The following is a 56,115-nucleotide window of genomic DNA, read 5'->3' on the forward strand; positions in this document are numbered from 1 at the left end:
GCCCCAGGTCCACCCCCTGGGCTTTCAGATAGTCCCGCAGCCCGTCCCGCTGTGTCTCCCCTTCCACCGCCACCAGCCCCTCTCCGCTGATGCGCACATTCAGTCCTTCCAGAGGCAGGCCCTCCGGCAGACGCTGCTGCAAAAACTCTTTGGCATATTCCTCGGTGATGAGCATTTGTTCTCCTCCTGTTCCGGCCCCCTGGGCGCTGTTTGGCTCCGGGGGAGCGGGCCGGGCATCCCCCCGCAAGGTGCGGCCCTCCCAGAAGATGCTGCCGATGAGCAGCAGGCAGGTGAGCAGGCAGGCGATGCACACCGCCAGATACAGCCGGTTTTTTGTTTTTTCGGTCACAGTCCTTCCCCCCCTTGCTGTCAGTGTATGGGGCGCACCCTGGGAGTATGCCCCTTTTTTTCCCTGCCGCCGTTGCGAAAAAAGGGGAAAGGTGTTATACTTTTTTATTAGCATTGACGAAAAAACAAGGGGAGGACAACATGGGAAAAACATCGGTGACAGTATCCCAGGAGGAACTTTTGCGCCAGCAGGAGTACAGCCAGCGCATCCATCAATATTATCAGGAAAAGCTGGGGCGGGCGCCCGTGGCCTGCACCGACACCTACGGCTGCCAGCAGAATGAATCGGACAGCGAAATACTCCGGGGCATGATGGCCCAGATGGGCTTTACCTTCACCCATGAGCCGGAAGAGGCCGACCTGGTGCTGTTCAACACCTGCGCCGTGCGGGAACACGCCGAAATGCGGGTCTATGGCAATGTGGGGGCCCTGGTGCACCAGAAACGCCGCAATCCCGATCTCATCGTGGCGGTGTGCGGCTGCATGGCCCAGCAGGAACGGGTGGCCGAAAAGATCAAAAAGAGCTTCCCTGTGGTGGACTTGCTCTTCGGCACCCATGTGCTCTATAAATTCCCCCAGCTTCTGTGGCGCAGGCTGGAAGGGGGCAAGCGGGTCTTTGACATCTCCGGGGATGCTTCCGGGGTGATCCTGGAAGGGGTGGAGCCCAACCGGGACCGGTCGGTGAAGGCCTGGCTGCCCATTATGTACGGCTGCGACAACTTCTGCTCCTATTGCATCGTCCCCTATGTGCGGGGACGGGAGCGCAGCCGGGAGCCGGAGCAGATCATAGGGGAGTTCCGCTCCCTTCTGGCCGCCGGCGCCCGGGACATCACCCTTCTGGGACAGAATGTAAATTCCTACGGCAAAAACACCCGGGCCGGCTGGGATTTTGCAGATCTCTTGGACCGTCTGTGCCAGGAGGAAGGGGAGTTTCTCATCCGGTTTATGACCAGCCATCCCAAGGACGCTTCGGAAAAGCTCTTCCAGGTAATGGCTAAAAATCCCAAGGCGGCCAAGCACCTGCACCTGCCCTTCCAGTCGGGAAGCAGCCGGGTGCTCCGGGAGATGAACCGGTCCTACAACCGGGAGCAATACCTGGAGCTCATCGACCTGGCCCGGAAATATATGCCCGATGTGACCCTGAGCAGCGATGTGATCGTGGGCTTCCCCAATGAGACCCAGGAGGAATTTGAAGAGACACTGAGCCTGATTGAAAAGGTGCGGTTTGACAATCTGTTCACCTTCATCTATTCCAAGCGGGAGGGGACAGTGGCCGCCAAAATCGACGACAAAGTGCGGATGGAAGAGAAAAAGCGCCGCTTCCAGCAGCTTCTGGAAGTGCAGAACCGGATTGCCAATGAGCAGAACGCCCTGCTCTTAGGGCAGACCATGACCGTGCTGGTGGACGGCCTGGGGCAGGATGAAGAGTATCCCCTCACCGCCCGCACCCAGGGCCAGAAGCTGCTGCGCCTGAAAGGGGCCGGGGAGGGGCGGATCGGCCAGTTCGTCCGGGCCAAAGTGACAAAGCACACCACCTGGTCCCTTTTCGGGGAGATCCAGGACTGAGGAAAAGGGGAGGACACATGGCAAAAGAGAAGCAGACGGGGGAGGCAAAAAAGCTCACCCCCATGATGCAGCAATACATGGCGGTGAAAGAGCAAAACCCCGACGCCATCCTGTTTTACCGGCTGGGGGATTTTTATGAGATGTTCTTTGAGGACGCCAAGGTGGCCTCCCGGGAGCTGGAGCTCACCCTCACCGGAAGGGACTGCGGCCTTCCGGAGCGGGCGCCCATGTGCGGCGTGCCCTTCCACAGCGCCGAAAGCTACATCGCCCGGCTGATCCAGAAGGGCTACAAGGTGGCCATCTGCGAGCAGATGGAGGACCCGGCCACCGCCAAAGGGCTGGTGAAGCGGGATGTGATCCGGAAGATCACCTCGGGCACCTTGCTGGAAAGCACCATGCTGGACGAAAAGCGGAACAACTTCATCTGCGCCATCCAGTGGGATGACACCTATGGGGCCGGGCTGTGTTTCTGCGACATTTCCACCGGCCAGACCCAGGCCATCGAGATGTTCGGGGGCGGCCTTGCCGGCGCCGTCATCAGCGAGCTGGCCCGCTTTGAGCCCAGGGAAGCGGTGCTCTCCCCCAAGGCCATGGAGCAGGAAGAAGTGATAACCTTTCTTCAAAAGCGCCTTTCCTGCCAGATCGAGCGGGGGGAAGAGCAGGACTTCACCGAAGAAGCCGGGCGGCAGTGGATGGGCAAGCATTTTGAAAATACCCCCCAGCTGCAGGAGGACACAGAGGGCCGGCCCATGCTCATCGGCGCCGTGGGGGGGCTGATGGCCTACCTGCACCAGACCCAGAAAAACGACCTGCGCCAGATCAACCGGCTGGAAGTTTACACCAAGGCCCAGTTCATGGGGCTGGACCCGGCGGCCCGGCGGAATCTGGAGCTGTGCCAGGTGATGCGCTCCGGGGAAAAGAAGGGCTCCCTTCTGTGGGTGCTGGACTACACCCGCACCGCCATGGGGGGACGGCTGCTCCGCCAGTGGCTGGAAAAGCCTTTGGTGAATGCCGCCCAGATCGCCCTGCGGCAAAATGCCGTCCAGGCTCTTCTGGGGGACCGCCCCCGGCGGGACGGGGTGCTGGAAGGGCTGCGGGGGGTCTTTGACCTGGAACGGCTCATCAGCCGGGTGGTCTATGGCAGCGCCAACTGCCGGGATCTCCGCTCTTTGTGGCAGACGGCCTGCCATATTCCCCAGGTGAAGGAACATCTGGAAGGCTTCGGCGGCAGCCAGTACCTGAAAGAGCTGTGGGAGGAGATCGACTGCCTGGAAGATGTGGCCGACCTGATCGACCGGGCCATCTCGGAAGAGCCGCCCTTTTCTTTGCGGGAAGGGAACCTGCTGCGGGAGGGCTTTGACGAAAAAATCGACCAGCTGCGGGACCTGCTCAAGGGGGGCAAGGGCACCCTGGCCGCCATCGAGCAGCGGGAGCGGGAGCGCACCGGCATCCCCAAGCTGAAGGTGAGCTACAACAAGGTCTTTGGCTACTATATCGAGATCAGCAAATCCTATGCGGACATGGCCCCCGAGGACTATACCCGCCGCCAGACCCTCACCGGCAGCGAGCGGTTCATCACCCCCGAGCTGAAAGAGCTGGAAAGTCAGATGCTCTCCGCCGGGGAACAGCTCACCGCCCTGGAATACCAGCTGTTCTGCAAGGTGCGGGACAAGGTGGCCATGCAGGCCCACCGCATCCAGCGCACCGCCCGGGCCGTCGCCCAGCTGGACGCTCTGTGCTCCTTTGCCCTGGCCGCCGAGAAAAACGGCTATGTGATGCCTCAGGTGGACTATTCCGGGGTGCTGGACATCCGGGAAGGGCGGCATCCGGTGGTGGAGAAGATGCTGGAAGATCAGCTGTTCGTGCCCAACGACACCTATATGGACCAAGGGGACGACCGGGTGTCCATCATCACCGGCCCCAACATGGCGGGCAAATCCACCTATATGCGCCAGGTGGCTCTGATCGTGGTCATGGCCCAGTGCGGCAGCTTTGTGCCGGCCAAAAGCGCCCATGTGGGCATCTGCGACCAGGTGTTCACCCGGGTGGGGGCTTCCGACGATCTGACGAGAGGCCAGAGCACCTTCATGGTGGAGATGAGCGAAGTGGCCGACATTCTGCAAAAGGCCACCCATCGCAGCCTGCTGATTCTGGACGAGATCGGCCGGGGTACCTCCACCTATGACGGCATGGCCATCGCCCGGGCGGTGCTGGAATACACCGCCAGCAAAAAGACCCTGGGCTGTAAAACCTTGTTTGCCACCCACTACCACGAGCTGAAAGAGCTGGAAAGCCAGGTGAGCGGCGTGAAGAATTACAATGTGGTGGTGAAGAAGCGGGGAGACGACATCACCTTCTTGCGGAAGATCGTCCCCGGCGGGGCCGACGACAGCTACGGCATCCAGGTGGCCAAGCTGGCCGGGCTCCCTGACTCGGTGATCCAGCGGGCCAAGCAGGTGCTTCAGAGCCTGCTGGAACAGGCCCCCCAGCAAAAGACGGAGGGCCGGAAAAAGGCTTCCCAGCCGGAAGCGCCGGAAGGCCAGATGACCCTGGGGGGAGCCATGGGAGAAGAAGTGCTGGAAAAATTGCGGAAGCTGGAGCCGGACACCCTCAGCCCCATCGAAGGGCTGGGCCTTTTGTACGAACTGTGTAAACTTGCCAAGGAGTGCTGAAAAAATGGGTAAAATTTCCGTTCTGGCTCCCCAGGTGGCCAACATGATCGCCGCCGGGGAGGTGGTGGAGCGTCCGGCGTCGGTGGTGAAGGAGCTGCTGGAAAACGCTCTGGACGCCGGGGCCGATGCTGTGACGGTGGAGATCCGCCAGGGCGGCATCACCTATATCCGGGTCACCGACAACGGCGGCGGCATGGAGCCGGAGGACGCCCCCACCGCCTTCCTCCGCCATGCCACCAGCAAGATAAAAGGGGAGCGGGATCTGGAAAGCATCCATACCCTGGGTTTCCGGGGCGAGGCGTTGGCGGCCATCGCCTCGGTGTCCCGGGTGGATCTGTTCACCAAGACCCGCCAGGCTCCCCTGGGGCTGCATCTGGCCCTCACAGGGGGCGAGATCACAGAGCAGGAGGAGACCGGCTGCCCCGACGGCACCACCATTGTGATCAAGGACCTGTTTTTCAACACCCCCGCCCGGATGAAGTTCCTCAAAAAGGACTCCACCGAGGCTTCCTATGTGGAGCAGGCGGCGGAACAGGTGGCCCTGGCCCATCCGGGGCTGACCCTGAAATTCATCAAGGACGGAAAAGAAGGGCTGTATACCCCGGGAGACGGCAACATGATGTCGGTGCTCTACGCCATCTACGGCGGCTCCTTCACCAAAGAGCTGCTCACCCTCCACGGGGGCGCCCGGGAGGTGGAGGTGATGGGCTTTGTGACAAAGCCCACCTTCTCCCGTCCCAACCGGTCCATGCAGCAGTTTTTCGTCAACGGACGGCCGGTGCGCTCCAAATTGCTGGGGGCCGCCGTGGAGCAAGCCTACCAGGGGCATCTCACCTCCGGCCGTTTCCCCGCCTGCTTCCTTTCGTTGAAAGTTCCCGCCGGGGCGGTGGATGTGAACGTGCACCCGGCCAAACTGGAAGTGAAGTTCGCCCGGGAGCGGGAGGTGTTCAGCGCCATCTACCAGGTGGTGCGCAGCGCGCTGGAAGGGGACGGGGTGCTGTTTCAGATGCCCCAGGAGCAGGAGGAAGAGCCGCCTGTGCCCAAGCAGCCCTACCGCCCCAGCCTAAAACCCCTGTTCCAGCAGCCCCAGGAGGAAAAAGAGCAGCCCCAGCTGCGCCTGGATCATTCCCCTGCCACTATCCGCCCTGCCTATGCCCCGCCGGTCAGGGAATATGAGCGGGAAGAGACGGGGAGCGGCCGCTCCTTTGCCCCCAAGGGCAGCCAGGGGGAGAAAAACAGCTGGAAGAGCCGCAGCTTCACCCTGCACCCAGGGGAAAACGGCGCCCGGCGTTTGCTGTTTCCGGAGGGGCCGGAGCTGGTGCAGGGAGTGGCTTCCCCGGCGGCTCCTGCACCGGAAGGGGAGAGGGCAAAGGAGGCTGCATCCTCCCCGGCCCGGGAGCCGGTTTTGCCCCCTGTCTCACCGGCGGAGCCGAAACAGCCCCAGTCCCCTCTGGAACAGGCCGCTGCCATCCGGGTGGTGGGAGAGGTGTTTTCTACCTATATTCTGGTGGAGGCCGAAGGGGAAATGATGCTCATCGACAAGCACGCCGCCCACGAGCGCATGATCTATAACCAGCTGGAGAGCACCAGGGAGGGCACCAGTCCCCAGGTGCTGCTCACCCCAGAGACGGTGAGCCTGTCCCGGCGGGAAAAAGAGGCCCTGCTGGAAGAAGGGGAGCTGCTCTCTCGGGCGGGCTTTGAGGTGGAGGACTTCGGCGACGGCGCGGTGATTTTGCGCCAGGTGCCCATGTACCTGGAAAAAGAGGACGCCGGGTTTTTGCTCTCCGATCTGGCCGAAAAGATCCTCAGCCACCGGAAAGACCGCACGGGGCTCTATGAAGAATTGCTGGAAAGCATCGCCTGCAAGGCGGCTGTCAAGGCGGGAACCTTTACCGATGAAAAGGAGCGGGAGGATTTTGCCAGAAAGGTGATCGGGGACCCCCGCATCCGCTCCTGCCCCCATGGGCGGCCGGTGATCGTCCACCTGACAAAGCGGGAGATCGAGAAAATGTTCAAGAGGGTGCTTTAGAAGATGGAAAAAGTCATTGTGGTGGCAGGGCCCACCGCTGCGGGAAAAACCGCCCTGGCCATCGAGCTGGCCCAGAGGCTGGGGGGAGAGATCGTCTCCGCCGATTCCATGCAGATCTACCGCCGCCTGGACATCGGCACCGCCAAACCCACAGAGAAGGAACAGCAGCAGGCCCGCCACCATATGATCGATGTGATATGCCCGGGGGAAGAATACTCGGTGTCCCTCTATGCCAAGCAGGCCGCCCGGTGCGTGGAGGACATCCTGCGCCGGGGCAAGCGGGTGATCATCTGCGGCGGCACAGGCCTTTACATCGAAGCACTGCTGCGGGGCACCGATTTTGGCCCCGGGGGACAAAGCACCGATTTGCGCCGCAGGCTGATGGAAGAGTGGGAAAAAGACCCCCAGGCCCTCTGGCAGGAGCTGATGCGGGTGGACCCGGAAAAGAGCCGGAAGCTCCACCCCCAGGACCAGAAACGGGTGGTGCGGGCCCTGGAAGTGTTCCGTCAGACGGGAAAGCCCCTGTCTTATTTTGAAGAGCAGAGCAGGCTGGCGCCCCCCCGGTATCAGGCGTTATGGCTGGGGGTGCGGCCCAAAGAGCGGAGCACCCTGTATGAGCGCATCAACCAGCGGGTGACCAAGATGCTGGAAGAGGGGCTTTTGCAGGAGACCCGGCAGCTTTGGGAAGAGGGGCTTTTGCAGGGCACCGCCCTGCAGGCCATCGCCTACAAGGAGATGCTGGGCTATCTCCGGGGGGAGTGTTCCCTTGCGGAAAGCGCCGAGCTGCTGCGGCGCAAAAGCCGCAACTACGCCAAGCGCCAGCTGACCTATTTCAATCATGTGGAAGGCCTGCGGTGGCTGGAATACGAAAAAACGGAAGATTTTCCCGCTTTGGTACAAATTGCGACAGACCTCGCACTTTCCTGGCTGTAAGATGAAGTGGCCCCGAAAAAGGGGGAACTTTATCTTATGGACGGAGGAAACGGAACATGCAGGAAAACAGAAGCGCTTTGCAGGATCAGTTTTTGAATGAGCTGCGGGTGCAGCGGATACCGGTGACCCTTTTTCTGGTCAACGGTTTTCAGCAGCGGGGCGTGGTAAGCTCTTTTGACGGATTCACCCTGCTGCTTCTCAGCGAAGGCAAACAATATCTCATCTATAAGCACGCCATTTCCACCATCGTGCCCCAGACAAAGGTGGAGCGGCGGGAAAGGGGAGAATAACCCTTTCCCCGGGGCGTGCCATAGCCGGGCAGGAGGCCCTTTGACACGATTATGAGCCGAAAAACCTTTTTCCGATCCCTGGGAGCCGTGCTGCTGCTTTTGCTGGTGGTGGTCTATATGGGCTATCAGGTGATGGAGAACCTCACCGAAAAAATCATCACCGCCGATGCCCTGGAGATCACCGCCCAGGACAAAGTTTCCACCACCGGCATTTTTATCCGCCAGGAAACCCCTCTTTATTCCCAGCAGGGCAGTGCGGTGGCCTTCCTGGCCGGGGAGGGGGAAAAGGTGGCCCGGGGCCAGGCGGTGGCCCAGTTCTTCACCGATGAAAGCCAGCTGGCTCTTTACCGCCAGTCCCAGGCCCTGGGGGAAGAGATCGAAAGCGTGAAATACGCCTTCACCCACATGGCCGACGGCTCCGACGGGGTCAAGCTGGACTCCCTGATCAAAATGAATATGCTTCAGCTGGGCGCCAAGCTCCAGCAGGGGCTGGTGAGCCAGGCGGAGGAATATGCTTCCAAACTGGATGCCATGATCGTCCAGCGGGGGGTGGCCCAGAAGGGGGACACCGATTATGCCATGATCCTCCAGCAGCTGGAAAGTGAGAAGGCTCAGATCGACGCATCCCTCCAGGGGGGCGCGGCGGTGACCACCCCCGCCGCCGGGTATTTTGTGGGAAAAACCGACGGCTGTGAGGAATCCCTTACCCCCGAAGGCCTTAAAACCCTGTCGGCCGGCGCCATCACCCAGGTGGTGGAGCGGCAGGAGAGCGCCGCAGAGGCCATGGGCAAGGTGGTGGACGGCTACAGCTGGTATTTTGCCGCCCCGGTGTCAGCGGAAGAGGCCAAAAAGCTGAAGGAACTGAACAAGGTCACCCTCCGCTTTCCCCAGCTTCTGGCCGAGGACATTTCCTGCTCGGTGTACGATGTGCATGAGGACGAAACCGGGGATTGGGTGGCGGTGTTCCAGAGCGGGTATATGAACACCGCCCTGCTCATGGCCCGGGACCAGCCGGCAGACATCATTCTCCGCAGCTACACCGGGCTGAAGGTGCCCAAGGAGGCCCTGCGGCAAAACGACGAGGGTGAATGGGGCGCCTATTGCCTGGAAGGGGCCCAGGTGGTGTTCAAAAAGGTCACCATCCTTTTCCAGACCGACAGCTTCTATGTGGCAAAGGAAACCGGGAAAAACGGGGAACTGACCCGATACGATAAAATGGTGGTCAAGGCCAAGGACATTGAAAACCGAAAGGTGGTAAGCTAGCATGGAAGAACTTCGGAAAAAGATGGAAGAGCGGGTGCACTTCATCCGCCAGCAGATGGAGCAGGCCGCCGGCCAGGCGGGAAGGGCGCCGGAAGAAATCACCCTTCTGGCGGCCAGCAAGACCCAGAGCCCGGAAACTGTGGCCCTGTCGGCCGCCTTGCCCATCGATCTCTTCGGAGAAAACCGGGTGCAGGAACTGGTATCGAAATTTGACGCCGGGGCCTACGGCGGCAAACAGGTGGATATGATCGGCCACCTTCAGAAAAACAAGGTAAAATATGCTGTGGGAAGAGCCCGGCTGATCCATTCGGTGGATTCTCTGGCCCTGGGGCAGGTCATCTCCAAGGAGGCAGGGAAGAAGGGCCTGTGCCAGGACATTCTGCTGGAAGTGAACATCGGCCGGGAGGAAAGCAAAAGGGGTGTTTTCCCCGAAGAGCTGCCCCGGCTTTTGGAAGAAATATGTCCGCTGCCCCATATCCGGGTGCGGGGACTGATGGCAATTCCCCCTGTTTCTGCCAAAGAAGGGCAGAACCGCCCCTATTTTTCCGCATTGCGCCAACTTTTCGTTGACATAAAGTCCAAAAAATACGATAATGTCCATATGGACTGCCTGTCCATGGGTATGACCCACGATTATGTTGACGCAATCCTGGAAGGCGCCACCCTGGTGCGCATCGGCACCGGGATCTATGGCCCCCGGATCTATAAGGAGGAAATGCCATGAGTTTTATCGATGACCTGAAGCATTGGGCCAGAGGGGACGAGGAAGAAGAGGAAGAACTGGAACAGGAGTTCGTCTCTCCCGCCTCCGCCCCTTCCCGCCCCGAGCCGGACAACGACCGGGCCGAACGGGCCGCCCGGAGAAACAACAAGGTCGTCAATATCAATACCACCACCCAGCTTTCGGTGGTGCTGGTCAAGCCGGAAAAATTCGAGAATGCCGCCGAAATCGCCGACAACCTGCGCCAGCGGCGCACCGTGGTGCTCAATCTGGAGGACACCGCCAAGGAGCCGGCCCGCCGGCTGGTGGATTTCCTCAGCGGCGTCACCTACGCTCTGGACGGCAAGATCAAAAAGGTAGCCGCCAGCACCTATATCATCACCCCCTATAATGTGGATATCCTGGGGGATCTCATCGACGAGCTGGAAAACAACGGCCTTTATATCTGATGGGAGGCGCTTTTTGACCTATATTTCGTATCTGCTCAGGCAGGTGGCCTGGAGCCTGATCTCCATCCTGCAGCTGATGATGCTGGTGCGGGCCATTATGAGCTGGTTCCCCCAGACCCAGGGGGGGCGGCTCCATCAGGCCCTGGTGTTTTTCACCGAGCCCATCATCATGCCCTTCCGGGCCCTGCTCGGCCGCATCCCCGCGCTGCGGGGCTTTCCCCTGGACCTCAGCTTCCTTCTGGCCTATATGGTTCTCATCCTGCTGGAAACCATGCTGTGATAAGGGAAAAAAGAAAAGGATATATGCACCCCAAGAGGGCCCGGGGCCTTCTTGGGGCCGCGGCGTTTGGGCCCTTTTCCGGCGCCGTGTGATGTGATACAGAGAAAAAAGGTGGGTGTAAACCGATATGATCTCCCCGCAGGAGCTGCAAAACAAAAAATTCGAAAAGGCCGTGTTCGGCGGTTACGACATGGCGGGCATCGATGAGTTTCTGGATGAACTGATTCCCGATTATACCGCCCTTTATAAGGAAAACATGAGCCTGAAAAACAAAATGAAGGTGCTGGTGGACAAGATCGAGGAATACCGCAGCGTGGACGAGGAAATGCGCAAGGCCCTCTATTCCGCCCAGGTCACCGCCCGGGAGCTGATCCAGAAGACCCAGGCCGAGAGCCAGCAGGTGCTGGAGGACGCCCGCCGGGAGGCCGAAAGCATCCTGGAAGCCGCCCACGCAGAGGCCGAAGGCCGGGTGGCCGGGATGCAGCAGGCCATCCGTGAGGAAGAGGAACGGCTGATGAAGGCCCGGGAGGTCTCCGCCGCCTATTCCCAGACGGTGATCGAGCTTTTGCAGAAGAGCATCACCGCCATTCAGATGATCGCCGACTCCGCCCCCGAAGGGGGGGATGGGGCGGTCTCCGTCCCCACTCCCGACGCCCTGGCAGAAGAGGCGGAAGAGGGGGAGAAGGGGGATGCGGTAGACCCCATGCTGGAGACCCGGGTCTTTGAGCGGGTCCAGGCGGCCCAGCAGGCCGCCCAGCAGGCTCTTCAGGCTTCCCTGGGCCAGCAGGATGTTCCCGCCCCGGCCCCGGCCGAAGCAAAACAGGATGCCCCCAAGCTGGAGGACACCGCCCGCTTCAAGTTTGAAAACCTGAAGTTCGGCAAGGACTATCAGCCGGAAGAGGATCTGAAAGGCTGAAAACGGAACAATAAATTATAGAAAATATAGAGAGGTACTGCACCAATGGCCGATTACAACGAAACGCTGAATCTGCCCCAGACGGAATTTCCCATGCGGGCCGGTCTGCCCAAGCGGGAGCCTGGTATGCTGGAAAACTGGGACAAGATGGATCTTTACAACGAAATGCTGAAGAAGAACGAGGGCAAACCCCGCTTTGCTCTCCACGACGGCCCTCCGTTTTCTAACGGCGGACTGCACATGGGCCACGCCCTGAACAAATCCATCAAGGACTTTATCACAAGACTCTATGCCATGCGGGGCTATTATACCCCCTATGTGCCCGGCTGGGACAACCACGGTATGCCCATTGAGTCGGCCATCATCAAGCAGAACAAGCTGAACCGGAAGGAAATGAGCATCCCCCAGTTCCGCTCGGCCTGCCAGGAGTTTGCCCAGCACTACATCGATGTGCAGATGAAGGGTTTTCAGCGCATGGGCGTGCTGGGGGACTGGGAGCATCCCTACAAGACCATGGCCCCGGAATTTGAAGCGGAAGAAGTGAAGATCTTCGGCAAGATGTACGAAAAGGGCTATATCTATAAGGGACTCAAGCCGGTGTACTGGTGCCCCCACGACGAGACCGCCCTGGCCGAAGCCGAAATCGAATACCAGGACGATCCCTGCACCACGGTGTATGTGAAGTTCCCCATGGAGGATGACCTGGGCAAACTGAGCCACATCGACAAAAACAAGCTCTATTTCGTCATCTGGACCACCACCATCTGGACCCTGCCGGGCAACCTTGCCATCGCCATGCATCCCCGGGAGAGCTATGTGCTGGCAAAGGCTCCCAACGGGGAGATCTATGTGATGGCCGAGGCTCTGGCCGAAAAGGTGATGGGCCTGGGCGGTTTTGATTCCTATGAGATCATCGAACGCCATGAGGGCGCCTTCTTTGAGAATATGCTGGCCAAGCATCCCTTCCTGCCCAAGACTTCCCGGCTGCTGCTGGCCGACTATGTCACCATGGATTCCGGTACCGGCTGCGTGCACACCGCTCCCGGCTTCGGCGCCGACGACTACCAGACCTGCCGCCGCTACGGCATGGAGATGGTGGTGCCGGTGGACGACCAGGGCCGCCACACCGATTACGCCGGAAAATATGCCGGCATGAAGACCGAAGAGAGCAATCCCGTCATTCTGGCCGATATGAAGGAGAGCGGCATGCTCTTCGCCCAGGAGGACATCGTTCACTCCTACCCCCACTGCTGGCGGTGCAAACACCCCATCATCTTTAGAGCCACTCCCCAGTGGTTCTGCTCGGTGGAGGCCTTCAAGGAGGAGGCCGTGGCCGCCTGCGACAATGTGCGCTGGATCCCCGGCTGGGGCAAGGAGCGGATGATCTCCATGATAAGAGAGCGGGCCGACTGGTGCATTTCCCGTCAGCGCCGCTGGGGCCTGCCCATTCCGGTGTTCTATTGCAAGGAATGCGGAAAGCCCGTCTGCACCCCCGAAACCACAGAGGCCGTCAGCGCCCTGTTCGAAAAGAAGGGCTCCAACGCCTGGTATGAGATGGAAGCCTGTGACATTCTGCCCGAGGGCTTTGTCTGCCCCCACTGCGGTAAGAGCCATGGCTTTGAGAAGGAAATGGACACCCTGGACGGCTGGTTTGATTCCGGCTCCACCCACTATGCGTCCATGAAGCGGGACCAGGGCTTCTGGCCTGCGGATATGTATATGGAGGGCCTGGATCAGTACCGGGGCTGGTTCCAGTCCAGCTTGCTCACCGCTGTGGGTGCGCTGGGTGAGGGCGCACCTTTCAAGGAGTGCGTCACCCACGGCTGGACCGTGGACGGGGAAGGCAAGGCCATGCACAAATCCCTGGGCAATGGCGTGGACCCGGCGGAGATCTTCCAGAAATACGGCGCCGACCTGCTGCGTCTGTGGGCCGGCTCTGCCGATTACCATGTGGATGTGCGCTGCTCGGACAACATCTTCAAGCAGCTGAGCCAGAACTATCTGAAGTTCCGCAACACCGCCCGGTATTGCCTGGGAAATCTGGCGGGCTTTGATCCCCAGAACCTGGTGTCTCCCCAGGAGATGCTGCCCCTGGACAAATGGGCCATCACCCGCCTGAACCAGCTGATGGAGCGGTGCAAGGCGGCCTATGATGAATATGAGTTCCATGTGGTTTCCCACGCCATCAACGATTTCTGCGTGGTGGATCTGTCCAGCTTCTATCTGGACATCATCAAGGACCGGCTGTACTGCGAGGAGAAAGACGGCCTCGAGCGCCGCTCGGCCCAGACGGCCCTCTATCTGATCCTGGACACCATCACAAAGATCTTTGCGCCCATCCTGTGCTTCACCTGCGACGAGATCTGGCAGGCCATGCCCCACAGAAGCGAGGACGACGGGCGGAATGTGGTGCTCAATGTGATGAACGAGCCTTTCATGGAATACGCTCTGCCGGAAGAAGAGATGGCAAAGTGGGACGCTCTGGAAACCCTGCGGGACGGCGTCAACGCCGCGCTGGAAAGCGCCCGGGCCCAGAAGAAGATCGGCAAGAGCCTGGAAGCCAAGGTGACCCTGGTGACCGATCAGCCCCAGCCCCAGCTGGATGGGCTGAAAGCAGCCTTCGAAAACCAGTGGGCCGATCTGTTCATCGTCTCCCAGGTGGAGGTGAAGGAGGACAAGGGGCTGTACAGCTCCGCCGCCGAAACCCCTGTGGAGGGCGTTCGGGTGCTGGTGGAAGAGGCCGCAGGCCAGAAGTGCGAGCGCTGCTGGAAGCACGACGGCGCCGTGGGCCAGGATGCCGCTCATCCCACCCTGTGCCCCCGCTGCGCTCAGGTGGTCGGCAAAATGGGTCTTTGATCCTCTTTTCAAAGCCCAGGCTGAGATTATAGCAAAAACAAGGGCGGCGGCCCCATGGGCTGCCGCCCTGTCTATATGGAAAAGTGGCGGCGGCGGAGTGCCTCCGCAGTCGTATGTCGCAGCGCTGAGCTGAGAAGTAGGAGACAGCTTCCATCACGCTGCTCAGCTGGAGTATGTGCACGATAGTTCTATCAACGGAAAACTGCAAAAAGCTACGCCGTGGGGCATGGAAGAAGGCCGTTACAGCACCATAGTCCGTGCCCCACAACACGGGAGTGCAGGCACTGCACCGCATAGTATGGGAGCGGAGCCACTCCGCCGCCGTGGAGCGTGAAGCAGGGCTGTATTTTGGGCAGGGTGGGCGCTCCACAACATGGGAGTGCAGCCACTGCACCTGCTGCGCCCGGCAATGGAACGAAGGCCGGTTGGATGCAATCAGGCAAGGGAGGGACAAGGAATGATGCTGGAAGAGCTGCGGGAGCAGGTGGTGTTTTACGGAAACGAGATGCTGCGCCAGGGGCTGACCCTGCACACCGGCGGGAATGTAAGCGCCCGGGCGGGGGAATATATGGTCATCAAGCCCAGCAGCGTGCCCTATGCCCTCATCCGGCCCCAGGATGTGACGGTGATGGATCTCCGGGGGAATGTGCTGGAAGGGCTGCCCCCGTCCAGTGAGTGGCGGCTCCATGCTGCGCTGTACCGGGCCTTTCCGGAAATCGGGGCGGTGGTGCACACCCACAGTCTGTATGCCTGCATGATGGCGGCCCGGGGGGCGGAAGTGCCCCTTTGGCACCAGGAATTGGGCCGCTACTGCGCCAGGCCGGTGCAGTGCGCACCCTTTGCCAGGGCGGGGACGCCGCAGGTGGGGGAGGGGGCCGTGGCCGCCATGGGCAAGGATAACCAGGTGGCGCTGCTGAAAAACCACGGCCTTGTGGCCATGGGCAAGGATCTGTGGCAGGCCATGGATGCGGCCTGTGCCGCTGAGCTCTCCTGCGCCATGCACTCGGCCTGTGATGTGCGCCGGACTGGGATGCCCAAAGGAAAGAAACGGCGCACCTCTACCTGGTAGCGGAGTGCCTCCGCTGTCAAACTGCGCTGCCGCGCCCGGCAATCGAACAAAGGCCGGCGGCGTATAATTGTAAAAAGCTACATCGTGGGGCATGAGAGAAGGCCGTTACAGCACCGCAGTCCGTGCCCCACAACACGGGAGTGCAGCCACTGCACCGCCGCATAGTATGGGAGCGGAGCCACTCCGCCGCCGTGGGGCATGGAAGAAGGCTGTTACAGCACCGCAGTCCGTGCCCCACAACACGGGAGTGCAGCCACTGCACCGCTGCTCAGCCGGGCGGAGTGTAAAAGACGAAAAAGGTGAGCAATGCGGTGGAAGAACAGGCTGTAACAGCACGAAACTTGGCACCGCATAGTACGGGAGCGGAGGCACTCCGCCACTGCACCGCCGCTGCACGGAGGAATGTATGATTTTATATGGTATTTTGGTAGCGGCCATTGTGGCCGGAGATCAGCTGGTGAAATGGTGGGCCGTGGGAGCCCTGGGGCCGGGGGGCTCCTGGGATGTGCTGCCCGGCATCTTCAGCCTGACCTATGCGGAAAACCAGGGGGCGGCCTTCAGCATCCTGGAGGGCAAACGGCTGTTTTTCGTGGGCATGACCCTGGTGATGATCCTGCTCATGCTCATCCTGCTGAAAAAAGGCTATATCCTGGGCCTTTGGGGCAAGATCGCCGCCGCCTTCGTCATCGGCGGCGCTCTGGGCAACGGCATCGACCGGGTGCTGCGGGGCTATGTGGTGGATATGTTCGAAGTGCGCTTCATCCGCTTCGCCATCTTCAATGTGGCCGACATTTTCATCACCGTGGGCGGCGTGATGCTGGTGATCTATTTCCTCTTCCTGGAGGGCAAAACTCTGGGAGGGAAGGAATGATGGACAGGCGCATGACCCTCACCGTGCCGGAACATTTGGCCGGGAGCCGGTGCGATGTGTTCCTGGCCTCCATGGTGCCGGAGCTGTCCCGCTCGGCCGCCCAGCACCTTCTGGAAAAAGGCATGGTGACCAAAGAAGGCAAAACCCTGGGCAAAAAGGACAAAATGGCGGCAGGGGACATCCTCCAGGTCATTTTGCCTCAGCCCAAACCGGCCCAGGCCCAGCCGGAGGATATCCCTCTGGACATCGTCTATGAGGATGAAGATGTGGTGGTCATCAACAAGAAAAAGGGCATGGTGGTCCATCCGGCGGCGGGAAACGAGGAAGGCACCCTGGTCAACGCCCTGCTCCACCACTGCGGCGACAGCCTTTCGGGCATCGGCGGGGAAGCACGGCCCGGCATCGTCCACCGCATCGACAAGGACACCAGCGGCCTTTTGATCGTTGCAAAAAACGACAGCGCTCACCGGAACCTGTCGGAGCAGCTTTCCGACCACTCCCTCCACCGGGAATATGAGGCGGTGGTGCTGGGGCGGCTGCGGGAAGAAGAGGGGACCATCGACAAACCCCTGGGCCGCAGCCCCAAGGACCGGAAAAAGATGGCGGTGGTGCAGGGCGGCAAGCGGGCCGTGACCCATTACCGGGTGCTGGGGCGGTACCAGGGCTATACCCATGTGCTCTGCCGCCTGGAAACCGGCCGCACCCACCAGATCCGGGTGCATATGGCATCCCTGGGCCATCCCATCGCCGGAGACCCGGTGTATGGCAGCCGGGGGGACAAGTCGGGGCTTCAGGGCCAGTGCCTCCACGCCCGGCGGCTGATTTTCCGCCATCCCCGCACCGGGGAGGAAATGTGCCTTCAGTGTCCGCTGCCCCAGGATTTTGCCGACTTTCTGGCAAAACTGCGGAAAGAAAGCCAAGAATAGAAAAAGAAAGGGGAAGGGAACATGGGACGATTTGACGGGGTGATGATCCTCACCGATATGGACGGAACCCTCCTCAATTCCCAGCGTCAGCTGAGCCGGGGCAACCAGGAGGCCGCCCGGTATTTTATGGAGCAGGGGGGCCTTTTCTCGGTGGCCACCGGGAGAGCCAAGCGGGCCATGGAATATTTTATGCCGGAGCTTACGATCAACGCCCCGGCGGTGCTGTTCAATGGCTCGGTGGTCTATGATTTTGAACAAAACGCCCCGGTGTGGGAAAAGCCCCTGGAAGAAAAAACGGCCTGGGACTTTGCCCGGGACATGATGGAGCGTTTCCCCTTCCTGGGCTTTGAGGTCTTTCTGGCCGATGGGGAGTTTGTGGCCAGGAGCAACCCCATCACCGAAAAGCACTTCGTTTCCATCCGCCTGCCCCTGGTGGAGCGGCCTTTGGAATGTATCCCCCAGCCCTGGGTGAAATTCAATCTCACCGGTGAGCCGGAAAAAATGGGGCCGGTGGCCGAATACGCCCAGAAACAGTATGGGGAAGAGTATTTCATGCAGTTTTCCTCCCCCTATTTTTATGAGGTGATGGCCAAGGGGGCCAACAAGGGCGCCGGCGCCGAGACGGTGTGCCGCATCAAGGGCATCGACAAGGGCCATCTGTACACCCTGGGGGACAACCTGAACGACAAGGAACTGATGGAATGCGCCGCCTTGTCCTTTGCCCCGGAAAATGCCGCCCCGGCCATCCAGCAGATCGCCGGGCGCATTCTGCCCCATTGCGACAAGGACACCCTGGCCGCCGCCGTCCGGGTGCTGGAAGGGATATATCCTTAAGCATGCCCTCAAAGTGGCAAAAGCCACTTTTTCGAGTTTCTGCAAGGGTCTGCATGCAGCCGATTGGCTGCTTTCTGCGGCTAATCGGCCACACTTGCCCCTTGAGTGGTGCAAAAACCGGCGCACAGGTCTGGGGTTTGCGGATTGATGAAGGGGAGGGCGAAAGTGCCGTTTACACGACAGAGGTTTTTCGGCAGTCTGCTAAAATCTTTCGTTTTTCGAAAGGAAAAATTCACCCTTTGTTCGTTTGTTTTCCCCGGTGATAAGTGGTAAAATAGTAACAGGAAAACACCCACGAAGAAAGTCAGGTGCGCCTATGAAAAACAAAGGATTGATCGCCTTTTTCACCGCTTTATCCCTGGCAGCCACCCTTTCCCTGCCGGTTCTTGGGGCCGATGCCCCTTCCGACTGGGCCAAAGCCGAGGTGGAAAGCGCCATCTCCCAGGGCCTTGTGCCCCGTGAGATGCAAAGCAGCTATCAGACCCCCATCACCCGGCAGGAGTTCTGCCGCCTGGCCGTGACCATGGTGGAAGTGGTGGAGGAAAAACCCATCGCCCAGGTGCTTTCCGACCAGGGCCTGGAACAAAAAGAAAACGCCTTTTCCGATACCCAGGACGATGACATCGAAAACGCCTGCGCCCTGGGCATTGTCAGCGGCTATGAGGACGGCACCTTCCGTCCCCAGGGCAGCATCAAGCGCCAGGAGGCGGCCAAGATGCTCTATGAGACCGGTAAGGTGCTGGGATACACCGGCTCCGGGGGCGCCCTCACTTTCGCCGACCGGGACGACATCGCCTCTTATGCGGTGACGGCGGTGAAGTTCGCCTCTTTCTCCGGCGTGATGAAGGGCGTGGAGGACGGCCGCTTCGATCCTCTGGGGCTTTACACCCGCCAGCAGGCCTACATCACCATGGACCGGCTTCTTTCGGTGCTGGAAGGGGAGAGCGGGGAGAAAGAGCTCACCGCCACCCAGATCTTCAGCCAATGCTCTCCGGCGGTGTGCTATGTGGAGGTCTATGACAGCCTGGGGCAGACCATCGGCACAGGCAGCGCCTTTGCCGTAGCGGAAGACGGCAAGCTGGTCACCAATTACCATGTGATCCAGGATGTATACGCCGCCCAGGTGAAATTCCCCGACGGCAAGACCTATCCGGTGGAAAGCGTGCTGGCCTATGATGTGCAGCGGGATGTGGCCGTGCTGCGCATCGACGCCCAGGGCCTGACAGTCCTGCCTTTGGGCGATTCCGATGCCCTGGTCAGCGGCCAGACAGTCTACACCATCGGCAGCCCCCAGGGGCTGGACAACACCATTGCCAACGGCATCGTCTCGGCCACCAACCGGGTGGTGGACGGTCAGAACTACATCCAGACCACCGCACCCATTTCGCCGGGCAGCAGCGGCGGCGCGCTGGTGGACGGTTTCGGCCGGTGCGTGGGCGTCACCAGCGGCACCCTCAGCGGCCAGAACCTGAACTTTGCCGTGCCCATCAACGATGTGAAAGCATATCTGGAAATCAATCAGCCCATCACCCTGGAAGAGCTGGCCCAGAAAAGCAGCCAGGTCACCGGCCTGCAAGTGACTCTGCTGGGGAAGAAGGCCACCTACACCGGCCAGGTGCTGGGCGGGGCCACCCCCCACGGAGAAGGCCGGGCCGAATGGTCCGACGGCAGCTATTATGAAGGCTCTTTCCAGTATGGAGCCCCCTGGGGCCAGGGGACTTATTACAAAAGCCAGGACCAGAGTCTGTATACCGGCGATTTCTATGCCGGGTTCGCCCAGGGAGAGGGCGTGCTGAAATACGGCAACGGCGACCGGTATGAAGGGCAGTTTGCCGGCGGACAGATGCACGGCAAAGGCACCTACACCTTCAAAAGCGGCGACCAGTATGTGGGTCAGCTGGCTTTCGGTACCTTCCAGGGGGAGGGGACCTACACCTACGCCACCGGGGAGAAATACATCGGACAGTTTGAAAACAACAAGTTCCACGGCTATGGCCGCTTCTATGGCACCACCGGCCTGCTGGAACGGGAGGGCTATTGGGAAAATGGCTCCTTCAAGGGGGGAACCCAGGCCGCCTGACCCAGGGCTTTTCAGAGCCGGGGCCGTTCCTCCCTTGTGATGCGGAAGAGGATGTGCTCTGTGTCCCGGAGCTTTTCCCCGTAGTGTACCTTTTTCCAGGGAGTCATTCCCACTCTACGGGCCACATTCTGGGAGGGCCGGTTGTCGTGCTTGATGATGCTGTACAGGGCCGGGGCCGCAAGAACATCAAAGCCATAGTCCCTCGAGGCCCGGGCCGCTTCGGTGGCATAGCCCCGGCGCCAGTGGCGGCGCTCAAACAGATAGCCGATCTCCCAAAAGGACAGCCCGTCCACCTCCTGGGGCACAAGGCCGCATTGGCCGATGACTTCCCCATTTTCCAAAAGCTCCGCCGCCCACAGCCCCACCCCGAAGCGGGCATAACGGCGGATGTTTTTTTCGATCCACACCTGGATGTCCGGCAGGGAAAAGGTGCGTTCATAGGCCACCATGGCCACAGGGTCGCCCATGGTGCGCAGAAGGGCCGGGGCGTCCTCCGGGGTGAGGGGGCGCAGCCGGAGACGGGGCGTGACGAGAGAAAAATCGGGGAACATCCAAAAGACCTCTTTTCCGCCGGTTGATTTTATTCCGGCAATGGTTTATCCTAGTAAGAAGGGAATACCCTGCTTTTTATGATGGACAATAGGAGAAATTTTGTCAAAGGGAAGACGGATACGATATGAATATTGATTTTGGTGCGAAATTCAAGAAATGCCGCAAGGACAAAGGATTGAGCATTGCCATGCTGGCCGAAAAGGCCGGGGTCAGCCCCGGTATGATCAGCCAGATCGAGCGGAATACCACAGTGCCTTCCATTTATGTGTTCTGGAAACTGTGCAATGCTTTGGGGGAGAGCGTAGCCTCCTTCTTTGAAGAGGATAAGCAGAAGAACAAGGTGACCCTGGTGCGGGCCGGGGAGCATCGGACGGTGTCCGGCGCCGGAAACGAGTACGCCCTGCTCACCCCCGATCCCGACCGGCGGATCGAAATGTACAAGGTGGTGTTCCACCGCCAGCCCGACCAGAAGCCGGTGCTGGCTTCTCACGAGGGCGCCGAGTGCGGGTATATCATCTCCGGCACTCTGCGGGTGATCACCGAGGAGAAGGAGTATGTGCTCCGCCCCGGCGACAGTATTTATTTTGAAAGCACCATTCTCCATTATCTCCAGAATGCCGGGGATGAGGAAGAGTGTGTGGCCGTCTGGGGCGAAGTTCCCTTCACCTGGTAGTGGCGAGCCGCCACGGCCATACTGCGCTGCCGCGCCCGGTAACAGAACGAAGGCTGGTTGCATGATTGGGTGCGGGAGCACCCCTTGACTGCCCAGGCACTGGGCCGCTGCCGCGCTGGGCAACAGAACGAAGGTTGGTTGTGTCCACCCGGGCAAAGAGAGGAACGGGTCCAGCGTCACGCTGGTCCGGTGTCCGGACGGCGGCGTGGCGCCGCACCCAAAACTCGCTGAAGGCTGTATGCGTTGCGAGCCTTGTTGCTCCGGCGCTGGCGGGCCAACGCCGGTAGGGGCCGGGGTGCAATCCTGGCAGCGTGCCGCAGAAAAGGTTGGTTGTATTCACTTGGCACCGGCGGGGGCTCCGCCTGGGGCGCGAAAAAGGTCGGGGAAAAACCTAGTTTTTCCCCGAGGGCCAGCGGCGGCGTCAGCTTCCGATAGGATCGTTATTTCGGTCTTGCGCCGAAATAACACGCCGCGGGTGGCCCAGGAGGGGCCCAGCGGCTTTCGCCGCTGGGAAGTCCGGTGTCCGGACAGCCATATTTTCTTTGCCTGTGTGCGTTGTTTTTGCCCAGGCAAAGAGAGGAACGGGTCCAGCGTCACGCTGGCCCTTGTGAGGTGATTTTTTGAATTTAGAGCATTATAACTCCTATTTGGAGGTGGACTTGGGCAAGATACGCCGGAATGTGGAGCGCATCCAGCGTCACATCGGCCCGGGGCGCGGCATGATCCCGGTGGTCAAGGGCAACGCCTATGGCCTGGGTACCGTGGAAGTGGCCCGGCTGATGCACGATATGGGGATGGGCCTTTTAGCCAACGCCCATATTGCCGAATCCATCCAGATCCGCAAGGCCGGCATCCCGGTGGATCTGATGATTCTGGGGGCGTTGCCGCCCCATGCCGTTCCCTATGCCGCCCAATACGGCCTTCAGATGACGGTGTTCAACAAAGAAGGGGTGGACCTGTTCAGCCGGGCCTGCCGGGATGCCGGTCATACCGGCCAGGTACATATCAAGATCGAAACCGGCCTGGGACGCATCGGCGTCAAGCCCGGCGCCGATCTGGAAAAATTGCTGGATCATATCGCCCAGGCAGGAAACCTGGAGGTGGTGGGGGTCTTTACCCATTATGCCACCGCCGGACAGCGGGGGAGCGAATATGCCAAAGAGCAGTTCGCCCTCTTCCAGAAGGGACTTTCCCAGGTGCAGGCCCGGGGCATCCAGCCCCAGTATATCCACACCGCCAACACCGGCGCCACCATCTGGTTTGAAGAGAGCTACTGCACCCATGTGCGCTGCGGCAGCCTGTACCTGGGTTACAGCAATATCAAAAACCACGAAAACCCCCTGGGGGTGGAGGAACCGGCCACCTGGCGGGCCTTTATCACCAACATCAAGGATCTGGAGCCGGGGGAGAGCGTGGGCTATAACCGGCACTTTATCGCAAAAGAAAAAACCACCGTGGCCACGGTGGATGTGGGGTATAGCGCCGGCCTCAACCGCAATCTGGCCATGACCTATGGCCCGGTGCTGGTGCATGGACACCGGACCCGGTACCTGGGTGTGTGCATGGATCAGTGTTTTGTGGACATCACCGGCATCCCCTGCCAGCTCTATGATGAAGTCACTCTGCTGGGATGGGATGAGGGGCAGCTGCTTTCTCTGTTCCAGCTGGCCGACCATGTGCAGCAGAACGTGCACAGTCTGCTGGCTTCCATCAACCCCAATATCGTGCTGCGGGTCTACCGCAGATAAGGAAGGGCAGCCTCCGGCCGGTGGGTCGGGGGCGGTTTTTTTGAAAAAAAGGAGGGCCTTGCCATGAAAAATACCACCCTTTGCTATGTGGAGCAGGAGGGGAAATACCTGATGCTGCTGCGGAACAAAAAGAAGCAGGATGAAAACGCCGGCAAGTGGATCGGGGTAGGGGGGAAGTTCGAGGAAGGGGAAAGCCCCCAGGACTGTCTGCTGCGGGAGGTGCAGGAGGAGACCGGCCTGCGCCTGACCCAGTACCGGTTCCGGGGCATTGTGACCTTTGTCTCCGACCGGTATGAAACCGAGTATATGCATCTGTTCACCGCCCATGGCTTTGAGGGTGAGCTGACTGCCTGCGACGAAGGGGAACTCAAGTGGGTGGAAAAGGACAAGGTGCTCTCCCTGCCTTTGTGGGAAGGGGACAGGGAGTTTCTCCGGCTGCTTCGGGAGGATGCCCCCTTCTTTTCCCTCAAGCTGGTCTATCAGGGGGACAAGCTGGTGAGCAGTGTATTGACCCAGTGCCTGGGCTCCCATACTGCGCTCCCGCGCTAGGCAATAAAACGGAGAGAAAGGCAAAAAAACTCCCCCAATGGGGGAGTTTTTCTTTTTATGCAGTTGGCCAGGACTGCATGATAGCCCCTTCCAGGGATGGCTCGCCAGCCCTGGACCGCTCAGGCTCATAGCGCATACAGCCTTCAGCGAGTTTTGGCTGTCCGGACACCGGACACAGTAAATTCCTGGATTCCCATATAACCGGGGGCGATGGCGTATTTGGGGAACACGATGACCACCTGGCCCTGGTCGTTGAGATAGAAGGGCTGATCCGGCTCAATGGTCCGGAAGGCAAACTCATCGTCAAACTCGTCCTCGTTGTCCAGGGAATAATACATGGCTCCCGGGTCCTGGGCCAGCTTTTTGGCCATGCCTTCTTTCACCGCCTGGTTGCACAGGTCGATGTAATCCGGCCCCAGAAGCCCTTCCAGGGTGAGATCTTCCCCGGTTTTCAGATCGACGTTATAAAAATACTGCTGGGTGTAGGCGTTGGCCCCGGTGATGGTGGAATTGAGCACAAAGGACACCACTTCCGGGGTGGTGTAGTGGATCTGATAGTCGATCTCCACCTTCATTTTCCAGAAATCCGGGTCTCCCGGCTGCTTGGTAGCGTTGTAGGCCGTGAGATATTCCTCCGCCATGCGGGTGGCTTCCTCTTCCAGCTCATCGATCTTGTCGGCAATGCGCTGGTTGATCTCCTTGTCCAGCTGGCTTTCGCCGGTGCCGCGGATGGCAGGCACCCGCACCTGGATATCCTTGGCTTCGTCCACCTCATGGCTTTCCCGGAAGGTGAAAAACTGGGCCACATCCCCCAGAAAAGGCACTTCATACAAGCTGGCGGCCCAGGCCGGGGACAGGTTGACCGACAGGGCAAACAGCGCAGCACAGGCGGCGCAGGCCGTCAGGGTCCGGGCCGCAAAACGAATGGGCCGCCTGGGGGGCCGCAGGGCCTTCTGCACCCTTTTTTCCAGCTCCGGGGGCACAGGAATGCTCTCATGGAGTTTTTTCAGTTCATGGGGCGTCATTGGCTTCCTCCTCCAGATGCAGGCGAAGACGGCCCAAAGCCGCCTTCAGCCGGGATTTCACCGTGTTGATATTGGTATCGGTGACCTGAGCGATCTCGGAAAATTTCATGTCGGAAAAAAAGCGCAGCATGACCACCGTTTTCAGCTGGGGCTCCAGCCGGTCGATGGCGTCGTGCAAGTCCATCTGCTGGGCGGTATCCGGGGGCAGAAGGGCGGGCAATTCCTCCAGCGCCTGTTGCAGCGGCAAAAGCTCCCGTTTGTTTTTTCGCAGATAAGTCAGGCTCTCATTGACCAGAATCCGGTAAAACCAGGTCTTCATATATTCCGGCTGGCGCAGAGAGGGCAGGGCTCGTAAGGCCTTTTCCAAGGCCTCCTGTACCACATCCATCGCACCGTCCTGGTCATGGGTATAGCGAAAGGCCAGACGGTAAAATTCCTGTTGACGCTGGGTGACAAACTGGATAAATTCGTCCCGCAGCCCTTGATCCTTCTTTCTCATGGTGTGCCCTCGCCGGGGTGAAAGGGGGGTTAGCCCATGGCCTCTTCCATGATCTCCAGGGCTTTGTCGCTGTCCGAAGAGACGCACAGCGCTACCGTCTGCCCCTTGGCATACAATGCGGCGTCCTCGATCTTGGGCACTTCGGTGGGGACATAGTTCTGAAAATCCTCTTTCAGCCTGTTCAGATGGTTTTCTTTCAGCACTGTGCGGATTTCCTGGGCGCCTTTTTCATCGCCGGTCTGGAGCACCACCACTTCCTCTGCGGTGGCCCCGGTGCCCAGGTAAATGGCGCAGTCATTTACCTTGCTTTCATAGCTTTCCAGCCCCAGCACCGTGAGAGCGGCGTCCTTGTCGGTCTCCTCCAGCTTATCCTGGAAGGAGATGCCCTCCAGAAGCTGGCTGGCAAGCTTTGAGGGGTCGGGGTTTTTGGCTTCTGCTTCTTTCTTCTGGCAGCCGCCCAGGCACAGGGCGGGCAGAAGGCAAAGGGCGAAAACCGCCCGGGATTTTATCTTGAACATGGGTTTCATTACCTCCCCCAGATATGGGTGTTCACATAGGAAAACCAAATGCCATAGGCCTCCTTGGTGATATGGATGCCGTCGGAAGAATACTCAGCGGGCAGAGCGCCTTGTTCATCGCAAAGGGCGCTGTGGGCGTCCAGGAACAGAGCGTGCTTTTCGGCGCACATCTGCCGGATCAGCTCATTGAAATGCTGGAGCCTGGGAATGTTGAAAGTGGAATCCTTCTGGGAACGCTCGGCGGTCACCGGCAGAATGCTCTGCACATAGATGGTGGCCGAGGGCTGCATGGCCCACAGCCGGTCGATGAGAGCACTGTACCGGGTGATAAACTGCTTTTCGCTGCCAAAGCCCAGCTCATTCATGCCGAACATCAGATAGATCCGGTCAAACTGCCGGCTCCCAAGGGCCTGCTCCACCGAGATGCGGCCCGAGCCGGAAACCACCACCGGTTCGGTGAGGGCATTGGTTACCGTCAGGCCGTTTTTGGCATAGACCGTGGCGCCGGGGATGATGCCGTAGCGGGCGATGCCGTCGGTGATGGAGTTGCCGATGAACAGACTGTTCTGAAAGTCCCCTTCGGCTCCCGGGGCGCTTTCAGGCACCGGCTGGGAATAGTCATAAGGGGTCTCCGGCGGGGGAGAGGGTTCTTCCTCCTGGGGGATCTCCTGCTGGAAGGTGTCGGTTTGTTCCCCGTCTTCCGGGGAGACTTCTTTTTCTTGGGTATTTTCTTCGCCGTCCGGGGATGGTTCCTCCGGTTCGGTGGTGGTGTCCGGGGCATCGGGCACCGAATGGACAGGAAGGCGGACGATGGCGGAAACAAGGCTCACCCCGCCCAGGCACAAAAGCAGCGCCACTGCTGCCAGCAAAGCCCGGCGCCGGCGGCGACGGCGAGCGCGTAAGGTTTTTTTCATAGCATGTATCTCCAAAACCGTTGTGGCTGTCTCTTTCTGATTGATTAGACGGACACCGGGGACAAAAAGTTTGCCCCCGGTGAAAAAAAGAGGGAAATTTTTTTACAGGGCCAGCAAAGCCTGGTCGGCCCCTTGTTCCCGGAGAGGGCAAAGGCGGCCGTGGGAAGAAAGCTGGCGGAAGCATTGGCCGCAGCCGATGCAGGGGGCACGGTGGGAAGGATTTTTTTGCACCTTCTGCAGAAATTCCGGCTCACACACAAAGGGACGGCAGAAAGACACCAGGGGGAAGCCTGCATCCAGGCAGGCCTGGGCGTCATTGCCCGAGCGGATGCCCCCCACCAGAATCAGGGGCAGGCCGGCCTTTTGCAGCGCTTGGGCCTGCTTCAGATAGTAAGGCCCGGCGGAAGGGGGGAAGGCCCGGAAATTGCAGCCGCTGATCTCGGCGGCCAGGACGCCCAGTTTTTTGCATTCTTCCAGAAGGAGAAGCAGCTCCTGCTCGTATTCTTCTTCCAGCCCGGGCTGGGGCAGGTTGCAGTTGACCTTGATGAACAGGGGAAAGTCATTGCCGCAGGCCTGCCGCAGAGCACGCAGCACTTCCAGAGGGAAGCGGATGCGGTTTTCGCCGCTGCCGCCGTATGCATCCTGCCGGCTGTTTTCCAGCGGGGAGAGGAACTGGGAGAGCAGATAGCCATGGGCCAGATGGAGCTGCACCCCATCCATCCCTGCTTCTTTGGCATAAAGGGCGCTGCGGACGAAAGCCTGTTTTAAGTTTTCCAGCTCCTGGAGGGAAAAGTCCGAGGGGCCTTTGCCGCCGGGGGCCTTCAGGCCGGCGTGGCTGATCTGCATGGCCATGCAGGCCCCTTCTCCATGGACGCTCTGGGCGATTTTCCGGAGCATGGGCAGATTTTTTTCGCTGTCCAGGCCGTTTTGCAGGGGAGAGGCCTTGCCCTCCGGGGATACATAACAATGGGCGCTGAAAATCAGCCCCACATTCTGCCGGGCCAAAAGGGTGTAAAGAGCCAATTCCTGCCGGGTCATCTGGCCCTGGGCAGTGCCCAGATCGTCCTGGGTGGCCGAGCGGACGGCTCTGTTTTTCAAAGAAAGTCCCCCCAGATGCAAGGGGGTGAAGAGCGATGTCACAAAAATCCTCCTAATCGGTGTTTTTTCCCTGGATGAGTATGTTATAATGAATATGGTATAATAACCGCAAAGCGGTTATTATACCGGATTTTTGCGGCCGTTTTCTCGTCCCGTTTCCGGGACAACCGAAAACATGGCCAATATACCATGCCGCATTGGCGTCATGGTATAATGTTTTCAGACCCGCCGGAATACATGGGGCGGGAGGACAGAAAAATCCACATTGTACGACCATTTTATACAGTATATCACACCCCAAAGCAAAGGGGAAGGGACCCCTGGGCCAAAAAACAGAAAAATTTTTTGACCCATGGAAAAAAAGGAGAAGAAACCACCAGGAGAGGAAAGAAATATGGAAAATTATAAAATATTGGAACACCGGTTTCCCTCGGCGGGAGGGCGGCAGCAGGTCTATGGCGTGGCCTATGTACCCCACCGGCCCCGGGGAATGGTGCAGATCGCCCACGGCATGGCTGAGCACATGGGCCGCTACCGGGAGTTCATGGATTTTCTGGCGAAAAATGGGTACATCGCCTTTGGCTGCGACCACATGGGTCACGGCAAAACCGCCCGCACCAAAGAAGAACTGGGGTATTTTGCCCCGAAAAAGGGGTTTGACCTGCTGGTGACCGACCTGCATCTGATGGCTATTTATATGCAGGGCAAGTATCCGGGCATACCCGCCTTCTTTCTGGGTCACAGCATGGGCTCCTTTGCTCTGCGGCTTTATCTGACCCGGTACGGGAAGGAGCTGCAGGGGGCCATTCTCAGCGGTACCGGCGGCAAGCAGGCCGGGGCGGCCCTGATGGGGGCGCTGTGCCGGAAGGGGGGAGGAAGCCCCAACCGGCTGGTGGACCGGTTGGCCTTCGGCAGCTTCAACCGGGGGATTGAAAACCCCCGCACCCCCTTTGACTGGCTGAGCCGGGATGAAGAGCGGGTGGCCGATTACATCACCGACCCCCTCTGCGGCTTTACCTTCACCACCAAGGGGTTCGGGGATCTGTTTTCTGCCATCGCCAGGGCGAACCGGTGGGAGACCTTCCGGCAGACCCCCGATCTGCCTCTGCTGCTCATCAGCGGGGACAAAGACCCGGTGGGGGCTTACGGAAAGGGCGTACGGCAGGTGGCGGAAAACTACCGCCGGGCCGGGCTGCACCATGTGGAGTGCAAGCTCTATCCCGGCGCCCGTCACGAGGTGCTGAACGAAATAAACCGGGAGCAGGTCTATCAGGATGTACTCCGATTTTTGCCAGCGTGACGCTGGACCCGTTCCTGTCTCCGGTGGGGATGCGTTGCTCGGCCTATTGTTCCGGCGCTGGCCAGCCAACGCCTGGAAAGGGGCCAATGTGCAATCCTGGCGGCGAGGCGCAGAAAAGGCCGGTTGGATGCAATGGGCCTTACAATCCCCCCTGCATGGCCTTGCCATGCTGTCCCCCTTTTGCACAAGGGGGGCTGCGGCGAGCCGCCGCTGGCAAAACTCTCTTTGCCTGGATGGACACAACCGGCTTAGCGCGGGAGCGCAGTATGGGTGCAGCGTCACGCTGGTCCGGTGGCCGGACGGCCAAAACTCTCCCAGGCTGTATGCTTTGTTGGCACTCCTGCTCCGGCGCTGGCCAGCCAACGCCGGGAAAAGCTGCCCTGCAATCCTGGCGGAGTGCCGCAGAAAAGGCCGGTTGGATGCAATGGGCCTTACAATCCCCCCAGCATGGCCTTGCCATGCTGTCCCCCCTTTGCACAAGGGGGGCTGCGGCGAGCCGCCGCTGGCGTAACTCTCTTTGCCTGGATGGACACAACCGGCTTAGCGCGGGAGCGCAGTATGGGTGCAGCGTCACGCTGCCCCGCCTGGGGCGCGAAAAAGGTCGGGGAAAAACCTAGTTTTTCCCCGAGAGCCAGCGGCGGCGTCGGCTACCGATTTGCAAGTTATTTTGGCTTTATGCCAAAATAACACGCCGCCAATAGCAAAAAAACAAGCCCTACGGAAAAATTCCGTAGGGCTTGTTTTTATTGCGGGCCTTTGCCGCAGCAAAGGCTCTGGCTCACTTAGTCGGCAGTGTAGGGCAGCAGAGCCAGGTGACGGGCGCGCTTGATGGCTTCGGTCAGCTGACGCTGGTGCATGGCACAGGTGCCGGTCATGCGGCGGGGCAGGATCTTGGCCCGGTCGCTGATATACTTGCGCAGTTTGGCAGTGTCCTTATAGTCGATGTGCTCCACTTTGTCCACGCAGAACTGGCAAACTTTTCTGCGGCGGCGCTCTCTCATGGGCCGCTCGCTTCTGGTTTCATTGGCCATTTGGGATGTCCTCCTTTTTCGAAAATTGGGTTAGAAGGGAAGTTCGCTGTCATCCGGGCCCAGCTCCGCAAAGTCGCCGCCCACAGGGGGCAGATCAAAGGGAACAGGGGCGTCACTCCCCGAGCGCGGGGCGCTGTCCTTCTTGGATTCAGCGAAGAAAGCTTCGTCCGCTACTACTTCCACCGATTTGCGTTTGTTGCCCTGCTTATCCTCCCAGGTACGGGTCTGGATCCGGCCGGAAACGGCCACCAGCATCCCTTTGCGGAACCATTTGGACACAAACTCCGCTGTGTTCCGCCAGGCCACGATATCCAGGAAATCGGTCTGCTTATCCTGACCGAATGTACGGTCCACCGCAAGGGTGAAGGATGTGACCGGGATATTGCTCTGGGTGTGACGCAGTTCCGGATCGGCGGTGAGCCGACCCATCAGAATCGCTTTGTTCAGCATGATAACAACGCTCCTTCCGCCCTCTTTAGTTCTGGGCGACGATCAACGAACGCATGATGCCGTCGGTGATGTTGTAGATACGGTCCAGCTCGTGGGGGAATTCGGGCTTGCTCTCAAACTCGATGAGAACATAGTAGCCTTCGTTCATGTCGTTGATGGGATAGGCCAGACGGCGCTTGCCCCACTCGTTGACATTGGTCACAGTGCCGTTATTTTCGATGAGAGTCTTGAACTTCTCGACCATAGCGGCAATGTTCTCTTCGCCCAGGTTGACATCCACGATGAATACGGTCTCGTACTTGCCTGTGATCTTCGGCATAATAAATCGCACCTCCTTTTGGACTTATGGCCCGCAGTACTCCCTGCGGACAAGGATAACACTAGAATATTATCCTCTGCGCACCCGAAAGTCAAGCACATTTTTTCTTTCCGGCTCTTTGCACAATATATCCTGTGAAAATCGGATGAAATTTGTGAAAAAAACTCTTTGCTTTTCCCCTTTTTCCGGCGTATACTGGGTGACAAATTCACAGCAGCGCAAAGACAGCGAAGAGAAGAGTAACCGCTTAGAGACCTTTTGACAGAGAGCCCGGGCAGCTGAAAACGGGCAAAGGGAGCAGGTGGCGAAGATGGTCTCGGAGTCGCGCCCCGAGGGGAAACATTCCCTTAGGCGGCGACGGGTTTGCCCGTTACAGCAATAGGGTATCGGCCTTTTTTCGGCCCGCACCCGAAGAGGCGCCTGGTCGTGAGGCCGGCGTGAATGAAGGTGGTAACGCGGAAGCTTTTGGCTCTCGCCCTTAACAGGATTCAGTCATCCTGGAGGGCGGGAGCTTTTTTTGTTCCCCCTCCGGGCCCCGGCTGTGTGAACCCGCCGGGGAAGGAGAAAAGGAGGAACCAAGTTGATCGCATTGGAACAAGTGGAAAAATGCTATGCATCAGGGGAGGGCCCGGTGCAGGCCCTCAGCGGGGTGTCCTTTACCCTGGGGGAGGGGGAGTGCTGGGGCATCGTGGGCCCCAGCGGCGCGGGGAAAAGCACATTGCTGCGGCTGATGGCCTTGCTGGAAGAGCCCACCCGGGGACGGGTGGTGCTGGATGGGGTGTGCTTTGCCCAAAGCTCCCCCAGGGAAAAACGCCATGCCCGGCAGCAGATCGCCACCGTTTTTCAGGACTGCCGTTTGCTCTCCCGCCGCACTGTGGCCCAGAATGCCGCTCTGCCCCTTCAGATGCAGAGGCTGCCCCGGCAGGAAATCGCCCAGCGGGTGGAGGAGAGTCTTTGGCAGGCAGGCATCGCCCACAAGGCCGGAGCCTATCCCGCCCAGCTTTCCGGCGGACAGCGGCAGCGGGCGGCCATCGCCCGGGCCCTCTGTCAAAAGCCCCGGCTGCTGCTTTGCGATGAGCCCACCAGCGCCCTGGACCCTCAGAGCGCCGGGGAGATCCTGGAGCTTTTGCGCCAGATCAATGAGGGAGGCGTGACCATGGCGGTGATCACCCACGACATGAACGCGGCCCGGGCCCTTTGCCCCCACACCGCCCTGCTGCGGGAGGGAAAGCTGACCCAAGTGGGCCGGACGGCCCAGGTGCTGGAAGGGGCTTTCCAGCCCTTTGCACCCCTGGAAAGGGGGGCTTTGTAATGGGAGCGTTGGCGGGATTTTTCCATGCATACGCCCCCATGCTGTGGCAAGGGCTGGGGGAGACCTGCCTGATGACCTTCGGGGCTTTATTTTGCTCCTATGCCCTGGGCCTGCCCTTGGGGGTGCTGCTGACCCTCACCGCCCCCGGCGGGATGCACCGGCGCAAAAGGCTCCATGCTCTGCTGGGCGCCATCACCGATGTGGGCCGGTCGGTGCCCTTCCTCATCCTGATGCTGGCCCTCATCCCCTTCACCCGGTTGGTGGCGGGGACCACCATCGGCCCCTGGGCGGCTTTGGTGCCCCTGGTGGCAGGAGCGGCCCCCTTTGTGGCCCGGCTGGTGGAAAGCGCCCTGGCTCAGGTTCCCCCCAATCTGGTGGAAAGCGCCCGGGCCTGGGGAGCCACGCCCCTGCAAACCGCCTGGCGGGTGCTTCTGCCCGAAGCCGCTCCCGCCCTGGTGCGGGGGCTGGCCATCACCGGCGTGACCCTCACCGCCTATTCCGCCATGGCCGGAGCCGTGGGCGCCGGTGGTCTGGGGGATATCGCCATCCGCTATGGCTATCACCGGTATGAATACGGGGTGATGATGGCCACTCTGGTGCTGCTCATCCTCTTTGTGCAGCTGCTTCAGAGGGGGTGCGCCCTTGTGGCCCGGCGGATGGAGGAGCGGGTGCGGTAGATATATCGCCCCTTTGTTTGGAAGAAATTACGAAATAATCATAAACTAAACACTATTTTGGAGGAAATTACGATGAAAAAGAAGAATTTGGTTCCCGTTACCGCTTTGTGTGTGGCAGGCATTCTGGCTCTGGGGGGCTGCGCCCAGCAGGAAGCAGAGTCCCAGGAAGGGGATCAGGTGGTGCTGAAGGTGGGGGCCAGCCCCTCGCCCCACGGGGAGATCCTCCAGCAGGCGGCGCCCATTCTGGAAAAAGAGGGCATCCAGCTGGAGATCCAGGAGTTCACCGACTACATCCTGCCCAACCAGGCGCTGGAAAATGGGGAGCTGGACGCCAACTTCTTTCAGCACAAGCCCTATCTGGACAATTTCAATGAGGAAAACGGCACCCATCTGGAATCTTTGGGGACGGTGCATTTTGAGGCCATGGGCATTTACGCCGGGAAATGCGGCGATCTGAAGGACCTGCCCGAGGGAGCTCAGGTGGGCGTGCCCTCCGACTCCACCAACGAGGCCCGGGCTTTGCAGCTTCTGGAACAGGAGGGGCTGATTACCCTGAAAGAGGGGGCCGGGCTGACGGCCACCGCCCAGGACATTGAGGAGAACCCGCTGAAATTGCAGCTGGTGGAGCTGGAAGCCGCCATTCTGCCCCGGAGCCTTGCCGATCTGGACATTGGGGTGATCAACGGCAACTATGCCCTGGAAGGGGATGTGGTGGATCAGCTGCTGGTGAGCGAAAGCAGTAGCAGCCAGGCAGCCCAGACCTTCTCAAACATTGTGGCCATTCGGCAGCGTGACGCTGCACCCAAAACTCGCTGAAGGCTGTATGCGTTGCGGGCTTAGGTGGTCCAGGGCTGGCTAGCCAGCCCTGGAAGGGGCTATGGTGCAATCTTAGCAAAGTGCATAGGAAAAAGCTCCCCTGTGAAGGGGGGACGGCGAGCCGCCGCTCCCATGTTTTTCTTTGCCCTGGTTCATACAACCGGCCCTGGTTCTGTTGCCGGGCGCGGCAGCGGTCCGGTGTCCGGACGGGTCCGGTAGCCGGACAGCCGTAGCTCTCTTTGCCGGATTGCACACAACGGGCTCTGGTTCTGTTGCCGGGCGCGGCAGCGCAGTATGGGTGCAGCGTCACGCTGCTTGACAGGGGGAGAGGGGAGGGGGTAGAATGAAAAGGCAGCAATTTAGTGATTTTGAGGGAAAAAGGGAGGAAGGAAGATGGGTGGGACTGCATCAACCATCATCAATCAGATCGTAGTCATGTTTCTTTTGATGTTTGTGGGACACCTATTATATAAGAAGAAGATCCTGGACGATGGGGGCACCCGCCAGCTTTCTGCGCTGCTGCTCAACATCGTCACCCCGGCGGTGCTCATCACCTCCTACCAGCGCCCCTTTGACAAAAAAGAGGCCCTGAGCCTGCTGGGGGCCTTCGGGTTCGCCTTTGTTACCTTTGTGGTGGTCATTGGGATGATGACCCTGTTTTACGGCAAAAGCAAAAAGCCCTATGCCCGGGATGCACGAATGTGCGTCATCTTCTCCAACAACGGATTTATGGCCATCCCCTTGCTCCAGGCCCTTCTGGGCTCCCAGGGGGTGTTTCTGGGCTCGGCCAGCATCGTCACCGCCACCCTTCTGGCCTGGACCTATGGGGTGAGTATGCTCCGGGGCAACCGGCAGGTGAATTTCTACCGCATCCTGATGAATCCCGGCACCCTGGCCCTCTTCGGCGGCATCCTGCTCTTCTGTTCCCCCTGGAAGCTCCCCGGGCCCATTTTCCAGGCGGTGGACTACCTGGGCAGCCTGAACACGCCCCTGGCCATGCTGGTGCTGGGGGTCTATCTTTCCCAGGCCAGGGTGTTCTCCTGCCTGAAGGACAAGACGGTGTATATCCTCTCCTTCCTCAAGCTGATCGTGGCGCCGCTACTGTCCATGGCGGTGCTCTATTTCCTGGGGGCCCAGCGCACCGTGGCCATGGCTCTGGTGATCGGCATCGCCGCACCCAGCGGCGTGATCTCCGCCATGATGGCCCAGATGTTCGACACCGATTATCTGTTCAGCACCCGGATCGTGGCTGTGACCACCCTGCTTTCCGCCATTACCATGCCCCTGCTCATCGCCGCCGCCGAATATTTGTGGACAGCGTGAGTCCGGTGGCCCAGTGCCTGGGCAGTCAAGGGGTGCTCCCGCACCCGATCATGCAACCAGCCTTCGTGCTGTTGCTCAGCGCGGCAGCGCAGTATGGGTCCAGCGTCACGCTGGTCCCGTGGCCGCCACGGCCATACTCTCTTTGCCCCATTGCACACAACCGGCCCTGGTTCAATGAGTTACACAGTAAAAAAGCCGCCCGAAGGGGCGGCTTTTTTGTGTGCTTGCGTTACGCTTCCAGATACTCGCCATATTCGAAATACCACTGGACAGCGCCGGGGTAATCCTGGATCAACTGCCGCATCTGCCGGAAGGCATCGGCATCGGGGGCCTGGCACACCCACTGGCGGGTATCTTCCCCTTCACCCTGGGTGATCAGGCAGCGGGGGGCGGGGGAGGTGTCCTGGGAAAACAGAGTGATCAGGTACCGGCCGTCCCCGGTTTCCAGCCAGATGCCGTCGGACTGGCCAAAGGGAACAGCCGCCGGGTTATCGCCGTCCTCCCAGGTGGGTTTCAGGCTTTGGAGGAACTGAGTGACCGTCTTTGTGTCCTCCGGGGCCAGGGGGATCTTGCCCAGCGGCTCGCCTTTGTCTGCGTCCCGTTCATAGCATGAGGCATTGACCAGGTAATACTCCCCATCCTTTGGCGTGGGGACGCTCCTGTCCTGCTGCCACCAGCGGTACTGAACGGCGGTGACGGCCCCCAGCACCACTACCGTGAGCAGGGCGAAAATGATCCATTTCCGTTTCATCCGTTTCATAGGGAGTCCCCCTTTCTTTTTATGAGTTTAGTATACTATAACCCGGTCAAACCGTCAAGCGGCGTGACGCCGGTCCGGTGTCCGGACGGCCAGGCGGTGCTGCCGCACCCGATCATAACGCTTAGGCCGGTCTGATGCCGTGGCGGGTCGCCACCAATCCCCCCGGCGGCGCAAGCCGCCACCCCCCTTTGCACAAGGGGGGCTTTTCTTTGCCTTATGGTACACAACCGGCCCCGGTTCTGTTGCTCAGCGCGGCAGCGCAGTATGGGTGCAGCGTCACGCTGCCTTGCAGGAAAGCGGGGAATATGGTATGCTGGGGGGAGTAAACCACAGAGAAAAGGGGAAAAACAATGGGAAGATGGAAGGATTTAGGGAAACGGTTTGTCATCTTGTTCGTGGGGTTTTTTCTGCTGGCGCTGGCCAGCGTCTTTATGAAACAGGCCAACATCGGCCTGGGGCCATGGGATGCCCTCCACGACGGCATCTCCCGTCAGACGCCCCTCACCTATGGCCAGGCCTCCATGGCCGTGGGCCTTCTGATCGTGGTGGTGGATTTCCTTTGCAAAGAGCGGCTGGGCTTCGGCACGCTGCTGAATATCTTCGTCATCGGCCTGCTCATTGACCTGGTGCTGGAAGCGGGACTGATTCCCAAAATGAGCGGCGCATTCCTGCCGGGGCTTCTCTATGGTTTCTGCGGCATGGTGCTGATGGCTTTGGGCATCTGGCTCTACATCGGCGCCGCCATGGGCGCCGGGCCCCGTGACAGCCTGATGGTCATCCTCACCCGCCGCACCGGAAAACCGGTGGGCCTTTGCCGGGCCACCGTGGAAGGGGTGGCGTTGGTGCTGGGCTTCCTCCTGGGGGGCCAGGTGGGGCTGGGCACGGTGGTATTCACCCTGCTAGGCGGGCCTGTGATGCAGGTGGTTTTCCGCCTGGTGCATTTCGATGTAAAGGCGGTGCGCCACGATACCTTCAAAGATACCCTGCGCCAGTGCATCCCGGAAAAGGGTGCCGTAAGCCGGTAAAAAGAGCCGGAATGGCTCCGCTTAGGCGGCGGGGGAAAATGTCTAGTCCTGGTCTTTAGAGGAGGGCCGGGCGGGAACCGGCCGCAGGAAAGCCCACAGGCCGATGCTTGCGGCAGGATAGAGGAAGAGGGAATAATTGATCCGGGAGCCATAGACATTCCGGCGGCCCCAGTCGGTATCCAGATCCAAAGAGCCGTCCCGTCGGTAACGCAGGGAGCCGTCCTCATTGTAGGTATAGTGGACACCTTTGATGAATGTTTCATGGCCAACCACGCCCCGGATCTGGCTGTTCACCAGGATCTGGAATGCAAAGACCAGGTTGATCAGCAGGCTGAGCACGATCCCGGCGGCCAGCTTGCTCCGCACCTGGGGGGTATGGCATTCCGGCGTCTTCCGATAGACCTTTCCGTATTTTATATTGAGGGAGAGAGAATAAATGAGCAGCAGAAGGAAGAGCAGGTCAAACTGCTGTGCCAGGAAAATTTGCACGGCAAGGGCCAGTAGAACGGCGATGGGAAAAGACGCCGCAAGAATCTCCTTGTAAGGCATATTTTTCTCCCCATGCCGGATGGAATGGGACAGGATGAAAAAAGCCGCCGTCAACAGAAAAGCAATGAGGTGGAGCAGCAGAAAAAAGGGAAGCACTGCCGGGAGATTGCGCGCCATGGCGGAAAAAAGGAGCGCAATGTCCGTTCCTCCGCCCTGTATGATGAGCTTGGCAGCACTAGACAGAAGGCGGATCAGATAGACCAACACAATGAGAAGCCAAAATGATTTTTTCTTGCAGATAGCCATTCCCCATTTCATAGGGATCACGATCCTTTCATGAAGAATTGTTAATTTCTATAAAAAGGATACCATAGGCTGATAAAAATATCAAGCCGGTCCGGTCCGGTAGCCGGACAGGTCCGGTGTCCGGACAGCCAGGCGGTGCTGCCGCACCCGATCATGCAACTGGCCCTGGTTCTGTTGCCTAGTGCGGGAGCACAATATGGGTGTCCCGACACGGGACCAATCCCCCCGGCGGCGCAAGCCGCCACCCCCCTTTGCACAAGGGGGGCTTCTTTGCCGGATTGCACACAACGGGCCTTTTCTGCGGTACTGGGCCAGGATTGCAGAGCGGCCCCTTCCGGGTGATGGTTTATCACACCCGGAGCATAGGAGCGAACAACGCATGATGCCGGAGACAGGAACGGGTGCAGCGTCACGCTGCCCGGAGCATAGGAGCGAACAACGCATACAGCCTGGGAGAGTTTTGGCCGTCCCGACACGGGACCGACACCGGGTAGGAGATAGTAGTTATGGATCAGATCAATTTGCTTTTTGAACCACTGTTCGATTTTCTGGAGAGCGTTCCCCAGGCGGGGCCGTGGTATACCAATACCATCCGCTTTGTCATGCCCTTTCTGGCCCTGGGAGTGCTCATCGATGTGCTCCGCTCTCTGCTGCGGGCTCACAACCCGGCGGAGACCTGGGGCTACCTGGAGACCCCGGAAGGGGAGCAGCTGCCCATCACCCACTGGGAAAATACCCTGGGCCGGGCCCCCTCCTCCGATGTGGTGCTTTCTTACCCCAGCGTGTCCCGCACCCACGCCGGCCTGATCCGGGACGACGCGGGGGAGTGGACGGTCACCGACCTGGGCAGCAAAGGGGGCACCCTGGTCAACGGGGAAGAGGTGGAGGGCAAAACCCCCATCCATCCGGGGGATACCCTGGAACTGGGCGGGGTGGAACTGCTCTTCCTGCCGGTGCCCCAGGAGGAAAAACAGCGGGAGATCGCCAAACGGCGGAAAAAAAGCCGCCCGGTGCCCCCCTGGGGCTCCCTAGTGATCCTCACCCTCTTCCAGCTTCTCACCGTCGTCCAGTTCGCCGTGGCCGAGGGAAGAGAGTGGAACCCCCAGATCCCCCTGGCCTTCTTCGGTTTGACCTGCACCATGTGGTGCTATGTGTTCGCCCTGCGGGCCATGCGCCGGGTGGGCTTTGAAATGGAGATCATCGTCTTTTTCCTGTGCACCCTCAACCTGGCGGTGACGGCTTCGGCCGCTCCCAGCGGTGTGCTGAAAGAATTTTTGATGATCCTCCTGGGCCTTCTGGTCTTTCTGGCCCTGGGCTGGTATCTGCGGGACCTGGGCCGTGCATCCCGCCTGCGCTACCTGATGGGGGCCGGGGCCGTGGTGCTCTTTCTCATCAACCTGGCCATCGCCGGGGTGAGCCACGGCGCACGCAACTGGGTGGAGATCTTCGGCATCCGCTTCCAGCCCTCGGAACTGATCAAGGTGGCCTTTGTCTATGCCGGGGCCGCTACCCTGGATAAGCTCTTTACCAAGCGGAACCTTTATGGCTTCATCCTGTTCACCGGCTTTTGCCTGGGGTGCCTTGCCATTATGAAGGACTTCGGCACCGCTGCCATCTTCTTTGTGACCTTTCTGGTCATCGCCTTTCTGCGCTCGGGGGATTTTGCCACCCTGTCCCTGATCACCGGCGGCGCCGCCTTTGCGGGCATGATGGTGCTGCGGTTCAAACCCTATATCGCCGAACGCTTTGCCGTGTGGGGCCATGTGTGGGAACAGGCCAGCGGCAAAGGCTTCCAGCAGACCCGCACCATGTGCGCCGCCGCTTCCGGGGGTCTTGTGGGCGTGGGGGCCGGAAAGGGCTGGCTGGAAAGCGTCTTTGCCGCCGATACCGACCTGGTGTTCGGCATGCTGTGCGAAGAATGGGGGCTGATCATCGCCCTTTTGTCGGTGGCGTGCCTGATCACCCTGGCGGTTTTCGCCGTGCGGTGCACCAAGGCCGGACGGTCTACCTTCTATACCATCGCCGCCTGCGCCGCCACATCCCTGCTGGTGTTCCAGAGCATCCTGAATATCTTCGGCTCGGTGGATCTTTTGCCCCTCACCGGCGTCACCCTGCCCTTTGTCTCCCACGGCGGCTCCAGCATGATCAGCGCCTGGGGACTTCTGGCCTTCCTCAAGGCCGCCGACACCCGTCAGAATGCCAGCTTCGCCATCAAGCTGGAAAAAAGGAGCAAAAGAAAGGAACGGTCTGATTATTATGAAGAAGATTGAAAAACGGGCCCTCCTTTGCCTGCTCCTGTCCGGGGCCCTGGTGCTGGGACTGTGCATCTTTTCGGTGCGGTTTTTCCTCCAGGGCAGCCAGTGGGCCTCCTTTTCGGCAAACCAGCATCTCTATGCCGGCGGGGGACTGAGCCGTGGGGCGGTGCTGGACCGCAACGGCGTGGTGCTGGCCGAAACCAAGGACGGCAAGCGGCAGTATAACGAAAGCAAAAGCGTGCGCATGGCCACCCTCCATGCCGTGGGGGATTCTCAGGGGCGCATCGGCACCGGCATCCAGACCCGCCTGGCGGGCAAGCTCAGCGGCTATAACCCCATCACCGGCGTCAGCGTCACCGGCGGGACCGACATCACCCTCACCCTGGATTCCCAGCTTTGCGCCACGGCCTATGAAGCCCTGAACGGGGCCAAGGGCACGGTGGGGGTCTATAACTACAAAACCGGGGAAGTGCTCTGCATGGTGTCCACCCCCACCTATGACCCCCAGAACCCCCCGGAAATCAGCGAGGACGACCCGGCCTACGAAGGGGTGTACCTTAACCGGTTTCTGTCGGCCAGCGTGGTGCCCGGCTCCATTTTCAAAACGGTGACCACCGCCGCGGCCATCGAGAATATGGACGATCTGATGGACCGTACCTTCCATTGCGACGGGGAAACGGTCATCGGCGGGGCCAAAATCACCTGCCCCAAGGCCCACGGCGACCTGACCATCGGGCAGGCCTTCACCGTCTCCTGCAACTGCGTCTATGGTCAGCTGGCTTCCGAGCTGGGGGCCGATACCATGGAGGAAGTCACCGAAAAGGCCGGGCTGATGGATTCCATTTCGGTGAGCGGCATCGACACCGCCAAGGGCTCCTTTGATTTTGACGAAAGGGACAAGGGGAGCCTGGCCTGGGCGGGCATCGGCCAGGATGAGGACCTTTTAAACCCCTGCACCATGATGACCTTTATGGGGGCGGTGGCAAACGGCGGCAAGGCCGCGCTGCCTCAGCTGGTGCTGGACGGGGGCGGACTGCTGGACGCCCTGGGCAGTAAGCAGACCGGGGAGCTGATCGAAAAGGATACCGCCGAGACCCTTTCTTCCATGATGCGGGACAATGTGCTGAATAACTACGGCGAGGGAAAACTGGAAGGCCTGGGCCTGTGCGCCAAGTCGGGCACCGCCCAGGTGGGCGGGGACAAAACCCCCAACGCCTGGTTCACCGGTTTTCTCCAGAGCGAAGAGCAGCCCCTGGCCTTCATCGTGCTGGTGGAAAACGGGGGAAGCGGCAGCCAGGTGGCGGGAAACATCGCCAAACAGGCGCTGGCCGCCGCTGTGGGACGGTAGCGGGGCGCCCCCGCAGGCAAAGATTCTTTGGCGGGGCGCCCCCGCAGGCACTTGCAGCCCCCTTGAAGCGGCTTTTGCCGCTTCAAGGGGGTTTTGCTGTTTTTTCCAAAGGCTCGTCCGCCTTTTTTCGTCTTTTTCCCGTTTGCGGCAAAAAAAGACGGAAGAAACCGGATAAAATGGGGCATACTTCTCTATAAGGAACGAAAGGCCGGATTTTTCTTTGAAAAAATCTCCGGCGGAAAAAAGGAGGATGCCCAAGTGGGAAAAAAACAAATGGTGGCTGCACTTTGCACAATGGGAATGCTGGCCATGCCTGTTCAGGCGGCGGAAAACAGTCCGGCGCCGGGACGGGAGCTGTATGGTATTCTGAACAGCCTGTGCCAGCTGGTGCGTCAGCAGGTGCTGGAGGAAGAGCCGGTGTGCGAAGCGCCTTTACCGGAGAGCCCCGCGGGGCTGAGCCAGACCGAGCCGGCCCAGGAGACCCTGGCGGCAGCGGAGGAAGCGCCCAGCCCCACCCCTAAGATCAGCCTGACGCCCCAGGAGGTTTCCATGATGGAATATGTGGTGGAGAGGGAAGTCCACGGGGCCAGCTATGCCCACAAGATCGCCGTGGCCAATGTGATCGTCAACCGGGTGCTGGACAGCCGGTTCCCCGGCACCGTGGAGGAAGTTCTCCACGCACCCAAGCAGTTTCCCATTTCCATCGGGAATTATTACAACCCCAAGTGGCATCCCAGCGATGAGACCATCAACGCGGTGTATGCCGCCGTCTATGAGCCGGACACCACCGGCGGGGCCTTGTATTTCTATGCGCCCCGGTACACGGCAGGAAAGACGGCGTCCTGGTTTGAAAACAGCCTGACTTTCTGCTTTGAAATGGAAGGCCACCGCTTCTTTTCGGCAGCGGCCCAGTAGCTGGGCACCCATACTCTCCCCGGCTCGATGCGCTGTTGTTCCTGGGTGCTCCGGGTGTGATAAACCATCACCCGGGAGGTGCCGCTTTGCAATCCTGGCCGAAAGCATAGAAAAAGCTCCCCACAGGGGAGCTTTTCTTTTTGCTTGGTTGTGCGGCCCAGCGCGGGAGCGGTCCCGTGTCGGGACGGCCGTTCCTCTCTTTGTCTGAGTGAAAACAACGGACCCTCGTTCTGTTGCCGGGCGCGGCAGCGCAGATTGGGTGCAGCGTCACGCTGCTTGCCCAGCGCGGGAGCGCAGTATGGGTGCAGCGTCACGCTGCCTTGACGGGGGAGGGAGGATGTGGTAAATTAAAACTATAATAAGTTAGTGTAAAAAACATCATGAGAAAGCGGGGGTGGATCGGATGAAAAACCGGAATGGACAGGAAATCCGCATGGTTCCTTCTGTGGCGGTGTTTGGGGTCTTGGTGCTGCTGGATATCTATCTGCTCCTTCGCTACTATGACTGGCAGGCCGGGGTCTTTACCCTGGAAATGTTCACTGAGCTTTCCCTGATGACGGTCTTTGGCAGCGGACTGGTGCAGAGTATGAAAAAATGGATGGAGCGGAACCCTCGCCCCCAGCGGGAGGAAAAAAGGAAGCATCTGAAGCACTGGATGTACATTTTGCTTTTGCTGGTATCGGTGTTTATGCTGGGGTTTGCGCTGTATCTGCTCCCTCAGTATCTCCAGGAGGGCTACAGCCTGTATAGCATAGATATGCTGCTTTTGCTGGCGTCCTTCCTTTTGTGGGGCATTTATCTGGTTATCAGTATCCGGGCCCTGGCGAAAGGAAAAGCCAATGACTAGGCAGCGTGACGCTGGTCCGGTGGCCGGACGGCCGTTCCTCTCTTTGCCCTGCGGCAGACAACTGAACGAAGAAAAAAGGAAAAGCCTTCCGACAGGGAGGCTTTTTCTTTGCCTTGCGGCATCCAACCGGCTCAGAGGACAAATTATAATACATGGGTTATGCTTTTGATATGAATATACTATTTTACTTATGAGCGAGGGGGGCGTATAGTAGACAGGGAAACAAAGAAAGAGGTGTGATTTTTTGAAAAAAGACCTGAAGTTTTTCTGGACGCTCTTTATCTCCACCTTCACCCTCAGCGCCTTCACCTTCGGCGGCGGCTATGTGATCGTGCCGCTGATGCGGAAGAAGTTCGTTGAGACCCTGGGGTGGATCGATGAAGAGGAAATGCTGGACCTGATCGCCATCGCCCAGTCGGCCCCCGGCCCCATCGCCGTCAATTCCTCCATCATCATCGGCTACCGTCTGGCCGGCATCCCCGGCGCATTGGTGACCACCTTCGGCACCGTTTTGCCCCCCATGGTCATCCTGTCGGCGATCTCCCAGTTCTATACCGCCTTCCGGGATAATGTGGTGGTGTCCCTGGTGCTCAAGGGTATGGGCATCGGCGTGGCCGCCGTCATCGTGGATGTGGTCTACACCATGGCCAAGGGCGTTGTCAAAACCAAGGACGCCCTCTGGATCATCGTCATGTGCGTGGCTCTGGTTGTGTCTCTGTTCACCAGCGTCAATGTGGTGTTCGTCATCCTGGCCTGCGGCGTCATCGGCGCCATCAATGTGATCGCCCAGGATAAAAAGACAGGGAAGGGAGGCAAGGCCGCATGATTCTGCTTCAGCTTCTCTGGGCCTTTGTCCAGGTGGGGGCCTTCAGCTTCGGCGGCGGTTATGCTGCCCTGCCTCTCATCGAAGAACAGGTGGTCAAGGCCAACCACTGGCTGACCGCTCAGGAATTTACCGATATCATCACCATTTCCCAGATGACCCCCGGCCCCATCGCCATCAACTCGGCTTCCTTTGTGGGCATCCGTATGGGCGGTATCCCGGGTACTTTGGTGGCTACCTTCGGCTGCATCCTGCCCTCCCTCATCATCGTGCTGCTGCTGTCCTACTTCTTCTTCAAATACCGGAACCTGCGGATGGTGCAGGGCATCGTCAAGGGCCTGCGCCCCGGCGTTGTGGCCCTGATCGCCGCTTCCGGCTATGGCCTGATGGCAACCGCCCTGTGGGGCGACGGCCCTTTCCGCTTTGCCGCCCTGGATTGGTTCGCCGTTGCGCTTTTCGCCGCCGCTTTGGTGGTGCTGCGGAAATGGAAGCCCAACCCCATCTATGTGATGGTGGCCTGCGGCGTTGTGGGTGCATTGTTCTACGGACTGGTTTAATAAAATAACAAGAAAAGCTCCCCCGAAGGGGAGCTTTTCTTGTCCCGTGTCGGGACCAGCGTGACGCTGGACCCATACTGCGCTGCCGCGCTGGGCAAGCAGCGTGACGCTGCACCCATACTGCGCTGCCGCGCCCGGCAACCGAACGAAGAAAAAAGGAAAGCCTCCCGGAAGGGAGGCTTTTTCCATGCTTTCGGCCAGGAGTGCATAAGGGTGCCTTCCGGCTGCGGCCCGCCGCAGCCGAAGCGCCGGGGAACACAAACGCATACAGCCGGGGAGAGTATGACAGCCCAGGCACTGGGCGCATAGGATGGGGGGAAAGGATGTGAGGGGATGGGGAAACCATTCAGATGTGCCCTGGTGGGGGGCGACGGGCGGCAAATCCTCCTGGGCCGCTTTCTGGAAGAAGAGGGCTTTCCGGTGCGCCGCTTTGCCCTGCCGGAAGGGGAGGAACACCTGGAAGGGGCGCTGGAGGGCGCCGGGTGGGTGCTGCTGCCCCTGCCGGTGGAACGGGAGGGGATGCTCAACGCTCCGCTCTGCAACGAGCAAAAATGGCCCATGGAGCAGATCCTGGAAGCCATACCCCGGGGCACTCCGGTGCTGGGGGGGCAGGTGAGCGCCCGCTTGCAAAAGCTGGGAGAAAAACAGGGCCTGCGCCTTGTGGACTACGGCGCACGGGAGGACTTCCTTTGCCGCAACGCCGCCATCACCGCCGAAGGGGCCTTGCAGCTGGCCATGGGCCACCACCAGGAAAGCCTGGGGGATGCCCGGTGCCTGGTGCTGGGCTATGGCCGGTGCGGCAAGGCGCTGTGCCGGGCGCTGTCCGGCATCACCCGGCCCTGGGTGTGGGCCAGGCGGCCGGAGGTCCGGGCCCAGGCCCGGGCGGAGGGGCTGCTTGCCCCGGATACCCTTGCGGAAGGGCTGAAAGGGGCCGGGGTGATTTTCAACACGGTGCCCGCCCTTCTGATCGGGGAAAATCAGGCCGGGCTTCTGGAAAAAGACAGCCTGTATGTGGAACTGGCCGGAAACCCAGGGGGGGCTGGATTTTTCGCCCAGGGGTCTTTTCAAACAGGGGGGAAATGTGGTACAGTGAAAGACAGAAGATCCTTACTACTTTCAAGGAAGGGGAAATTTCGTCATGCTGAAAACAAACCGTGAAGATTTGCCCATGCTGCTGGTTCAGGGCCAGGTGCGCCACTCCAAGGGTGCTCAGGCCTATCGCCATACCATCGACGGCGAGCCGTTCACTCTGCCGGCCACCGGCGGCATCACCCTCAACGCCAAGATCGGCGACCGGTGCGTGGGCTGGGCCGCCGACCATCTGGAGCCCGGCGTCACCGCCCGCAATGAAAACGACGACTATAACGCCGCTCTCCAGGGTCTGTCCTGCATCGGCAACACCGCCATTGTCATGAGCGGCGACGCCAAGGGCGCCCGTGGCTTTGTCACCGGCAAGCACGGCGGCTGCGAGCATCTGCTGTGCTATTTCGACCAGGAGACCATGGAGAAGATGACCATCGGCGATAAGATCGATGTGCGCAGCCAGGGTCAGGGCATGAAGCTCATGGATTATCCCGACATCCTGCTGCGGAACATGAGCCCCGAGCTGCTGGAAAAGATGAACATTGAGGAGAAGGACGGCAAGCTGAAAGTGGGCGTTGCCAAGATCGTTCCCGCCTGCATCATGGGCAGCGGCCTGGGCGCTTCCACCTCCTATTATGGTGACTATGACATCACCCTCCACGACAAGAAGATCACCGAGGAATATGGGCTCCAGAACCTGCGTTTCGGCGATATTGTGGCCATCACCGATGCCGACACCCGCTTCGGCCGCAACTACATGACCGGCGCCATGACCATCGGCGTTGTGGTGCATTCCGACTGCATCCTGGCCGGTCACGGCCCTGGCGTCACCACTCTGATGACCTGCAAAACCCCGCTGATCGAAGCCTTCATTGACGAAAACGCCAACCTCCACGACTACTTCGTGCGCTAGTGGCGAGCCGCCACAGCCATACTGCGCTGCCGCGCTGGGCAATAGCGCTCAGGCCTGTTGTGTGTTGGGCAGCGAAGAAAAATATGGGTGCAGCGTCAAAAAAAGCCTCCCGGATAGGGAGGCTTTTTTGCTGGTTTGGTTCGTTGTGTGCTGGGGGGCAAAAACAACTGACAAAGGCAAAGAAAGTATGGCTGTCCCGACACGGGACTTTTTCCCCGACCTTTTTCGCGCCCCAGGCGGGGCGGCGTGTCGCCGCCGCCGTTCCTGTCTTTGCCTTGGCCGGTTGGATGTGGGGCAGAAAAAAGTATGGCTGTCCGGGCTCCGGACCAGCGTCAAAAAAAGCCTCCCGGATAGGGGGGTTTTTTTGCTGGTTTGGCTTGTTGTGTGCCGCCAGCGTGATGCTAGTCTTTTTTTCGGATGCGAAGGATCAGGTCCATGGCCAAAGCGCCCAGGATCAGGAAGACAGCCATGACAATGTAGATTGTAAACTCCCGGGAGGACAGACGGTTTTCGGAAAAAAGGGGATAGGCTCTTACCATACTCCCAACGATCACCACAAGGATGCAGTAAACCGTCATATGCAATGGTTTGATCTGTTTGTATATTGCATATTCTATCGCTGCGCCCAGGGCCAGGAAGGCGGCCACGATGATGGTGAACAGAATGGTCTGAACGAGCCCATAGCTTCTTAGATTGCTCACAAAGACCAAGAGCAGGACGATGTAAGCCAGCGGCTGGGATACATTCTCCCGTTTCCGTACTCCATATCGCATGGCTGCGCCCAGCAGAAATGGGAAAACGGATAGCATGATCATATTCAGAATTTTGATCTCCATTTGTTCACCCCCTTCAGCGAGTTTTGGGTGCAGCGTCACGCTGGTCCGGTGGCCGGACAGCCGTTCCTCTCTTCGCCTGAACGAACACAACCGGCCTGCGTTCTGTTGCTCAGCGCGGCAGCGCAGGTTGCCAGCGGAGGCGCTGCCGCCGCTAATGTTTCTTTCGGATGCGATAGATCAGGTCCATGGCCAAAGCGCCCAGGACCCAGAAAACGGCCATGACAATGTAGATTTTAAGTTGCTGTGAAGACAGATTTCTTCCCGAAAGAAAGACACCCCTTCTTACAATAAAGAAAAGGATAAAGAAAAAAATCACAAAAATGACGGACAGTAAGGGATAATCCCACTTGTGTACCCCATATCGCATAGCTGCGCCGATCAGAAATGGGAAAACAGATAGCATGATCATATTCAGAATCCCGATGTCCATTTGTTCACCCCCGTATTGAGATGCACTGGTGAATGCAGCAAAGGCCTGCTGCGTTATTGATGTACTATACTAAAATAAATATATCATAGAACACTCCCCTTGGCAATATTTTTCATTATTGCTCGTTGTGTGCCGCCAGCGTGACGCTGGACCCAAAACTTTCTTTGCCCTTGCCGGTTGTGTTTGCCTGGGCAAAGAAAAGCCCCCCTTGTGCAAAGGGGGGACAGCATGGCAGGGCCATGCAGGGGGGATTGTGTCATTTTGCTTGGTTGCATGATCGGGTGCGGAAGCACCGCTTGGGTGCAGTGTCACGCTCTCTCAATCCCTCAGTCGGCGTTCGCCGACAGCTCCCTTTGCACAAGGGAGGTCCGGTGGCCGGACGGGCCCAGTGCCTGGGCACCCATGTTGCGCTCCCGCGCTGGGCAATCGAAGCAAGAAAAAGGAAAAGCCTCCCGAACAGGGAGGCTTTTTCCATGCTTTTGGCCAGGATTGCACTTTGGCCCTTGCCGGGTGATGGTTTATCACACCCGGAGCACCGGGGCAGAGCAGCGCATAAAGCCTTCAGCGAGTTTTGGGTCCAGCGTCACGCTGGTGCATAGATATGTGACAGGAGGGGATATATCTATGGAGCGTGCGGGGCTGTATCTGCGGCTGAGCCGGGAGGACGGAGAAGGGGAGAGCGGGAGCATCGAAAGCCAGCGCCTGCTGCTGCGGGACTACTGCCGCAGCCATCATCTGACGGTGGTTGCGGAATACATCGACGACGGCTATTCCGGGCTGAGTTTCCACCGCCCCGGCTTTGAGCAAATGCTGGGGGACATCGAAAAAGGCCTGCTGGACACCGTTATTACCAAAGACCTGTCCCGGCTGGGGAGGGACTACATCCTCACCGGCCACTACCTGGAACGGTACTTCCCGGAAAAAGGGGTGCGGTACATCGCCCTGGGGGACAACATCGACACCGGAAGGGGTGCGGACGATCTGACCCCCTTCCGGGCGGTGGTCAACGACCTGTACGCCAGGGACATCTCCCGGAAGGTGCGGGCCGCTTTGGACGCCCGGAAACGAGCCGGGGTCTTTATCGGCGCCCGGGCCCCCTATGGCTATGAAAAAGACCAGGGCAGGCTGCGTATCGACCCATGCCAGGGGGAGTGGGTGCAAAGAATCTTCGCCTGGTGCCTCACGGGGGACAGCTGCCCCGTCATCGCCCGGAAGCTGGGGCAGGCCGGGTGCCCTTCTCCCACCGGGAAAACAGAGTGGAGCGGCGCCATGGTGCGGCGCATCCTCACAAACCCCACCTACAAGGGCGACCTGACCCAGAACCGCAGCCGGAAGATCAGCTGCAAGGTGGAAAAAAGCCGGATCGTGCCCAAGGAAGGCTGGGTGATCTGCCCCGGGGCCTGCCCCCCTCTGGTGGGGGAGGAGGACTTTGCCCGGGTACAGGAAAAAATGGAAGGGGGCAGACGGCAAAAAGACCCTCTGGCCTCCTTCCTCCGCTGCGCCAGATGCGGCAGTCCCATGGGCATCACCGGAGACGGCAAGCGCCGCTATCTCCGGTGCCGGGGGCGGAAGCAGGGCAAGTGTACCCTGCCCCTCATCCCCTGGGACAGAGCCATGGAAGAGACCCGGGCGGCTTTGCACCGGGCCGGAGCGGAGGAGGGTTTCCAGCGGCCATTTCCTGCGCCAAAGGCTCTCATCGGGGAAGATGGGGTGGTGCTTTTGGGGGAGAGTGGGGGGAATCGGCCCCTTTGAGGGGGAGAAATTGGCCTTTTTTACAAAAAAGGCCCCTTTTGCGAAATTTCTGTTGAACTTATGGCAAAAAGAAAGTAAAATAGAGGTAGTTATTGCAATCGGGAGAGAGGGGTGCGGGTTTCTATGAAAGGGTATCTGGCCATTTTTTTGGGCGGAATCCAGGGGCCTTGTGCGCCCGCATTTTCCCGGGTGCAGGGATGAAAAGCTGTGGAGTTTTCGCCGCGGCTTTTTTCTTTTCAAAAATCCACCTTCGGAGAAAGGAAGTTTTCCCATGGAAAAAAATAAAGTAGCAATTATTATGGGCAGCGACAGTGATCTGCCTGTGGTGGAAAAGACCATTAACACCCTGAAAGACCTGGGCATCCCCTATGAGGCCCATGTGATGAGCGCCCACCGTACCCCGGAAGAGGCCTGCGCTTTCGCACGCACCGCCGCAGAAAAGGGCTTTGGCGTCATCATCGCCGCCGCCGGCAAGGCCGCCCATCTGGCCGGTGTGCTGGCCGGGCATACACCCCTGCCCGTCATCGGCATCCCCATGAAGAGCTCCACCATGGATGGTCTGGATTCCCTTTTGTCCACCGTGCAGATGCCCTCCGGCGTGCCGGTGGCCACCGTTGCCATCGATGGGGCGGAAAACGCCGGACTGCTGGCCGCCCAGATGCTGGCCATCGCCGATGAAAGCCTGTTCCGTAAGCTTCAGGAAAAGAAGGAGCAGATGCGGCAGAAGGTCATGGAAAAAGACAAAAAGCTCCAGGAAAAGCTCCAGGGCTAACAAAACCGGATAGATAGGATACGAGGAGGAAGTTTATCATGGAAAAGCGCGAGCAGCTCTACGAAGGAAAGGCCAAGAAGGTTTTTGCAACAGACGACCCCGAAAAGCTGATCGTCTCCTATAAGGACGACGCCACCGCCTTCAACGGCGAAAAGAAGGGCACCATCCACGGCAAAGGCGTCATCAACAACCGGATGAGCAATCATCTGATGCGCCGCCTGGAAAAGGAAGGGGTTCCCACCCACTATGTGGAAGAGCTCTCCGGCACCGATACCGTGGTGAAAAAAGTAAATATTGTGCCCCTGGAAGTCATCATCCGCAACATCTCCGCCGGTTCCTTTGCCAAGCGGTATGGCGTGGAGGAGGGCATCGTCTTTGACGCTCCCACCATCGAGTTTTCCTACAAAAACGACGACCTGGGCGATCCCCTGATCAACTCCTACCATGCCCTGGCCCTGAAGCTGGCCACCCGCGAAGAGATCGAGACCATCAAAACTTATGCCTTCAAGGTCAACGACCTGCTGAAGGGCTTCATGAAGGAGATCGGCATCGATCTGGTGGACTTCAAACTGGAGTTCGGCAGACTCTCGGACGGCACCATCGTCCTGGCCGACGAGATCAGCCCCGACACCTGCCGCCTGTGGGACGAAAAGACCCATGAAAAGCTGGACAAGGACCGCTTCCGCCGGGATCTGGGCGGCGTAGAGGACGCCTACCAGGAAGTGATGAAGCGCCTGATGGGCGAATAAGCGGAAAAAGGATGGAGGAGGAAAGTCTTATGCAGGAAAAGCTCCACGAGGAATGCGGCGTTTTTGGTATTTACGATAACGACAACCTGGATGTGGTCACATCCACCTATCTGGCCCTCTATGCCTTGCAGCACCGGGGCCAGGAAAGCTGCGGCATTGCCGTCAACGACGACGGCGTCATCCGCAGTTACCGGGATCTGGGTCTGGTCACCGATGTGTTCAAGCCCCAGGTGCTGGAAAAACTGGGCAGCGGCAAAATGGCTATCGGCCACTGTCTCTATGGCACTGCCGAAAGCGACAAGCGGGAAAATGCCCAGCCCATGACCATCCGCCATGTGAAAGGCCAGATGGCCATCGCCAACAACGGTGTGGTGCTCAATGCCTATGAGCTGCGGCAGAAGCTGGAGCTCCAGGGCGCCATTTTCCATTCCACCAGCGATGCAGAGCTGATCGCCCACATGATCACCCGGGAGCGGCTCACCGCCGGTTCCATCGAAGAGGCCATCTGCAACGCCATGGACAAGCTGTATGGCGTGTATTCCATGCTGGTCATGTCCCCCAAAAAGCTCATCGGCGTGCGGGATCCCCTGGGTATGCGCCCCCTGAGCATCGGCAAATGCGAAAACAGCTATGTGCTGGCTTCCGAAACCGCCGCTCTGGACAGCATGGGCGCCCATTTCGTCCGGGATGTGAAGCCCGGCGAAATCGTCATCATCGACGAAAACGGCCTGCGCAGCATCGAAAAGCACTGCGGCAAAAAGAGCCATCTGTGCGTCTTTGAGTTCGTCTATTTCGCCCGGCCCGACTCGGTGATCGAAGGCACCAGCGTCCATCTGGCCCGGCAGAAGATGGGCGAGTTTTTGGCAAAAGAACATCCGGTGGAGGCCGACCTGGTGATGGGCGTGCCCGACAGCGGCAACGACGCCGCCCTGGGTTATGCCAACGCCTCCGGCATCCCCTATGGCATCGGCCTGATCAAAAACAAGTACATCGGCCGTACCTTTATCCTCAACACCCAGAAGCAGCGGGAAAATGCCGTGCGCATCAAGCTCAATGCCATCGCCGACATCGTCCGGGGCAAGCGGATTGTGCTGGTGGACGACTCCATCGTCCGGGGCACCACTTCCGCCCGCATCGTGGGCATGCTGCGGGAAGCCGGGGCCAAAGAAGTGCATATGCGCATTTCCTCCCCGCCCTTCCGTTATCCCTGCTACTTCGGCACCGACATCGACTCGCCGGAGCGGCTGATTGCCAACAACATGACCATCCCCGAGATCGGCAAGAAGATCGGGGTGGATTCCCTGGGCTTCCTCAGCCTCCAGAACATCGTCAAGGTGGCGGAAAACTCCGACTGCCAGTTCTGCACCGGCTGCTTCAGCGGCGAATATCCCCTGAATGTGGAAAACGCTGGCAAGGTCTCCAAGTTTGACCGGAAGATCAGCGAAAACAACGATTGAGAGGACCCAACATGAAGAGTTTTAGCGACAGCTACAAGGCCGCCGGCGTGGATGTGACGGCGGGATACAAAGCAGTGGAGCTGATGAAGGAGCACACCCGCCGCACCATGATCCCCGGCGTGCTCTCGGGCCTGGGCGGCTTCGGCGGCCTGTTCGGCCTGGATGTAAGCGGCATGCGCCAGCCGGTGCTGGTTTCCGGCACCGACGGCGTGGGCACCAAAATCCGCCTGGCCCAGCTGATGGGAAAGCACGACACCATCGGCATCGACTGCGTGGCCATGTGCGTCAACGACATCGTCTGCGCCGGCGCCAAGCCCCTGTTTTTCCTGGATTACATCGCCTGCGGCAAGAATGTGCCGGAGAAGATCGCCTCCATCGTTTCCGGCGTGGCCGAGGGCTGCGTCCGTTCGGGCTGCGCCCTCATCGGCGGCGAGACCGCCGAGCACCCCGGCGTCATGCCTGACGAGGACTACGACCTGGCGGGCTTTACCGTGGGCGTGGTGGACAAGGAGAAGATCCTGGACCAAAGCAATGTACAGGCGGGGGACGCCATCATCGCCCTGCCTTCCAGCGGCATTCACAGTAACGGCTTTTCCCTGATCCGGAAGGTTTTCGACCTGGAAGGGAAGGGGGACTTCTATTCTGCCGAGCTGGGTGGCAACCTGTTTGAGACCCTGCTCACCCCCACAAACCTCTATGTGAAGCCGGTGCTCCATCTGATGGACCGGGTGCCGGTGCACTCTGTGTGCCACATCACAGGCGGCGGCTTCTATGAGAATATTCCCCGGGCTCTGCCCCAGGGCCTGAGCGCCAGCATCGAAAAGAAGAACGTGCGTGTGCTGCCCATCTTTGACCTGATTGCCAAAGAGGGGAATGTGCCTGAGCACGATATGTTCAACACCTACAACATGGGCGTGGGGATGTGCTGCATCCTGCCTTCTGACAAGGCGGATGAAAGCATCCGGGTGCTGAAAGAAATGGGTCAGGATGCCTATGTGCTGGGCGAAGTGGTGAAGAGCGACGAGGGCGTGATTCTGTGGTAAAGATCGGCGTGCTGGTTTCCGGCGGCGGCACCAATTTGCAGGCCCTGCTGGATGCCCAGAAGCGGGGAGAGATTCCGGATGGGGAGATCAGTCTGGTGATCGCCAGCCGGAAAAAGGCCTACGCTCTGGAACGGGCCCGGATGGCGGGGGTTCCCGCCCTGGCCCTGCCCCGCCGGGACTATGAAAAGACGGCGGACTATGATGCGGCGCTGCTCACGGCCTTGCAGCAGGCCGGAGTGGAGCTGGTGGTGCTGGCCGGCTTCCTCTGCGTGCTGGGGGAGAAGATGCTAAAAGGCTACGAGGGGCGCATCGTCAACGTGCACCCCTCCCTGATCCCGGCCTTCTGCGGCGACGGCTTCTATGGCCTCCATGTCCACGAAGCCGCCCTCCGGAGGGGAGTGAAGGTCACCGGGGCCACCGTGCATCTGGTGAACGAAGTGACCGACGGCGGCCCCATCCTGCTGCAAAAGGCGGTGGAGGTGCTCCCGAATGACACCCCCGAAAGTTTGCAGAAGCGGGTGATGGAGCAGGCCGAATGGGTGCTTTTGCCCCAGGCCGTTTCCATGCTCTGCCAGAAGATCGAAAAGGAGAAACACCAATGAATATTTACGCCAAAGAGTCCCTCTTTGACAAGCTGAAAGACAATACTTACCCCGGCCGGGGCATTGTGCTGGGCGTCACCCCGGATGGGAAGCGCTCGGTGGCCGCCTATTTCATCATGGGCCGCAGCGCAAACAGCCGCAACCGGGTGTTTAGCCCCGAGCCCGACGGCATCCGCACAGAGGCTCACGATCCTTCCAAGCTGGAGGACCCCAGCCTGATCATCTATCATCCGGTGCGCCAGATGGGCCGTGGCCTGATTGTGACAAACGGCGATCAGACCGACACCATCCGGGACTTCCTGGAAAAGGGACTGCCCATGGAGCAGGCCCTGCGCACCCGGGAATTTGAGCCCGACGGCCCCAACTGGACCCCCCGGATCTCCGGTCTTTTAAGCCCCGACGGCAGCTGTAAAATGTCCATTCTGAAAAGCGTGGACGAAAATGGCTCGGGCTGCGTGCGCCAGACCTTTGAATATCCCAATGTGCCCGGCCTGGGATGGTTCCTCCACACCTATGTTTGTGACGGAAACCCCATCCCCACCTTCCAGGGTGAGCCGGAGCGGGTGGAAATGCTGGACGACATGGATGCTTTCACCCAGGAGCTGTGGGAGAGCCTGAACGAACAGAACAAAATCTCCCTTTATGTGCGCTACACTTGCCTGGAAACCGGGGAATACCGTGAGCGCATCATCAACAAACACCAATAAACAAAAGGAGTCCGAACCCTATGAACGAGCTGGAACTGAAATACGGCTGCAACCCCAACCAGAAGCCCTCCCGCATTTATCGGGCCGATGGCGGGGAACTGCCCATCAAGGTGCTTTGCGGAAAGCCGGGCTACATCAATTTCCTGGATGCCTTTAATTCCTGGCAGCTGGTGCGGGAGCTGAAAATGGCCACCGGCCTGCCCTCGGCCGCTTCCTTCAAGCATGTGTCCCCGGCGGGCGCCGCCGTGGGCCTGCCTCTCAGCGAAACCGACCGGAAGATCTATTTTGTGCCCATGGAAAAAGAGCTCAGCCCCATCGCCTGCGCCTATATCCGGGCCCGGGGCGCCGACCGGCTCTGTTCCTATGGGGACTGGGCCGCCCTCAGCGACATCTGCGACGCCGACACCGCCCGCTACATCAAGCAGGAGGTCTCCGACGGCGTCATCGCCCCGGGCTATACCCCCGAGGCCCTGGAGATCCTCAGCCAGAAAAAGGGCGGCAAATACAATGTGGTGGAGATCGACCCCCACTATGTGCCGGGGAAAACCGAGCACAAGGATGTGTTCGGCATCACCTTTGAGCAGGGGAGAAACGATCTGATTATAGGCGAAGAGATGCTCCAGAACATCGTCACCAAAAATCGCGACCTGCCGGAGAGCGCCGTCCTCGACATGATCGTGGCCCTGATCACACTGAAATACACCCAGTCCAACTCGGTATGCTTCGTGAAAAACGGCCAGGCCATCGGCGTGGGCGCCGGACAGCAGAGCCGCATCCACTGCACCCGCCTGGCGGGGCAGAAGGCCGACAACTGGTATCTCCGCCAGCATCCCAAGACCCTGGGGCTGCAGTTCGTGGACAAGATCCGCCGCCCCGACCGGGACAATGCCATCGATATTTACCTTTCCGATGAATACGAAGACATCCTCCAGGAGGGCGTGTGGCAGCAGACCTTCAAGGCTAAGCCCGAGCCCTTGACAGCGGAGGAAAAGAAAGCCTGGATCGCAACCCAGACCGGCGTCACCGTGGGTTCCGACGCCTTCTTCCCCTTCGGGGACAATGTGGAGCGGGCCAGAAAGAGCGGCGTTTCCTACATCGTGGAGCCGGGCGGCTCCATCCGGGACGATCATGTGATCGAAACGGCGGACAAATACGGCATGGTCATGGCCTTCACCGGCCTGCGGCTGTTCCATCATTGATAGAAAAGGGGAGTGCGACACTATGAACCTTCTGGTGATCGGCGGCGGCGGACGGGAGCACGCCATCATCAAAAAGCTCCGGGAAAACAAACAGGTGAAGAAGATCTATGCCCTGCCGGGCAACGGCGGCATCGGTGAGGACGCCCAGTGCGTCCCCATCAAGGCCACCGACATTGAGGGCGTGCTGGAATTTGCCAAAAGCCACAAGGTGGATTTTGCAGCGGTGATCCCTGACGATCCTCTGGCCCTGGGGATGGCGGACAAGCTGCGGGAGATGGGCATCCCCACCTTCGGCCCCACCGCTCAGGCGGCGGAAATCGAAAGCAGCAAGGTCTTTGCC

Annotated in this window: 57 protein-coding genes (1 of these 57 only partly in view); 43 read left to right on the plus strand and 14 right to left on the minus strand. The window is 59.7% G+C overall.

The window, feature by feature from the left end; all coding sequences use genetic code 11:
- Positions 1-349, minus strand: a 349-nt coding sequence (locus tag H6A25_RS09935) for a hypothetical protein (RefSeq protein ID WP_204751971.1), incomplete at its 3' end; no start/stop codon positions are given.
- A gap of 140 nt (positions 350-489) precedes the next feature.
- On the opposite strand from H6A25_RS09935, the gene miaB reads away from it, so the two are divergent.
- The 16 genes from miaB (at position 490) to H6A25_RS10015 (ending at position 20,103) form a co-directional block, all read left to right on the plus strand.
- Complete coding sequence (gene miaB, locus H6A25_RS09940) at positions 490-1,914, plus strand: tRNA (N6-isopentenyl adenosine(37)-C2)-methylthiotransferase MiaB (RefSeq protein ID WP_204751972.1); 1,425 nt, start codon at positions 490-492, stop codon at positions 1,912-1,914.
- 17 nt (positions 1,915-1,931) lie between these two features.
- Positions 1,932-4,586, plus strand: coding sequence for a DNA mismatch repair protein MutS (mutS, locus tag H6A25_RS09945; RefSeq protein WP_243423329.1), 2,655 nt, complete (start codon positions 1,932-1,934; stop codon positions 4,584-4,586).
- A gap of 4 nt (positions 4,587-4,590) precedes the next feature.
- Positions 4,591-6,615, plus strand: coding sequence for a DNA mismatch repair endonuclease MutL (gene mutL / locus H6A25_RS09950; protein ID WP_204751973.1), 2,025 nt, complete (start codon positions 4,591-4,593; stop codon positions 6,613-6,615).
- A 3-nt stretch (positions 6,616-6,618) separates the two neighbouring features.
- Entirely contained in the window at positions 6,619-7,548 is a 930-nt protein-coding gene (miaA, locus tag H6A25_RS09955; protein ID WP_204751974.1) for a tRNA (adenosine(37)-N6)-dimethylallyltransferase MiaA, read from the plus strand.
- 56 nt (positions 7,549-7,604) lie between these two features.
- Positions 7,605-7,838 carry an RNA chaperone Hfq gene (gene hfq, locus H6A25_RS09960; protein WP_204751975.1) on the plus strand — a complete coding sequence of 78 codons (234 nt, stop codon included), beginning with the start codon at positions 7,605-7,607 and terminating at the stop codon, positions 7,836-7,838.
- A gap of 51 nt (positions 7,839-7,889) precedes the next feature.
- Positions 7,890-9,101 (plus strand): HlyD family efflux transporter periplasmic adaptor subunit, encoded by a 1,212-nt coding sequence (locus H6A25_RS09965; protein ID WP_204751976.1) that lies wholly within the window; start codon positions 7,890-7,892, stop codon positions 9,099-9,101.
- A gap of 1 nt (position 9,102) precedes the next feature.
- Positions 9,103-9,825 (plus strand): YggS family pyridoxal phosphate-dependent enzyme, encoded by a 723-nt coding sequence (locus tag H6A25_RS09970; RefSeq protein ID WP_204751977.1) that lies wholly within the window; start codon positions 9,103-9,105, stop codon positions 9,823-9,825.
- A complete protein-coding gene (locus H6A25_RS09975) occupies positions 9,822-10,271 on the plus strand; it encodes a cell division protein SepF (protein WP_204751978.1) in 450 nt (149 codons plus the stop codon). Before H6A25_RS09970 ends, H6A25_RS09975 begins: the two co-directional genes overlap by 4 nt.
- A 13-nt stretch (positions 10,272-10,284) precedes the next feature.
- On the plus strand, positions 10,285-10,551 hold the full coding sequence (locus H6A25_RS09980; protein WP_204751979.1) for a YggT family protein: 267 nt from the start codon (positions 10,285-10,287) through the stop codon (positions 10,549-10,551).
- A gap of 127 nt (positions 10,552-10,678) precedes the next feature.
- Complete coding sequence (locus H6A25_RS09985) at positions 10,679-11,467, plus strand: DivIVA domain-containing protein (RefSeq protein WP_204751980.1); 789 nt, start codon at positions 10,679-10,681, stop codon at positions 11,465-11,467.
- 45 nt (positions 11,468-11,512) lie between these two features.
- Positions 11,513-14,323: an isoleucine--tRNA ligase gene (gene ileS, locus H6A25_RS09990; RefSeq protein ID WP_204751981.1), complete on the plus strand. Its 2,811-nt coding sequence runs from the start codon at positions 11,513-11,515 to the stop codon at positions 14,321-14,323.
- Between the two features lie 457 nt (positions 14,324-14,780).
- On the plus strand, positions 14,781-15,392 hold the full coding sequence (locus H6A25_RS09995; RefSeq protein WP_204751982.1) for a class II aldolase/adducin family protein: 612 nt from the start codon (positions 14,781-14,783) through the stop codon (positions 15,390-15,392).
- 406 nt (positions 15,393-15,798) lie between these two features.
- Positions 15,799-16,263, plus strand: a complete 465-nt coding sequence (gene lspA, locus H6A25_RS10000) for a signal peptidase II (RefSeq protein WP_204751983.1) — start codon at positions 15,799-15,801, stop codon at positions 16,261-16,263.
- Positions 16,263-17,189, plus strand: a complete 927-nt coding sequence (locus H6A25_RS10005) for an RluA family pseudouridine synthase (RefSeq protein WP_204752030.1) — start codon at positions 16,263-16,265, stop codon at positions 17,187-17,189. Before lspA ends, H6A25_RS10005 begins: the two co-directional genes overlap by 1 nt.
- A gap of 21 nt (positions 17,190-17,210) precedes the next feature.
- Positions 17,211-18,023 (plus strand): HAD-IIB family hydrolase, encoded by an 813-nt coding sequence (locus H6A25_RS10010; RefSeq protein ID WP_204751984.1) that lies wholly within the window; start codon positions 17,211-17,213, stop codon positions 18,021-18,023.
- Between the two features lie 316 nt (positions 18,024-18,339).
- Positions 18,340-20,103 carry a trypsin-like peptidase domain-containing protein gene (locus H6A25_RS10015; RefSeq protein WP_204751985.1) on the plus strand — a complete coding sequence of 588 codons (1,764 nt, stop codon included), beginning with the start codon at positions 18,340-18,342 and terminating at the stop codon, positions 20,101-20,103.
- A gap of 11 nt (positions 20,104-20,114) precedes the next feature.
- Here H6A25_RS10015 and H6A25_RS10020 read toward each other — a convergent pair whose 3' ends face one another.
- Positions 20,115-20,654, minus strand: a complete 540-nt coding sequence (locus tag H6A25_RS10020) for a GNAT family N-acetyltransferase (RefSeq protein ID WP_204751986.1) — start codon at positions 20,652-20,654, stop codon at positions 20,115-20,117.
- Between the two features lie 125 nt (positions 20,655-20,779).
- Between H6A25_RS10020 and H6A25_RS10025 the strand changes: the two genes are divergently transcribed.
- The 3 genes from H6A25_RS10025 (at position 20,780) to H6A25_RS10035 (ending at position 23,625) form a co-directional block, all read left to right on the plus strand.
- Entirely contained in the window at positions 20,780-21,328 is a 549-nt protein-coding gene (locus H6A25_RS10025) for a helix-turn-helix domain-containing protein (RefSeq protein ID WP_204751987.1), read from the plus strand.
- Between the two features lie 620 nt (positions 21,329-21,948).
- Complete coding sequence (alr, locus tag H6A25_RS10030; RefSeq protein WP_204751988.1) at positions 21,949-23,076, plus strand: alanine racemase; 1,128 nt, start codon at positions 21,949-21,951, stop codon at positions 23,074-23,076.
- A 63-nt stretch (positions 23,077-23,139) separates the two neighbouring features.
- Positions 23,140-23,625, plus strand: coding sequence for an NUDIX hydrolase (locus tag H6A25_RS10035; protein WP_204751989.1), 486 nt, complete (start codon positions 23,140-23,142; stop codon positions 23,623-23,625).
- A 143-nt stretch (positions 23,626-23,768) separates the two neighbouring features.
- Here the strand turns inward: H6A25_RS10035 and H6A25_RS10040 are convergent, their stop codons facing one another.
- From H6A25_RS10040 to H6A25_RS10060, 5 genes are all read right to left on the minus strand, one after another.
- Positions 23,769-24,650, minus strand: coding sequence for a DUF3298 and DUF4163 domain-containing protein (locus H6A25_RS10040; protein ID WP_204751990.1), 882 nt, complete (start codon positions 24,648-24,650; stop codon positions 23,769-23,771).
- Positions 24,637-25,149: an RNA polymerase sigma factor gene (locus H6A25_RS10045; RefSeq protein ID WP_204751991.1), complete on the minus strand. Its 513-nt coding sequence runs from the start codon at positions 25,147-25,149 to the stop codon at positions 24,637-24,639. Before H6A25_RS10045 ends, H6A25_RS10040 begins: the two co-directional genes overlap by 14 nt.
- Positions 25,150-25,178: 29 nt before the next feature.
- Positions 25,179-25,667 (minus strand): DUF4358 domain-containing protein, encoded by a 489-nt coding sequence (locus tag H6A25_RS10050; protein WP_204751992.1) that lies wholly within the window; start codon positions 25,665-25,667, stop codon positions 25,179-25,181.
- Between the two features lie 8 nt (positions 25,668-25,675).
- A complete protein-coding gene (locus H6A25_RS10055) occupies positions 25,676-26,581 on the minus strand; it encodes a GDSL-type esterase/lipase family protein (RefSeq protein ID WP_204751993.1) in 906 nt (301 codons plus the stop codon).
- A 102-nt stretch (positions 26,582-26,683) separates the two neighbouring features.
- Positions 26,684-27,721 (minus strand): NADH:flavin oxidoreductase, encoded by a 1,038-nt coding sequence (locus H6A25_RS10060; RefSeq protein ID WP_204751994.1) that lies wholly within the window; start codon positions 27,719-27,721, stop codon positions 26,684-26,686.
- 352 nt (positions 27,722-28,073) lie between these two features.
- Between H6A25_RS10060 and H6A25_RS10065 the strand changes: the two genes are divergently transcribed.
- Positions 28,074-28,979 (plus strand): alpha/beta fold hydrolase, encoded by a 906-nt coding sequence (locus H6A25_RS10065; protein ID WP_204751995.1) that lies wholly within the window; start codon positions 28,074-28,076, stop codon positions 28,977-28,979.
- Positions 28,980-29,761: 782 nt separating this feature from the next.
- On the opposite strand, the gene rpsR is transcribed toward H6A25_RS10065, so the two are convergent.
- Genes rpsR through rpsF form a run of 3 tightly spaced genes read right to left on the minus strand, consistent with a single transcriptional unit; the run spans position 29,762 to position 30,779 of the window.
- Positions 29,762-30,010: a 30S ribosomal protein S18 gene (gene rpsR, locus H6A25_RS10070; protein WP_204751996.1), complete on the minus strand. Its 249-nt coding sequence runs from the start codon at positions 30,008-30,010 to the stop codon at positions 29,762-29,764.
- 30 nt (positions 30,011-30,040) lie between these two features.
- Positions 30,041-30,460, minus strand: coding sequence for a single-stranded DNA-binding protein (locus H6A25_RS10075; RefSeq protein ID WP_204751997.1), 420 nt, complete (start codon positions 30,458-30,460; stop codon positions 30,041-30,043).
- A gap of 25 nt (positions 30,461-30,485) precedes the next feature.
- Entirely contained in the window at positions 30,486-30,779 is a 294-nt protein-coding gene (rpsF, locus tag H6A25_RS10080) for a 30S ribosomal protein S6 (protein WP_204751998.1), read from the minus strand.
- Positions 30,780-31,359: 580 nt separating this feature from the next.
- Between rpsF and H6A25_RS10085 the strand changes: the two genes are divergently transcribed.
- From H6A25_RS10085 to H6A25_RS10100, 4 genes are all read left to right on the plus strand, one after another.
- Complete coding sequence (locus H6A25_RS10085; protein WP_204751999.1) at positions 31,360-32,091, plus strand: methionine ABC transporter ATP-binding protein; 732 nt, start codon at positions 31,360-31,362, stop codon at positions 32,089-32,091.
- A complete protein-coding gene (locus H6A25_RS10090) occupies positions 32,091-32,768 on the plus strand; it encodes a methionine ABC transporter permease (protein WP_204752000.1) in 678 nt (225 codons plus the stop codon). The genes H6A25_RS10085 and H6A25_RS10090 overlap by 1 nt, the downstream gene beginning before the upstream one ends.
- Positions 32,769-32,840: 72 nt before the next feature.
- Entirely contained in the window at positions 32,841-33,584 is a 744-nt protein-coding gene (locus H6A25_RS10095) for a MetQ/NlpA family ABC transporter substrate-binding protein (protein ID WP_204752001.1), read from the plus strand.
- A 393-nt stretch (positions 33,585-33,977) separates the two neighbouring features.
- Positions 33,978-34,907 (plus strand): AEC family transporter, encoded by a 930-nt coding sequence (locus H6A25_RS10100; RefSeq protein WP_204752002.1) that lies wholly within the window; start codon positions 33,978-33,980, stop codon positions 34,905-34,907.
- A gap of 229 nt (positions 34,908-35,136) precedes the next feature.
- On the opposite strand, the gene H6A25_RS10105 is transcribed toward H6A25_RS10100, so the two are convergent.
- Positions 35,137-35,667 (minus strand): hypothetical protein, encoded by a 531-nt coding sequence (locus tag H6A25_RS10105; RefSeq protein WP_204752003.1) that lies wholly within the window; start codon positions 35,665-35,667, stop codon positions 35,137-35,139.
- 350 nt (positions 35,668-36,017) lie between these two features.
- On the opposite strand from H6A25_RS10105, the gene H6A25_RS10110 reads away from it, so the two are divergent.
- Positions 36,018-36,692 (plus strand): YczE/YyaS/YitT family protein, encoded by a 675-nt coding sequence (locus H6A25_RS10110; RefSeq protein WP_204752004.1) that lies wholly within the window; start codon positions 36,018-36,020, stop codon positions 36,690-36,692.
- A 42-nt stretch (positions 36,693-36,734) separates the two neighbouring features.
- On the opposite strand, the gene H6A25_RS10115 is transcribed toward H6A25_RS10110, so the two are convergent.
- Positions 36,735-37,241, minus strand: a complete 507-nt coding sequence (locus H6A25_RS10115; protein WP_204752005.1) for a hypothetical protein — start codon at positions 37,239-37,241, stop codon at positions 36,735-36,737.
- Positions 37,242-37,265: 24 nt separating this feature from the next.
- On the opposite strand from H6A25_RS10115, the gene H6A25_RS10120 reads away from it, so the two are divergent.
- The 9 genes from H6A25_RS10120 to H6A25_RS10160 all read left to right on the plus strand — a co-directional run bounded on the left by H6A25_RS10120 (position 37,266) and on the right by H6A25_RS10160 (position 46,228).
- Positions 37,266-37,466, plus strand: coding sequence for a hypothetical protein (locus H6A25_RS10120; RefSeq protein WP_204752006.1), 201 nt, complete (start codon positions 37,266-37,268; stop codon positions 37,464-37,466).
- A gap of 527 nt (positions 37,467-37,993) precedes the next feature.
- Entirely contained in the window at positions 37,994-39,757 is a 1,764-nt protein-coding gene (locus H6A25_RS10125; protein ID WP_204752007.1) for an FtsW/RodA/SpoVE family cell cycle protein, read from the plus strand.
- Entirely contained in the window at positions 39,744-41,090 is a 1,347-nt protein-coding gene (locus tag H6A25_RS10130; RefSeq protein WP_204752008.1) for a penicillin-binding transpeptidase domain-containing protein, read from the plus strand. The genes H6A25_RS10125 and H6A25_RS10130 overlap by 14 nt, the downstream gene beginning before the upstream one ends.
- A 258-nt stretch (positions 41,091-41,348) precedes the next feature.
- A complete protein-coding gene (locus tag H6A25_RS13100; RefSeq protein WP_204752009.1) occupies positions 41,349-42,005 on the plus strand; it encodes a cell wall hydrolase in 657 nt (218 codons plus the stop codon).
- Between the two features lie 394 nt (positions 42,006-42,399).
- Entirely contained in the window at positions 42,400-42,852 is a 453-nt protein-coding gene (locus H6A25_RS10140) for a hypothetical protein (RefSeq protein WP_204752010.1), read from the plus strand.
- A 244-nt stretch (positions 42,853-43,096) separates the two neighbouring features.
- Positions 43,097-43,678: a chromate transporter gene (locus H6A25_RS10145; RefSeq protein WP_204752011.1), complete on the plus strand. Its 582-nt coding sequence runs from the start codon at positions 43,097-43,099 to the stop codon at positions 43,676-43,678.
- The gene (locus tag H6A25_RS10150) at positions 43,675-44,232 is read left to right on the plus strand and encodes a chromate transporter (RefSeq protein ID WP_204752012.1); all 558 of its coding nucleotides are present in this window, start codon (positions 43,675-43,677) and stop codon (positions 44,230-44,232) included. The genes H6A25_RS10145 and H6A25_RS10150 overlap by 4 nt, the downstream gene beginning before the upstream one ends.
- A 333-nt stretch (positions 44,233-44,565) precedes the next feature.
- Entirely contained in the window at positions 44,566-45,390 is an 825-nt protein-coding gene (locus H6A25_RS10155; RefSeq protein WP_204752013.1) for a dipicolinate synthase subunit DpsA, read from the plus strand.
- On the plus strand, positions 45,371-46,228 hold the full coding sequence (locus tag H6A25_RS10160) for a DUF4438 domain-containing protein (RefSeq protein ID WP_204752014.1): 858 nt from the start codon (positions 45,371-45,373) through the stop codon (positions 46,226-46,228). The genes H6A25_RS10155 and H6A25_RS10160 overlap by 20 nt, the downstream gene beginning before the upstream one ends.
- A 401-nt stretch (positions 46,229-46,629) precedes the next feature.
- Here H6A25_RS10160 and H6A25_RS10165 read toward each other — a convergent pair whose 3' ends face one another.
- Positions 46,630-47,064, minus strand: coding sequence for a hypothetical protein (locus H6A25_RS10165; protein ID WP_204752015.1), 435 nt, complete (start codon positions 47,062-47,064; stop codon positions 46,630-46,632).
- Between the two features lie 151 nt (positions 47,065-47,215).
- Positions 47,216-47,494 carry a hypothetical protein gene (locus H6A25_RS10170; protein WP_204752016.1) on the minus strand — a complete coding sequence of 93 codons (279 nt, stop codon included), beginning with the start codon at positions 47,492-47,494 and terminating at the stop codon, positions 47,216-47,218.
- 624 nt (positions 47,495-48,118) lie between these two features.
- Between H6A25_RS10170 and H6A25_RS10175 the strand changes: the two genes are divergently transcribed.
- From H6A25_RS10175 to purD, 9 genes are all read left to right on the plus strand, one after another.
- Positions 48,119-49,246, plus strand: coding sequence for a recombinase family protein (locus H6A25_RS10175; RefSeq protein WP_204752017.1), 1,128 nt, complete (start codon positions 48,119-48,121; stop codon positions 49,244-49,246).
- Between the two features lie 271 nt (positions 49,247-49,517).
- On the plus strand, positions 49,518-50,018 hold the full coding sequence (gene purE, locus H6A25_RS10180; RefSeq protein WP_204752018.1) for a 5-(carboxyamino)imidazole ribonucleotide mutase: 501 nt from the start codon (positions 49,518-49,520) through the stop codon (positions 50,016-50,018).
- Between the two features lie 38 nt (positions 50,019-50,056).
- Positions 50,057-50,767: a phosphoribosylaminoimidazolesuccinocarboxamide synthase gene (purC, locus tag H6A25_RS10185; RefSeq protein WP_204752019.1), complete on the plus strand. Its 711-nt coding sequence runs from the start codon at positions 50,057-50,059 to the stop codon at positions 50,765-50,767.
- A 29-nt stretch (positions 50,768-50,796) separates the two neighbouring features.
- Positions 50,797-52,224: an amidophosphoribosyltransferase gene (purF, locus tag H6A25_RS10190; RefSeq protein WP_204752020.1), complete on the plus strand. Its 1,428-nt coding sequence runs from the start codon at positions 50,797-50,799 to the stop codon at positions 52,222-52,224.
- A gap of 11 nt (positions 52,225-52,235) precedes the next feature.
- A complete protein-coding gene (gene purM / locus H6A25_RS10195; protein ID WP_204752021.1) occupies positions 52,236-53,267 on the plus strand; it encodes a phosphoribosylformylglycinamidine cyclo-ligase in 1,032 nt (343 codons plus the stop codon).
- The gene (gene purN / locus H6A25_RS10200) at positions 53,261-53,869 is read left to right on the plus strand and encodes a phosphoribosylglycinamide formyltransferase (protein ID WP_204752022.1); all 609 of its coding nucleotides are present in this window, start codon (positions 53,261-53,263) and stop codon (positions 53,867-53,869) included. Before purM ends, purN begins: the two co-directional genes overlap by 7 nt.
- Complete coding sequence (locus tag H6A25_RS10205; RefSeq protein ID WP_204752023.1) at positions 53,866-54,576, plus strand: IMP cyclohydrolase; 711 nt, start codon at positions 53,866-53,868, stop codon at positions 54,574-54,576. The genes purN and H6A25_RS10205 overlap by 4 nt, the downstream gene beginning before the upstream one ends.
- Positions 54,577-54,596: 20 nt before the next feature.
- Positions 54,597-55,775 (plus strand): phosphoribosylaminoimidazolecarboxamide formyltransferase, encoded by a 1,179-nt coding sequence (locus H6A25_RS10210; protein ID WP_204752024.1) that lies wholly within the window; start codon positions 54,597-54,599, stop codon positions 55,773-55,775.
- Positions 55,776-55,797: 22 nt separating this feature from the next.
- Positions 55,798-56,115, plus strand: partial view of a phosphoribosylamine--glycine ligase gene (gene purD, locus H6A25_RS10215; RefSeq protein WP_204752025.1) — the 5' end (the start) only. It continues 966 nt past the right edge of the window; only the first 318 of its 1,284 coding nucleotides appear in the window; the start codon lies at positions 55,798-55,800; the stop codon falls past the right edge of the window.

Origin of the sequence: Intestinimonas butyriciproducens (genome assembly GCF_016901775.1) — a bacterium.
GTDB lineage: Bacteria > Bacillota > Clostridia > Oscillospirales > Butyricicoccaceae > Pseudobutyricicoccus.

Coding starts and splice junctions, on each gene's coding strand:
- H6A25_RS09985 (WP_204751980.1), top strand. CDS start 10,679: ATGATCTCCCCGCAGGAGCTGCAAAACAAAAAATTCGAAAAGGCCGTG.
- H6A25_RS10175 (WP_204752017.1), top strand. CDS start 48,119: ATGGAGCGTGCGGGGCTGTATCTGCGGCTGAGCCGGGAGGACGGAGAA.
- lspA (WP_204751983.1), top strand. CDS start 15,799: ATGATTTTATATGGTATTTTGGTAGCGGCCATTGTGGCCGGAGATCAG.
- H6A25_RS09965 (WP_204751976.1), top strand. CDS start 7,890: ATGAGCCGAAAAACCTTTTTCCGATCCCTGGGAGCCGTGCTGCTGCTT.
- H6A25_RS10045 (WP_204751991.1), bottom strand. CDS start 25,149: ATGAGAAAGAAGGATCAAGGGCTGCGGGACGAATTTATCCAGTTTGTC.
- H6A25_RS10205 (WP_204752023.1), top strand. CDS start 53,866: ATGAATATTTACGCCAAAGAGTCCCTCTTTGACAAGCTGAAAGACAAT.
- H6A25_RS10165 (WP_204752015.1), bottom strand. CDS start 47,064: ATGGAGATCAAAATTCTGAATATGATCATGCTATCCGTTTTCCCATTT.
- H6A25_RS10120 (WP_204752006.1), top strand. CDS start 37,266: ATGGGACAGGATGAAAAAAGCCGCCGTCAACAGAAAAGCAATGAGGTG.
- H6A25_RS10105 (WP_204752003.1), bottom strand. CDS start 35,667: ATGAAACGGATGAAACGGAAATGGATCATTTTCGCCCTGCTCACGGTA.
- mutS (WP_243423329.1), top strand. CDS start 1,932: ATGGCAAAAGAGAAGCAGACGGGGGAGGCAAAAAAGCTCACCCCCATG.
- H6A25_RS10115 (WP_204752005.1), bottom strand. CDS start 37,241: ATGCCTTACAAGGAGATTCTTGCGGCGTCTTTTCCCATCGCCGTTCTA.
- H6A25_RS09995 (WP_204751982.1), top strand. CDS start 14,781: ATGATGCTGGAAGAGCTGCGGGAGCAGGTGGTGTTTTACGGAAACGAG.
- H6A25_RS10130 (WP_204752008.1), top strand. CDS start 39,744: ATGAAGAAGATTGAAAAACGGGCCCTCCTTTGCCTGCTCCTGTCCGGG.
- rpsF (WP_204751998.1), bottom strand. CDS start 30,779: ATGCCGAAGATCACAGGCAAGTACGAGACCGTATTCATCGTGGATGTC.
- H6A25_RS10025 (WP_204751987.1), top strand. CDS start 20,780: ATGAATATTGATTTTGGTGCGAAATTCAAGAAATGCCGCAAGGACAAA.
- H6A25_RS10125 (WP_204752007.1), top strand. CDS start 37,994: ATGGATCAGATCAATTTGCTTTTTGAACCACTGTTCGATTTTCTGGAG.
- H6A25_RS10110 (WP_204752004.1), top strand. CDS start 36,018: ATGGGAAGATGGAAGGATTTAGGGAAACGGTTTGTCATCTTGTTCGTG.
- H6A25_RS10075 (WP_204751997.1), bottom strand. CDS start 30,460: ATGCTGAACAAAGCGATTCTGATGGGTCGGCTCACCGCCGATCCGGAA.
- H6A25_RS10100 (WP_204752002.1), top strand. CDS start 33,978: ATGGGTGGGACTGCATCAACCATCATCAATCAGATCGTAGTCATGTTT.
- H6A25_RS10050 (WP_204751992.1), bottom strand. CDS start 25,667: ATGTTCAAGATAAAATCCCGGGCGGTTTTCGCCCTTTGCCTTCTGCCC.
- purE (WP_204752018.1), top strand. CDS start 49,518: ATGGAAAAAAATAAAGTAGCAATTATTATGGGCAGCGACAGTGATCTG.
- H6A25_RS10005 (WP_204752030.1), top strand. CDS start 16,263: ATGGACAGGCGCATGACCCTCACCGTGCCGGAACATTTGGCCGGGAGC.
- H6A25_RS10015 (WP_204751985.1), top strand. CDS start 18,340: ATGAAAAACAAAGGATTGATCGCCTTTTTCACCGCTTTATCCCTGGCA.
- H6A25_RS10150 (WP_204752012.1), top strand. CDS start 43,675: ATGATTCTGCTTCAGCTTCTCTGGGCCTTTGTCCAGGTGGGGGCCTTC.
- H6A25_RS10065 (WP_204751995.1), top strand. CDS start 28,074: ATGGAAAATTATAAAATATTGGAACACCGGTTTCCCTCGGCGGGAGGG.
- miaA (WP_204751974.1), top strand. CDS start 6,619: ATGGAAAAAGTCATTGTGGTGGCAGGGCCCACCGCTGCGGGAAAAACC.
- purM (WP_204752021.1), top strand. CDS start 52,236: ATGAAGAGTTTTAGCGACAGCTACAAGGCCGCCGGCGTGGATGTGACG.
- H6A25_RS10095 (WP_204752001.1), top strand. CDS start 32,841: ATGAAAAAGAAGAATTTGGTTCCCGTTACCGCTTTGTGTGTGGCAGGC.
- H6A25_RS10010 (WP_204751984.1), top strand. CDS start 17,211: ATGGGACGATTTGACGGGGTGATGATCCTCACCGATATGGACGGAACC.
- rpsR (WP_204751996.1), bottom strand. CDS start 30,010: ATGGCCAATGAAACCAGAAGCGAGCGGCCCATGAGAGAGCGCCGCCGC.
- mutL (WP_204751973.1), top strand. CDS start 4,591: ATGGGTAAAATTTCCGTTCTGGCTCCCCAGGTGGCCAACATGATCGCC.
- H6A25_RS10090 (WP_204752000.1), top strand. CDS start 32,091: ATGGGAGCGTTGGCGGGATTTTTCCATGCATACGCCCCCATGCTGTGG.
- H6A25_RS10155 (WP_204752013.1), top strand. CDS start 44,566: ATGGGGAAACCATTCAGATGTGCCCTGGTGGGGGGCGACGGGCGGCAA.
- H6A25_RS10035 (WP_204751989.1), top strand. CDS start 23,140: ATGAAAAATACCACCCTTTGCTATGTGGAGCAGGAGGGGAAATACCTG.
- H6A25_RS10020 (WP_204751986.1), bottom strand. CDS start 20,654: ATGTTCCCCGATTTTTCTCTCGTCACGCCCCGTCTCCGGCTGCGCCCC.
- miaB (WP_204751972.1), top strand. CDS start 490: ATGGGAAAAACATCGGTGACAGTATCCCAGGAGGAACTTTTGCGCCAG.
- hfq (WP_204751975.1), top strand. CDS start 7,605: ATGCAGGAAAACAGAAGCGCTTTGCAGGATCAGTTTTTGAATGAGCTG.
- H6A25_RS09970 (WP_204751977.1), top strand. CDS start 9,103: ATGGAAGAACTTCGGAAAAAGATGGAAGAGCGGGTGCACTTCATCCGC.
- ileS (WP_204751981.1), top strand. CDS start 11,513: ATGGCCGATTACAACGAAACGCTGAATCTGCCCCAGACGGAATTTCCC.
- H6A25_RS10055 (WP_204751993.1), bottom strand. CDS start 26,581: ATGAAAAAAACCTTACGCGCTCGCCGTCGCCGCCGGCGCCGGGCTTTG.
- H6A25_RS09975 (WP_204751978.1), top strand. CDS start 9,822: ATGAGTTTTATCGATGACCTGAAGCATTGGGCCAGAGGGGACGAGGAA.
- H6A25_RS10170 (WP_204752016.1), bottom strand. CDS start 47,494: ATGGACATCGGGATTCTGAATATGATCATGCTATCTGTTTTCCCATTT.
- H6A25_RS10160 (WP_204752014.1), top strand. CDS start 45,371: ATGCTGAAAACAAACCGTGAAGATTTGCCCATGCTGCTGGTTCAGGGC.
- H6A25_RS10210 (WP_204752024.1), top strand. CDS start 54,597: ATGAACGAGCTGGAACTGAAATACGGCTGCAACCCCAACCAGAAGCCC.
- purC (WP_204752019.1), top strand. CDS start 50,057: ATGGAAAAGCGCGAGCAGCTCTACGAAGGAAAGGCCAAGAAGGTTTTT.
- H6A25_RS10040 (WP_204751990.1), bottom strand. CDS start 24,650: ATGACGCCCCATGAACTGAAAAAACTCCATGAGAGCATTCCTGTGCCC.
- purF (WP_204752020.1), top strand. CDS start 50,797: ATGCAGGAAAAGCTCCACGAGGAATGCGGCGTTTTTGGTATTTACGAT.